Origin of the sequence: Foetidibacter luteolus, from assembly GCF_009650435.1 — a bacterium.
In the GTDB taxonomy this organism is placed as follows: Bacteria; Bacteroidota; Bacteroidia; order Chitinophagales; family Chitinophagaceae; genus Foetidibacter; species Foetidibacter luteolus.
The window spans coordinates 2,501-60,171 of the sequence record NZ_VVIP01000012.1 but is presented as its reverse complement, the minus strand read 5'-3'; the positions used below and the strand labels follow the sequence as shown (position 1 = coordinate 60,171).

The window sequence follows — 57,671 nt, the reverse complement described above, 5'->3', positions numbered from 1 at the left end:
CCTTGTAGAAGGTGAGTGGGGAGTAGTGAATGGCGAGTGGGGGGCTTTCCGCTTCGATATTCCTCTCGCAAGTAAACGTGAGTAATCGTGAACCGCAAGTTGCCTTTCCTTCGCCATTAATAATTCCTTTCTCCTTGCTCAATATTCTCTTCGCAAGTTGCTTTTCCTTCAACATTCCTTACTCCTTGTTCCTTGTTCGATATTCAACACCCTACTACTCATAGCTCACAGCTCATAACCCACAGCTAATTTGCTAACAGCTATACCACAAACTCCGTCCACTTAGCATCACTCTTTGCAGATTCAACTACAGCGTCAATAAACGCCATGCCCCTAACGCCTTCGTCCACCTTCGGAAAATCAAGCTGTTCAGGTGTAGGCTCTTCGCCGGAAAGTTTGGCCTGTAGTGTTAAGGCAAAATTCCGGTAGATGTTGCCAAAAGCTTCCAGGTACCCTTCAGGGTGGCCGCCTGGCGTTCTGCAGTTTTTGGTAGCAAAAGTTGACAAATGGCCATAACCAGCGCCGGCACGTAATATTTGCGCTGGTTGGTCAAGCCATTTAACCAATAAAGTATTGGGTTCCTGTTGTGCCCACTCAATACCGCCTTTTTCACCATATACACGAATCTTTAAAGCATTCTCTTCCCCGGCTGCTACCTGCGAAGCCATCAATACACCGGCGGCGCCGTTATCAAATTTTAGTAACACGTTGCCGTCATCCTCCAGCAAACGGCCTTCTACCATCACGTTAAGGTCTGCGCAAAGGTGGGTAATATGTAAGCCGGTAATATATTCTGCCAGGTGCTCGGCATGGGTGCCAATATCGCCCATGGCGCCGGCCTTTCCGCTTTTCTTGGGGTCTGTGCGCCAGGCCGCCTGTGCGTTGCCTTCACGTTCGCTAAGCTTGCTCAACCAGCCTTGCGGGTACTCCACCCAAACCTTTCTTACTTTGCCAAGGGCGCCTTCTTTAATCATGGCCCTTGCCTGTTTTACCATTGGGTAACCGGAGTAAGTATGCGTAAGGCATAGTGTAAGGTCTGTTTCTTCTACTTTTTTCTGCAGTTGTTTTGCTTCATCCAATGTAAAAGTGATGGGCTTTTCTATTACAACATTAAAACCGTTGTCCAGCGCCATCATAGCCGGTGCAAAGTGGGCAAAGTTGGGGGTAACGATGGTAACAAAGTCAATACGCTTATCAGCAGGTAAAGCCGCTTCTTTGGTAATCATTTCTTCATAAGTCAGGTAAGTCCTGTCTTCCGGAAGAAACAACAATTTGCCTGAATCTTTAGCAACTTCGGGATTGATACTTAGAGCGCCGCAGGATAATTCGATCAATCCGTCCATGTTGGCAGCAATACGATGGATAGCGCCGATGAAAGCATCCTTTCCACCGCCGATCATACCCATTCTTAGTTTTCTGTTTAACATTGGTTGTAATTTTTTTTACGGTAAGTGAGAACTAAAAGTAAAAAAATTTACATTTACCCTCACTTGTCAGAAAAACATTTATTCATTAAATCCTCAATCTCACGATTTATGCCAGCCATTAACCGCAAACAACTTTTCGTTGCAAGTTGCTTAGCCTTGTTAGTTACATCTTTATCATTTGGTATCCGTGCCGGTATTCTTGGACGGCTGGGAACTGAGTTTAACCTGAATGCTGAACAACTTGGTACCATTGCAGCTACAGCATTTTGGGGCTTTCCCCTGGCGATAGTTATCGGAGGTATGGTAGTGGATATTATCGGCATGAAAAAGTTGCTTGTTGCGGCAGGCGTGTTTCATTTAATTGGCATTTTACTTACTGTTTTTGCAAGCGGTTATTGGACATTGTTTATTTCCACGCTTTGCGTAGGTATTGCCAATGGAACTGTTGAAGCGGCATGTAACCCTCTTGTTGCAACTATCTATAAAGACAATAAAACTACAAAGCTCAATCACTTTCACCTGTGGTTTCCGGGCGGTATAGTGATAGGTACGTTGCTGGTATTCCTGTTTGACAAGATAGGTATTGGCTGGCAGGTTCAGGTTGGCGTGATGTTGATACCTACTTTGCTGTATATATTCCTGTTCAGCAAGCTGGAGTTTCCGGTTACAGAGCGTGTATCAAGCGGTGTTTCTACCGGCGAAATGTATTCGGCACTACTCACCCCTTTGTTTATCATTATGATTGTACTGATGTTCGGTACAGCTATAACAGAGTTGTTTACCGGGCAGTGGATTGATGTATTATTGAAAAATGTAACTGACAATGCGATACTGTTGCTAACAATAGAAACAGGCGTAATGGTGCTTGGGCGTGCCTTTGCTGAGCCTGTAGTGCATAAATTTTCACCGGCAGGCGTGCTGTTTATTTCAGCAATAGTTGCCGCTATTGGCCTTTACCTGTTAGGCAGCACAACAGGCAACATGCTTTTCGTTGGCGCCTTAGTATTTGGTATTGGTGTTTGCTATTTCTGGCCCACTATGATCGGTTTTGTTGCGGAGAACCTGCCCCGCACTGGCGCAGTGGGCATGAACCTGATGGGCGGTGCCGGCATGTTTGCAGTATCCCTGTACATGATCTTCATGGGTGGTTATTATGACAAATTGCTTGCTGCCAAACTTCCTGCCGGGTCATCTGTTGCTGATTATAACGCCGCTCCTCCCGGTAGCGATATGGCCAACGCTTTAAATGAAGCTAAAAAGGCGGCGGGTCCTGAAATTATCAACGCCACACTTACCATTCCACTTATTCTTATTGTGGCATTTGGCATTTTGTTTTTCTACATGAAAAAGAAAAGGAAAGAAACCAACCTGGAAATACCGGCGCCAAGTGTAATAAACTAAAAAAGCATTGTTACAGCATATCAAGAGATATGCTGTAATATTTTTCCGTCCTGTAAAAGGAAAACTTTTTGTCAAAAACAATCCACAGCCTGGCAGGGCAATACATTTTGTAATTATCTTTAAAGCCTATCATAACACCTGCGATGACCTCTAATCAAGATAGAAGAACCGTTTTAAAAAATTTGCTTGCCGGTACCGCGGCCCTTTCTTTGCCCGGCGCCCTCGCAGCCTGCACTACCACCAATAACACCAATAAAGTGAAACTTAAAGGAAACATTAACCACTCTGTATGCCAGTGGTGCTATGGCTTTCTCTCTGTAGAAGAGCTGTGTAAAGCTGTAACCGATATCGGCTTTGCCGCTATTGACCTGGTAGGCCCCAAAGACTGGCCAACGCTAAAAAAGTACAACGTGTATAGCTCCATGTGCAACGGATCGGAAATTAGCCTTACAGAAGGTTGGAACCGTACAGAATACCATGGCACTTTAACAGACAAACTAACTGCTTACATACCTTTAATGGTACAGGCCGGATACAAAGATGTTATCTGTTTCAGTGGTAACCGCAAAGGAATGGACGATGAAACCGGCCTGAAAAACTGTGCGGAGGGGCTTAAAAAAGTGGTAGGCCTTGCGGAGAAAAACGGCATTACCATACACATGGAACTGTTAAACAGCAAGGTTGACCATAAAGATTACATGTGCGATAAATCGGCCTGGGGTGTGGAGCTTTGTAAACGCGTTGGCTCTGAGAACTTCAAGCTGCTGTACGATATCTACCACATGCAGATTGATGAAGGCGACGTAATAAGAACCATTAAAGATAACCACCAGTACTTTGGGCATTACCATACTGGAGGAGTACCAGGACGTCACGAAATAGATGACAGCCAGGAACTGTACTACCCCGCTATTATGAAAGCGATTGTAGAAACAGGCTTTAAAGGTTATACCGCACAGGAATTTATACCGGCAGCACAGGATAAAATAGCTTCTTTAAGAAAAGCTGTTGAACTCTGCGACGTATAGGCACCTGTATTATTGTATTATTCTTCTATTTTACTCTAACGCTTGTAACACAAAATATCTACGCAATGGCTGATAATGTTTTTGACGCGATTGTAATTGGCTCAGGCATCAGCGGCGGCTGGGCCGCAAAGGAATTGACAGAGAAAGGGTTAAAAGTGATTATGCTGGAACGTGGGCGTAACATAGAACATGTTAAAGACTATGTGAACGCCAATAAAGAAGCCTGGCAATATCCTCATCGCGGTACACGTACCCAGGCCATGATTAACGACTACCCCGTTCTTAAAAGAGATTACCCGCTTAATGAAACCAACCTTGATTACTGGGTAAACGAAAAAGAATCCCCCTACACAGAGGTAAAGCGCTTCGATTGGTTTCGGGGCTACCATGTAGGTGGCCGTTCGCTGATGTGGGGCCGGCAAAGCTACCGCCTTGGCGATATGGATTTTGAAGCCAACGCAAAAGAAGGCATTGCCATAGACTGGCCGGTACGCTATAAAGAAATAGCCCCCTGGTACGATTATGTTGAAAAATTCGCCGGCATCAGTGGGGCAAAAGACGGTTTGCCTCAATTGCCGGATGGCCAGTTTATGCCTGCCATGGAAATGAACTGCGTTGAAAAAGAAGTGGCTTCCCGCATAAAAGACCATTATAAAGGCGCCCGCCAGATGATTATTGGCCGCACCGCCAACATTACTGTTCCGCATGAGGGCAGAACCAATTGCCAGTACCGTAACAAATGCTGGCTGGGTTGTCCGTTCGGCGCCTATTTCAGTACACAGTCTGCAACATTGCCGGCGGCTATGAAAACAGGTAACCTTACACTGCGCCCCTGGAGCATTGTAACAAAAATTCTATACGACAAAGATAAAAAGCGGGCTACCGGCGTAGAAGTGCTGGATGCCGAAACCAATAAAACGTACGAATACAAAGCAAAAATTGTATTTGTAAACGCTTCTGCTTTAAACAGTGCCTGGGTATTAATGAACTCCGCTACCGACGTGTGGCCCGATGGCCTCGGCAGCAGCAGTGGTGAACTCGGCCATAATATTATGGACCATCACCTGGGTGTTGGCGCATCCGGGCATGTAGAAGGTTTTGAAGACAAATACTATTTTGGCCGTCGTGCCAATGGCATTTACATTCCGCGCTACCGAAACTTTTTTGGCGATAAACGCGATTACCTGCGTGGCTTTGGCTACCAGGGCCGTGCCAGCAGGGATGGATACACCCGTTCTGCTGAAGAAATAGCCATTGGCGCCGAGCTTAAGGAAGCACTTTCTGAACCTGGCCAGTGGACTATGAACATCGGTGGTTTTGGCGAAACCCTGCCCTACCACGAGAACAAAATAACGCTTGACAAAACCAAAAAAGATAAGTGGGGCCTAAATGTATTGGCCATAGACGTGGAGTACAAAGACAACGAGAAAAAGATGCGCAAGGATATGCTGGACGATGCCAAGGAAATGCTGGAAGCCGCCGGCGCCAAGAATGTCAAAGGCCGTGATGGCGATGGTACGCTGGGCCGCGGCATTCATGAAATGGGTTCTGCCCGCATGGGCGATAAACCCACCAATTCAGTGCTGAACAAATTCAACCAGGTTTGGGATGCGCCCAATGTGTTTGTTACGGATGGCGCTTTTATGACATCAGCATCCTGCGTAAACCCATCGCTAACTTACATGGCATTTACCGCAAGGGCTGTAGATCATGCTGTTAGTGAACTTAAGAAAGGAAATATCTGAGGAATATTGAACAAGGAACAAGGAGTAATGAATGTTGAAGGGATGAACGGAAAGCCACCCACTCGCCACTCACCATTCACTACTCACCCCTCACCACTCACCTCCTGCAAGGGCTGTGCTGAATAGCGGACAGAACGTACAAGTGAGTGACACAACGGAAGCTTAATAGTACTACGTCAGCCAGGTACCAAATTGTTCTTTTAATAATCACCCCCTGCCCCAGGCAGGTGGTGATGCAAAAATAAAATCCGGTAAGTTGCCCCTGGCCTACTGTTCATTTTTAACGCCCCCCACAGGGGATGGGGACATAAATTGTAAATCATGGCAGATAACGAATTTGACGCGATTGTAATCGGCTCCGGCATTAGTGGCGGGGTGGCCGCGAAAGAATTGACCGAAAAAGGTTTGAAAACAATCATGCTGGAGCGTGGCATGAACATTGAACACGTTAAGGACTACACAGAAGCCAGCAAAGAGGCCTGGGATTATCCCCACCGCGGCAACCGAACGCAGGAAATGATTAACAATTATCCTAAACTTGTGAGGGATTACCCGCTTAATGAAAGAAACCTATCCTGGTGGGCCAGCGATAAAGATTCTCCTTATACTGAAGTAAAACGTTTCGACTGGTTTCGTGGTTACCACGTAGGCGGCCGTTCCCTGATGTGGGGCCGCCAGAGCTACCGCCTCAGCGATATGTACTTTGAAGAGAATGCCAAAGAAGGTATTGCTATAGACTGGCCGGTGCGTTATAAAGACATTGCACCCTGGTACGATTACGTGGAAAAATTTGTGGGCGTAAGCGGTACCAAAGAAAACCTGCCCGAATTGCCAGACAGCAACTTTTTGCCGCCCATGGAATTAAACTGCGTGGAAAAAGATTTTGCCCAAAGGCTTAAAGAATATTACAAGGGCGTTCGTAAAATGATCATTGGCCGCACGGCGCATGCTACCATTCCTATGGATGGCAGGCAATGCCAGTTTAGGGATAAGTGCTGGTTTGGCTGCCCCTTTGGCGGCTACTTCAGCACACAATCTGTAAGCCTGCCCGCGGCCATGAAAACAGGCAACCTTACCCTGCGCCCCTGGGCCATTGTAACCAAAATACTGTACGATAAAGATAAAAAACGTGCTACGGGTGTGGAAGTGCTGGATGCCGAAAACATGAAGACTTACGTGTACAAGGCAAAGATCATCTTCCTTAACGCGTCCGCCTTAAATAGCGCCTGGATATTAATGAACTCCGCCACCGATGTATGGCCTGATGGCCTGGGCAGCAGCAGCGGCGAACTGGGCCATAACGTAATGGACCATCACCTTAATGTGTATGCTGGCGGCACTGTTGACGGTTACCTGGACAAATATTATTTTGGCCGCCGTGCCAACGGATTTTACATTCCACGTTACCGCAACTTCTTTGGCGATAAACGCGATTATAAACGTGGTTTTGGTTACCAGGGCGGCGCCAGCCGTGCAAGCTGGAACCAGGATGTGGCCGAGTACAGCATTGGCGCCGAATTTAAAGAAGCACTTACCGAACCCGGCCAGTGGAGCATTGGCATGGGTGGCTTTGGCGAAACATTGCCTTACCACGAAAACAAGGTAACGCTGGATAAGAACGTAAAAGATAAATGGGGCCTGAACGTGCTTTCTTTTGATGCGGAACTAAAAGAAAACGAACTGAAGATGCGTAAAGATATGCTGGAAGATGGAAAGGAAATGCTGGAAGCCATGGGCGCCAAAAACGTACATGGTGGAGACACTAACCCTTACCTGGGCCGCGGCATTCACGAAATGGGCACTGCCCGTATGGGCGCCGACCCCAAAACTTCTGTTCTCAACAAATGGAACCAGATTTGGGATGCACCAAATGTGTTTGTAACCGATGGCTCTTTCATGACTTCAGCCGCATGCCAGAACCCGTCGCTTACCTACATAGCGTTTACCGCACGTGCCGTAGACTATGCCGTAAGCGAGTTAAAGAAACAAAACCTGTAACAATCTGCGCGGTTGTTCAAATAACAAGATGGGATGGGCGTATGCCCGTTCCATCTTTCTGATTTTTAGGACACGGTAGTAATCAATGGTGGGTACCTCCTTATTCAGCATTTTTTGGCTACCAGCTACATATCGTTGTGGCATCTTCGTTGCGTCGCAATCCTTTCATCGTCCGGTTTTTTATGGCATCTTTTCAGACCCGGGCAGATGAGTTTCTGCCGCCTTTGGCGCCAGAAACATTACAGGGCCAAATACCATGGAAGCACGAAAAAAACAAAATGCAGGAAGCTCATCATTAACGAAATAAACATCGAACAAGGAACAAGGAATGATGAATGACGAAGCGGAAAGGCACCCACTCGCCATTCTCACCACTCTCACTACTCACCACTCACCACTCTCACTACTCACCACTAACCACTCACTTCTATGCCACAAGACAGTTCAAAAGTTAATATCAATTCCGGCGGTGCTGCCCAAAACAGCTACGATGCCATCGTAATAGGCAGCGGTATCAGCGGTGGCTGGGCGGCCAAAGAACTTTGTGAAAAAGGTTTAAAAACGCTGGTATTAGAGCGTGGCCGCGATGTTGTGCACCTGAAAGACTACCCTACTGCCACCAAAAACCCGTGGGATTTTCCGCACCGCTTTGAATTTCCGGAAGCGTTTAAAAAAGAAAACCCGATTGTGGGCAGGTGCTACGCTTTTGATGAAGCCACCCAGCACTTTTTTGTAAAAGACAAGGAACAGCCCTACATACAGGAAAAGCCTTTCGACTGGATACGTGGTTACCAGGTGGGTGGTAAATCGCTTATATGGGCAAGGCAAACCCAGCGCTGGAGCCGTTTTGATTTTGAAGGCCCCGGCCGTGATGGCTTTGCCGTTGAGTGGCCAATTGCGTATGATGAACTGGCGCCCTGGTATTCTTACGTAGAAAAGTTTGCCGGCATAAGCGGCAATAAAGATGGCCTTGAAACATTACCCGATGGAGAGTTTCTGCCACCATGGGAAATGAACTGCGTTGAAAAAGAAATACAGCAGCGCATCATGGCCAATTACAAAGACCGTTATGTAATACAGGGCCGCTGTGCGCATTTAACAAAGCCCAACCCCATTCATATTGAGCAGGGGCGCAGCCAGTGCCAGGCCAGGAGCCTGTGTTACAGGGGTTGCCCGTTTGGGGGGTATTTTAGTTCCAACTCAACCACTTTGCCCTGGGCCGCCAAAACCGGCAACCTTACCTTAAGGCCCAACTCAGTAGCCCATTCCATTATCTATGATGATAAGCAGAACAAAGCTGTAGGCGTAGGGGTAGTGGATGCAGAAACAAAAAAATCAACCGATTATTTTGCGAAGATCATTTTTGTAAACGCGGCCTGCCTTAACAGCAACCTTATACTGCTCAATTCAACATCCAAACGCTTCCCTAACGGGCTTGGTAACGATAATGGCCTGTTGGGTAAGTATGTGGCATTTCATAATTACAGGGGCAGCATTTCCGCTTCATTCGATGGGCCGCAAGACCAATACTATTATGGCCGTAGGCCCACACAGGCCATGATGCCCAACTTTAGAAATGTGTACAAACAGGAAACAGATTTTCTGCGCGGTTATTCTGTTCATTATGGCGCTGGCCGTGGCAGGGGTGCGGAAAGCAACGAGCCGCTTGGGCCGGCCTTCAAGGATTCGCTTACTGAGCCGGGCGGCTGGTATGTATCTATGATGATGCAGGGCGAAACCATACCTAAAGAAAGCAACCATGTAAGGTTGAGCAAAGACCAGGAAGATGCATGGGGCATTCCACAGTTAATAACTTCCATTGACTATGACGAAAATGACGAAAAGCTGTTAAAAGACTTTTTAGCGCAAGGGGCTGAAATGCTGGAAAAAGCAGGTTGCAAAAACATACAGCCCAACGACAGCAAGCAGGCGCCCGGCCTTGACATACATGAAATGGGCGGAGCAAGAATGGGCAAAGACCCCAACACTTCGCTGCTTGACAAATGGAATGCTTTTCACAACTGTAAGAACGTGTTTGTAACCGATGGCGCCTGCATGACATCTGTAAGTACGCAAAACCCGTCGCTTACATTTATGGCGTTAACAGCACGGGCAGCAAACCATGCTGTGGAAGAGTTGAAGAAAGGAAGTATATAAAGCCCCAACCCCCTGAAGGGGGCTTTGGAAACCTGTTACAGTTTGAATATCGAACAGGGGACAAGGAATACTGAATGACGAAGGATACAGCACTTGCGGTTCACATTCATTAAGTTAAGCCCCATCGGGGCTTCCTGTTTGTAGACACAAAATCATTTATATGAACGGATGCCACGTAGTGGCTACCCAATCGTCGCTTAAGGGTAGCCGCTATGCGGCATAATTCCCTTGTTTTACGCTATTTTGCTAGTCGATAAAATTGACCAGGTATCAATGAATGATATCAAAGAAGACATTGTGCGGTTTATTCCTCACGACAAGCCTCTTGCTATCTGGTAAAGGGATTATTTTAAGGAACTGGCAAAACGTATACGCTTCGCGGACAATAAAGTATAACCGGATTATACGAATGATATGAATCTGACTGTAGCAATTGTAGTCTGAATACATTTTTTATTCGTTGGGATTTTGTAAATAATACTAAATTAGTTCAGAGGTTTCTTCAAAGAAACTTGTCAATTTATCAGCGGCTGCTTATTTATGAGATGTTTATATTTCCTTTTATACTTTTTAGCCTTTTGCGTTTATTCTGCAAAAGCGCAGTCAAATGCATATAAGTTTTCTGAATTAAGTACTCAAAATGGCCTTTCTCATAATTGGGTAAATACTGTTTTCAGGGATAGCATCGGTTTTGTATGGATTGGAACTTTTGCCGGCCTCAATCGCTTTGACGGTTCTAAAAATAAACTGTATCTAAATAACCCTTCTGATAACAATTCCTTACACGACAATGATGTTCAGGCTATTTTTCCACTACCAGGTCAAAAATTATGGATAGCGTCAAAAGAAGGCGCTGTTATATTTGATCCGTTCACGGATAATTTCGACAGGGATTATAAGCGTTATTTAAAAAGGCTGTCGTTGCCACAGAAAAAAGTTATTTCAATAGAAAAAGATAAGAAAGGAAATTATTGGTTTCTTTATCATACTGATGGTTTATACAAATACTCCTCATCAAATAACAAGCTCACTTATTTCGATGATAAAGCTTTGGCTTCCTATGGCACTATTACTGCTATAAAAGAGGATACGGATGGAAATTTCTGGTTGATTTACTCAACAGGTCTATTAGTTCAAATTGACGGAAATTTAAAAATAAAAAAACGCAATAGCCTCCTCGTAAATAAACAACCGGTTTATAACTATAAATTATTTACCGACCGGCTCAACAAAATATGGGCATGGGCAAACGGTGAGCCAAACGGGGTGTATAAAATTGATAATGATGCAAACACGATAACACACTTTACGGCTGCCAGTAAAACTTTCCGGCTAAATAGCAACGTGATTTTTGGCATTGTGCAGGATGAAAAAGGAGTTATATGGATCGGCGCTGATCATGGTGGCATTAATCTCATTAATGAAAGTGATAATTCACAAATTGAGTATATAAATAAGCCGACCAAAAATCTTCCTTCATATGATAATAGTGTTACCACACTTTATAAAGACGATAAAGAAATAATTTGGGTTGGTACTTGTAAGCAGGGAGTTAGTTATTTTGATCAGAATATTTCCAGGTTTGTTTTATTAAAACATGATCCCGAAGACCATTATTCGCTTCCATTTAATGACGTGAACTGCTTTGCAGAAGATAAAAAAGGAAATATATGGATAGGCACTGATGGTGGAGGACTGTTATATTTTGACCGGGTCGGCAACAAGTTTATTCAGTATTTGAATAACCACTCAAACTCAAATAGTTTAACGAATAACGTTGTTGTTAGTCTTTGTTATGACAGGGAGGGAAAACTTTGGATTGGAACTTATTTGGGAGGGCTTGACTGTTTTGACGGAAAAACATTCACCCATTATAAACATAATGCCAACGACCCTGCTTCTCTTGCAGATAATAGGGTATGGCATATCCTGGAAGATGGAGAAAATGCCTTATGGATTGGAACAATGTCGAAAGGACTTGATAAATTCGATAAGCGTACAAACAAATTCTACCATTACCCGGCAACACCGGGAACGGCATACCCGCTTCATTCCAACTATGTATCCGTTATTAAAAAAGATACGCAAGGCAATCTTTGGATGGGTACGGCCAACGGAATAGAAGTGCTTGATGAGACGCAAAATAAGTTTACGCATTATGCATCGGCAACCGGCCCCAATAGTTTAAGCCATCCTTTAGTTACAGACATTTTGGAAGACAGGCGGGGATTAATATGGGTTGGTACCAAAAGCGGCTTGAATGTTTTTGACCAAAACACAAAAAGGTTTCAACGGTTTTTTACTTCGAACGGCTTACCAGATAATCTCATATCCAATATAATTGAGGATAAACAAGGAGATTTGTGGGTCTCCACTCTTAAAGGATTGTCGCGGTTGAAAATTAAAAACCGGAACGGGAAAGTTTCTTTCGCTATAGAGAACTATAGTGAAGAGAACAATTTGCAAGGCAACGTGTTTAACGAAAACGCTGCAATGATTACCGGCAATGGAGCAATATTGGTTGGAGGCCTGCACGGAATTAATTGGATAAACCCGGAAAAAATAAATGCGAAGGAGATTGTACCGAATTTAGTATTTACCAATATTGATCTGTTTAACGAAAGCCTAAAGCCGGGTGAGAAAATAAATGGTCATGTTATTTTGAAGAAGGCATTAACCTTTACAGAGGAAATTAGCCTTAATCATAATGAAGACATATTTTCAATAGAGTTTGCCAACCTAAACCCTTCCTATAGTAACAAATACGCTTATAAGTTGGAAGGCTTTAATAAGAATTGGGTGATTGTTAATGATGATAATAAGAAAGCAACATACACTAACCTGGGTCCGGGAACATATACATTTAAGGTAAAAACTTTTAACACTAATCTGGAAGCAGGCAAAACAGAGAAATCTTTACGAATAATCATTAACCCACCGCTTTGGAGAACGCCTTTTGCCTTTGCAGTATATGTGCTGGTTGTTATAGCCATTTTATATTTTGCCAGGCGCATTACAATAGAAAGGGCCCATATGCGGTTTCGGATGATGCATCAAATAAAGGAAACGGAACGTATGCAGGCATTAGATGCCATGAAAACAAAGTTTCTTACGAATGTGAGCCATGAATTTCGAACGCCCTTAAACCTGATTCTTTCTCCGATACAGGATCTGGCAGAAGCTGTTTCGGAACCACAGCAGAAACAAAAGATTCTATTAATAAAACGAAATGCCAAGCGCTTGCTGAACCTGGTAAACCAGCTCCTTGATTTTAGAAAAATGGAAGTTCAGGAATTTCAATTGAACTTATCCGAAGACGATATCATAAAATTTGTACGGCAAACTTGCATATCCTTCTCCGATATTGCAGAGAAAAAAAATATAGCGTTTTGTTTCGAGTCTAATGTAGATTCTTGCCGGGCCTGTTTTGACAAAGACAAGCTGGAAAAAATTATTTTTAACCTGCTTTCCAATGCTTTTAAATATACACCCGATTTTGGCCGGGTTGCGGTAGAAGCCCACTACCAAATGGAAAATATACAAAATGAAGTTAGCATTGAGCTAATTGTGAAAGATACCGGAATCGGCATTCCTGCTGACAAACACGAAAAAATCTTCGAACCGTTCTTTCAAAATGATGTTGCAGGTAATTTACTCAATCACGGCACCGGTATTGGCCTTGCCATTACCAAAGAGTTTGTCCGGCTTCATAAAGGCACGATCAATGTTGTAAGTGAGCCTGAAAAAGGTACTACATTTATAATAACTATCCCTGTTCAAAAATCAAATCAGCCGGTTGTAAATCTTAGTTCTAATAGTGAAACAATTCAAAGCACGCCTCCTTTTTTACCGGAACTTCAGAATGAACCTGTACGGAGAAAAACGACTCAAAAAATTTTGCTTGTAGAGGATAACGAAGACTTTCGGTTTTATTTAAAAGATAATCTTAATTCACTTTATCACACACTGGAAGCCTGTAACGGTGTTGAAGCATGGAATAAAATAAAACACTATCAACCTGATCTTATAGTAAGTGATCTAATGATGCCGGTAATGAACGGGATCGAATTGTCTCGTAAAATAAAGGCTGACCCAATAACGGCTCACATCCCTATAATTCTATTAACAGCCGTGGGAAATAATGAAATGCAGATGGAAGGCTATCGATTGGGCATTAGTGATTATGTAACCAAGCCTTTTACTTTTGAAATTCTGGCCTCAAGAATACAAAATATCTTATCAGACAGAAAAAAAATTCAGCAAGACCTTTTAAAAAAGAAAGACCAGGTTACCCCAACCGATGTTAAACTAACGCCTGCTGAGGAAGTTTTGAAGAAAAATCTGTTGGAAGTCGTGGAGAAAAACCTGTCAAATCCCGAGTTTACCGTAGAGGCTTTGAGTAAAGAACTGTGTATGAGCCGCGTGGTATTGTATCGTAAATTAATTGCCCTTACCGGCTTAACGCCTTTAGAATATATCCGGGTTGTAAGAATTAAAAGGGGGGCACAATTACTAAGGGAAAGCCAACTACTTACCATTGCGGAGATAGCGTACGAAGTTGGCTTTAATGACCCAAAGAAGTTTACTAAATTTTTCAAGCAAGAATTCAAAATGCTCCCATCCCAATACCAGCAGGCTCGCAAAGAGAACACCAGTTTTCAGGCAGATCTTCCCTAAAAACAGCAAATTTTCTGTTGCCTGTTACAAATTAACCCCTTTAAAGAAACATACTACACCGTTGTTGCAGGCAGGCCCTCTCTAATTTTAAGCTGTTTCGATCAAAACGGACTATTTAATTGCAACTAAACAAATGATGCTGTTCTGAAAAGAAACACAAACGATTTTTTATTACACAATTAAAAAACTAACTGTATGCGCATTTGCTTGCCAAACAGGAAAAACGTATGTTTTTCCCATGTGTTTTCATGTGATAAACTGCGGCTTTTCTTTTTAATCTTTTTTTTAACTGTTTCGTCCTCATTATTTGCTCAAACTACGGTCACAGGCAAAGTAAGCTCTGGTGACTCAGTTCTCGCCAACGTAACGGTACAAGTAAAAGGCACTTCCACGGCCACACAAACCAATGATCAGGGGAGGTATACTATTTCTGCTCCTGCAAATGGCACCCTGGTTTTTACCAATGTTGGATACGGCACCCTGGAAGTAAAAATTGATAACCGTTCTTCTATCGATGTAAATCTACAAGCCACAAGCGGGCAATTGGGCGAGGTGGTAGTGATAGGCTATGGAGTTCAAAAAAAAGCCACCTTAACGGGTTCGGTTAGCGCGGTTAAGGGTTCCGAGCTTATAAAATCGCCCGCCACCAATGTAAGTAACAGCTTAGCAGGGCGTTTACCCGGCCTGGTATCGGTAACCCCCTCAAGCGAACCCGGTTATGATGGTTCAGTATTGCGGATACGCGGCGTTAATACCTTAAATAATAATAATCCTTTAGTAGTTGTAGACGGGGTGCCTGGACGATCATTAGACCGTATTGACCCCAGTACCATTGAAAACATCTCTGTGTTAAAGGACGCTTCTGCAGCCATTTATGGTGCGCAGGCAGCTAATGGCGTAATTCTTATCACAACCAAAAGGGGTAAAACCGGCAAACCTACGGTAACTGCCAGCTTTAACCAGGGATGGGGAAGACCAACAGTTTTACCTAAAATGGCAGATGCGGTAACCTATGCTACTATGGTTAATGAAATTGCAAAATATGCAGGAAGAACGGCGGTATATTCAGATGAAGACCTAAAAAAATACGCTGATGGGTCCAGCCCCTGGACGCACCCAAACACCGACTGGTTTCATGAAGTATTAAAACCCTGGTCGGGTCAAAACTATGGTAACGTATCAGTAAATGGTGGCGGAGAAGCTGTTAAATACTTTATATCACTTTCAAGAAGAAGCCAGGATGGGTTTTATTATAACAGCGGAACAAAATATAATCAGTACGACATCAGAAGTAACCTCGACGCAACTATTAATAAATACATCAGTATTGCGGTAGATATATCAGGTAGAAATGAAGACAGGAATTTTCCTGTGCGTGGTGCGGGTGATATTTTTAGAATGGTAATGAGGGGTAAACCCAATGCCACTGCTTATTGGCCGAACGGCACACCAGGGCCGGATATTGAATACGGTGATAACCCGGTAGTAGTTAGCACGAAGGCTACCGGTTACGATCATGACAAAAGATATGTATTAAACTCCAATGCAAAAGTGGTGGTTAAGGTTCCCTGGGTTAGCGGGCTTTCTTTAACCGGAAATGCAGCGTTAGATAAAGGTTTCCGTTTCCACAAAAGATGGAGAACGCCATGGTACCTCTATTCATTCGATGGGTTTGATGAAAACGGCCAGCCAAAGTTAACCAGGTCTAAAAAAGGTTTTGCTAATCCCGATCTGTTTGAAGAAATGGAAGACAATCAAAACACCCTTTTAAATGGATTGGTGAGCTATGAAAAAAAAATCGGAACACATTATATAAATGTGCTGGCAGGTGCGGAAAAAATTGAAGGAAAAGGCGATAATTTTAATGCCTACCGGAAAGATTTTGCGTCGCCTTCTGTTGATCAGCTTTGGGCTGGGCCTATTAATACAGATCTAAGTAATGGGGGTTCTTCATTTACTAATGCACGGCTAAATTATTTTGGAAGAGTAAATTATAATTATAAAGAAAAATACCTGGCAGAATTTGTATGGCGGTACCAGGGTTCCTACATATTTGAAGAAGCTACACGGTTTGGATTTTTTCCCGGTATCTCCCTTGGATATAAAATTTCTGAAGAAAATTTCTTCAGAGATAATGTTTCCTTTATCAATTCTTTGAAAATAAGAGGCTCATGGGGCAGAACAGGTAATGATCAGATACCTGAATGGCAATACCTCGCATTATATAATCAAAATTCGGTGCCTTTTGTAACCAACAATAGCTTGCAAAACCCCGCATTGTTTGAAAACGTAGTTCCTAATAAAGCAGTATCATGGGAAATAGCAGATCAGGCCAATATAGGATTTGATGCCACGCTTTTAAATAACAGGCTTTCTATCACCGCCGACTATTTTAATTATACCAGGTCAAATATTCTTTGGGAACGCGGAGCCACTGTGCCCCTTTCTGCCGGCATGAGGCTTCCCAGAGAGAATATTGGTAAGATGGCCAACAAAGGATTTGATTTTAGTATTGATTATAAAAACAAGGGCGGTGCATTTACCTACCAGATTGGCTTGAATGGCGGCTATCAAAAAAATAAAATCGTTGAATGGGCCGAACCAGAAACTTCTCCCGATTATATGCACCAGCGGTTAACCGGGTATCCTATTTACAGTGGTTTATATTTTAATGCTATTGGCGTATTCAAAGACCAGGCGGCAGTGGATAAATATCCGCATGTTACAGGGGCCAGGGCGGGGGATATTATTTTCGAAGACTACAATGGCGATGGTGTAATTGATGATAAAGACAGAATTCGTATGACCAAATCCGATATTCCAAGGTTTACGGGAGGTTTAACTTTTAGTGCCGGTTATAAAGGGTTTGATCTTTCTTTACTTATACAGGGCGCAACTGGTGCTGTGCGTTATATTAATACCGAGTCGGGCGAGATCGGAAATTTTTTACAGTCATTTGCTGAAAATCGCTGGACGGAGGAAAACCCCAACGCAAAAGGGCCGAGAACATATAACCGTGGTAATGAATACTGGGTAAGCAGGGGTAATACCTATTGGCTGTATAAAACCGATTACATACGTTTAAAAAACATCGAGTTGGGGTATAATCTTCCGTCTTCATTATTACGAAAGGCCAGCATTCAAAACCTACGGATATACGTAAACGCTTTTAACTTTCTTACTTACGCACCCCACTTAAAAGATTTTGATCCGGAATCGGGGGCTAACAATGCAAATGTAGATGCCCGAAATAATAGCATAAGTACTTCAGGTACAGGTTACCCGATTCAAAAAATAATCAACACCGGTATTTCTGTTACATTCTAACGACAACTTCAAAAAATGATCATGAAAAAGATTAACTATATCATATCCGTATTGCTGCTTTTCTTAACAGCGGTTTCCTGTAAAAAAGATTTTTTAAACCAGGAACCAAAAGGGCAATATAACGAGGCTACTACCTGGAAAGATCCATCACTAATTCAGGCTTTTGTAAATAATGTCTATCAGGGTATTCCACATGGGTTTAGCAATATTATGATGTCTTCCCTGGTAGACGAGTCTGTTTACAATGCACAGTTCGGCGAACAAAATGCGGTTAAGAGCCTTATTACCCCTGGTGATCTCATTGTATTTGACCTAAACTATTGGACTGGCAAAAGGCAACGCTATATGAGCTGGGAAAATGAATACAGGCAAATCAGGGCCACTAATATATTTTTTCAAAATATTGATGACGCTCCGATAGATGATGCAGCCATGAAAAGCAGAATGAAGGGAGAAGTGTATTTTTTACGGGCACATTTATATCATATCCTTGTGTCTATTTACGGGGGGGTGCCAATTATAACAAAAGCTTACGAACTTACCGAAGATTTTACGGCGCCAAGAGACAGCTATGAAAATTGCATTAATTTTATTGTTAGCCAATTAGATTCCGCTGCAGCCCTGCTTCCGCTGGTTCAAACGGGTGAAAACTTAGGACGGCCAACCAAAGGCGCCGCATTGGCTTTAAAAGCCAGGGTGTTGTTGTATGCAGCGAGTGATTTTTACAATAGCAACGGATCATGGGCAGGAGGTTTCACGCAAAAAGAGTTGATCGGATATACCGGTGGTGACAGGACAGCCCGTTGGACAGCCGCCAAAAATGCTGCAAAAGCAGTGATGGATTTAGGCGTTTATAGCTTATACAAAGACGGTGCTCCACCTGCAACCGCCGAAGAAGCCACAAAGAATTACGCTGATATTTTTTTACAACGCTCAACACCGGAAGATATTTTTATCCGTTATTTTACGCCTGCAACAAATGAAGATTGGGATGGCTACAACCCTGGTTTGTATAATACGCCTAACGGCTGGCATGGTTGGGGCAGCAACTGCCCCACGGGGCAAATGGCAGATTCTTATGAAACGATAGATGGCACCCCGTTTAGCTGGAATAACCCTGCTCATAAAGCCGCCCCATATAAGAACAGGGATCCCCGTTTTTATGCTACCATCAACTATGACGGAGCTAAATGGCGCCCCCGGAATGATAATGCCGCAATAGCCAAAGACCCTGTTGGTATTGTGCAAACAGGATATTTTTTGAAACCTGATGGAACTTCCATAGGGGGCCTCGACACGAGAAACAGCATATTAGAAGATTGGAACGGAACCTATACTTCTTATTATCTTAAAAAATTTATTGACCCCACAATAGAGTCGCAGTTTGTGAAGCAGGACCTGCCCTGGCGATATATACGCTATACAGAAGTTGTGATGAATTATGCAGAAGCCTGTATTGCGTTAGGAGAAGAAGGAGAGGCTAAATTGTGGTTGAATAAAATAAGACGGCGTGCTAAAATGCCGGATATTACAGAGTCTGGTATTGCGTTAAGAGACCGTTATAGAAACGAACGCAAGATTGAATTGGCATTTGAGGACCACCGCTTCTTTGATGTGCGTCGCTGGATGATAGCAGAACAAGCTTATGTAGATGCGAAAACAGTTGAGATCGTATACCCGTCAGACGCAAACGGTAATCCGGTAGGGCCCACCGTTTATAACCCAACTGGTTTTCCAAGTTTAAGAACCCCCGGCACGAATGTGGGTATTGGTCAGCAAAGAGCGTGGTTGCCAAGATTTTATTTACTGCCAATTAAAACCGATGAAATGAATAGAAACAATAAACTGGTTCAGAACCCACTGTATTAAGTTAAAGCGCTTTTTTCCGGAAATGGATTTCTATCCTATCCTCATTTATAAGCAGTCCTTTTTTACAGGGGGCCTTTATATTAAATCATTAAAAGGCCCCTATTTTATTGTTTTATTTGTGGGCCTTTTTAAAAAAATTCTGTGAGTAAAATTAACGTCTAAGAATGTTATACTGCTTGCCTGGTAAAATTGTGCAACAATTTTTTGGTGACCAACAATAGTGCTACTATGAGGCGCCTGTTGTGTCACTCACTTGTACGCCTGGTAATTCTATTCGGCAGCACGCGGCCAGGCTTTTTTTCTTTGCACAGTTTTATGCGGTGTGCAGTATAGACAAAATTGGTATTAGACCTCTTGCATAAATCATTTTGCTATACATAAAAGATTTTGTCATGCCGAAGAATGAGGCATCTAGTATCGGATGATGAATAGATTTCTCCTTCGAAATAACAAAAAATGATATATGCAAGAAGTCTAATGCAAAATAATAGGCCACAAAATACCGTCTGGCATCGGAATGGATATGACCAAAATTTTGTCAATCAGTTTTGAAGAAATGCAAAGGCAAGGTGGCATTGATACAATTTTGAAAAAAGCCGCAGAAGAGCACAATAGCTTTGAAATAGGAATGAGCAAAACCAGTATTGACCATAAGTACCTGCTTAATTTTACTGATAAATTCAGAAAAATTGGCAATCCTGGGTTAAAGGAAGTTTGCAAACAGACAGGCTCATTTAGGGTAGTTTCAAATTTTGAAGAATTAACTTTAGACTTTAACAACCTGGAGAATTATACGAAAGTTTTTCAGCAGGAGCCCTTTAGTATTAGGGAATTACTGGAAAAAATAGGGTCATTTATATGATGGGGAAATAAGTAATAAGGGAACCAGAACTTGTGGTTCACGATTACCCACGTTTACCACGAACAAAAAAACGATTACAACTTGCCAACAGATTCATTACATATTAACTCGGGTGGTATTGCAAAAAATACATTTGATGCGATAGTGGTAGGCAGCGGCATCAGCGGTGGCTGGGCTGCCAAAGAGCTGTGTGAGCACGGACTTAAAACGTTAGTGCTGGAACGTGGCCGCGATGTACAGCACCTGAAAGATTATCCTACTGCCACCAAAGCACCATGGGAGTTTAAATACCGCGGCAGTGTAACAGAAAAAACACTGGAAGAAAACCCGCTTATCAGCAAAGCAGCGGGTTACGATGATACGACGCAGCATTTTTTTATCAAAGATGCCGACCACCCTTACATACAGGAAAAACCTTTTGACTGGATTCGAGGCTACCAGGTAGGTGGTAAATCACTCATTTGGGGCAGGGCTTGCCCCAGGTGGAGTAAGTACGAATTTATTAACCCAGCCAAATTTGGCTATGGAATTGAGTGGCCTATAAGTTATGAAGATATTGCGCCCTGGTACTCACACGTGGAGCGGTTTGCCGGCATCTGCGGTAATAAAGACGGTCTGGAAACTATGCCGGATGGCGAATACCTGCCGCCATTTGATTTTAACTGCCCGGAAAAAGACATGCGGCAAAAACTGCTGGGCAGGTACAAAGATCGTTTTATGATACAGGGCCGTTGGGCACAGTTAACAGAAGCGAAAGATATTCATTTGCAGCAGGGCCGCGGCCGCTGCCAGGCAAGGGATTTGTGCATGAGGGGATGCCCTTTTGGCGGTTATTTCAGTTCTAACTCCTCTACCCTGCCCTGGGCAGCCAGAACAGGAAATTTAACCGTACGGCCTTTTTCTGTGGTACATTCCATTATTTATGATGAACAGAAAGGCAAGGCTGTAGGTGTAAGAATTGTTGATGCACAAACAAAAAAAACCACGGATTATTTTGCCCGCATCATTTTCATGAACGCTTCAGCCTTGAATACTAACCTGGTCTTATTAAATTCTACTTCTAACCGCTTTCCCCATGGTTTTGGCAACGACAATGGATTGCTGGGTAAGTATGTATGTTTTCAAAATTACCGGGGCTCCATAGGTGGCGATGTGGAAGGGTATGAAGACAAATATTTTTACGGCCGCCGTACGGTGGAATGCATGATGGCCAATTTTAGAAATGTGCATAAGAATGATATGGATTTTGTTGGCGGCTATATGGCTTTCATGGGTTGTTACCGAACCCGTGGCAACGGCGATGTGCTGGATGTACAGATTGGAGCTGATTACAAAAATGCCATGAGCGAAGCCGGCCCCTGGGGCATGTACATGTATATACAGGGTGAAACGGTGGCCAGGGAAGAAAACCATGTAGCGCTAAGCGGTAATCAGAAAGACCAGTGGGGCATTCCGCTGTTGAAAATGAATGTAGGCTATGATGATAATGATGAAAGAATGCTGAAAGACTTTATTACCCAGGGCAGCGAAATGTTTGAAACCTGTGGCGTAAAAAACATACGTACCGGTGACAACCACTGGGCGCCCGGCCGCGACATTCATGAAATGGGCGGTTGCCGTATGGGGAAAGACCCCAAAACATCTTTACTTAACGGATGGAACCAGTTTCATAACTGCAAAAATGTATTTGTAACGGATGGCGCATGTATGACGAGTACCGGCAGTGGCAGTCCCAGCATTTTATACATGGCTTTTACAGCAAGGGCAGCCAATTATGCGGTGGAGGAGATGAAGAAAGGGAATTTGTAGGTGGGTGGTGCATAGCAAGTGGATTATGGTCAAGGGGAATAGCGTAAGTAATGAATCGTAAATCGAAAGTGGACAACTATCAAGCTTACGATTTCAGTTTACTCCCGATTCGCGAATCATTAAAATCATTTAAATCAAATAAAATCAACGGTTAAGTATGCAAAGAGATTCCCTCAATATTAATAACAAAGCAATCACCCAAAATACATTTGATGCAATTGTAGTGGGTTCAGGTATCAGCGGCGGCTGGGCTGCAAAAGAACTTTCAGAAAAGGGTCTAAAAGTATTGATGCTGGAGCGTGGCCGCAATTTTGAACACATTAAAGACTATTTATCTGCCAATAAAAACCCGTGGGAGTTTATACATGGTGGCGCTGTAACACAGCAGCAGTTAAGGGATAAACCAATTATTGCACGTACCTGGGGTAAGAACGAAGCTATCATGGATTATTGGGTAAAAGACATTGATGCGCCTTATACAGAAATAAAACCTTTCAAATGGTGGAGGGCTTATCAACTGGGTGGCCGTTCTATTTTGTGGGGAAGGCAAAGTTATCGGTGGAGTGATTTTGATTTTGAGGCTAATGCGAAAGATGACTGGGCGATTGATTGGCCAATCCGTTATAAAGACATTGCCTCATGGTATGATTATGTTGAAAGATTCGCTGGTATAAACGGTTCAAAGGAAGGGTTGCCACACTTGCCTGATGGACAGTTTTTACCACCAATGGAAATGAATTGCGTAGAGAAAGATGTGGCTGTGCGAATTAAGGAAAAATACAAGGGAATGCGCCACATGATTATTGGGCGTAGCGCTAACCTTACTGCCCCGATAGAAGGTAGAACACAATGTCAATATCGCAACAGGTGCTGGGAAGGTTGTCCCTTTGGCGGTTATTTCAGTACGCAGTCGTCTACGCTGCCCGCCGCAATGAAAACAGGCAATCTTACTGTACGCCCCTGGAGCATCGTAACAAAAGTGTTGTATGATAAGGATACAAAAAAGGCGAAAGGTGTAGAAATACTGGATGCTGAAACAAATAAAACATATGAGTTTTATTCAAAGATTGTTTTCCTGAATGCTTCGGCGCTTAACAGTGCCTGGGTGCTTATGAATTCAGCAACAGATATCTGGCCTGATGGACTGGGCAGCAGCAGTGGTGAATTAGGACATAATGTAATGGATCATCATTATAACCTTGGTGCCAGTGGCAGCGTAGATGGTTATGAAGATAAATACTACTATGGCAGGAGAGCCAACGGTATTTACATTCCAAGATTTGTAAATCTTTTTGGTGATAAACGCGATTACCTGCGTGGCTTCGGTTACCAGGGAGCCGCAAGCCGCACAGGATGGAACCGCGATATAGCAGAATACAGCATCGGCGAAAAATTCAAAGAGGCACTTACAGAGCCAGGGCCGTGGAGGATTGGCATAGGCGGCTTTGGTGAGTTACTGCCTTATCATGAGAATAAAATTTCTTTGGATAAGAATAAAAAAGATAAATGGGGATTACCTGTACTGGCGATGGATGCAGAGTTGAAAGAAAATGAAAAAAAGATGCGGAAAGATATCGTAGCTGAAGCGAAAGCTATGCTGGAATCTGCCGGTGTTAAAGATATTGAAACCCATGATGGAGGGCACGAAGTAGGGGATGGCATTCATGAGATGGGAACGGCAAGAATGGGTAAAGACCCTAAAACATCTGTGCTGAATAAATGGAACCAGGTGTGGGATGCACAAAATGTTTTTGTGACTGATGGCGCTTGTATGACATCTGCCGCCTGTCAAAATCCATCTTTGACCTATATGGCTTTAACAGCAAGGGCAGCCAATTACGCGGTAGAAGAGATGAAGAAAGGGAATTTGTAACCACCTCCCCGCAGGGGAGGCTTTTAGAGCGGGTAAGTTTTGCCTTGATTAAAAAAGCGGGAAACGAAGAGACTATCGAACAAGGAACAAGGAGTTTTGAATAACGAAGGATACATTAAATTGCGGTTCACGATGGAAATATTGAACAAGGAACAAGGGGTGTTGAGAATGATGAATAGCGAAGCGGGATGCCACCCACTCACCATTCACTACTCACCGCTCACTATTCTATCCGGGCTGTGCTGCGTAGCGGACAAGGCGTAGAAGAGTGCGACGCAACGATGCCTCATGCCTGTTCTGACGTTGGGCTCATAAAAAAACCGCTTTGGCCCGCTACCGCCAGGTATCAACAAAGTGCTGAAGCGGTTGGCTATTTATTGACGAAATTAATTAACCAACAAAAGCTTAAACTGAATATATTTGGGAAGTAAGAAGAAGTTTGTTGCCAGGAAAAATACCTGCTTGCCATTTCTGGCTTACGCCCAGCATTTAGAAACAACAATTTTAAAACCTCAGTATGAACAGGAGAGACGCCTTATCACGTGTAGCGCTTTTATTTGGCGGTACCATCATTGGCGCTGAAGCCTTTTTGAGCGGCTGTAAAACCGACACCAAAACTTCAGGAGCCCTTGACTTTTCTAAAGAGAACATTGCCTTTTTAGACGAAGTGGGTGAAACCATTTTGCCAACAACGGCTTCTTCGCCCGGCGCCAAGGAAGCTAAAATTGGCGATTTTATGAAAACAATCGTAACCGACTGTTACGAAGAAAAAGACCAAAAAGTATTTGCAACGGCCATTGACAAAATAAATGAAGCCGCAAAGAAAAAGTACAGCAAAGACTTTATGGAACTTTCTGCCGGCGAAAAACACGACCTGCTGGTTGAACTGGACAAAGAAGCCAAAGACTACAACAAGAATAAAAAAGAGGGCGACCCCAATCACTACTTTGCCATGGTTAAGCAATTAACGCTGTGGGGCTACTTTACCTCTGAACCCGGTGCTACCAAAGCACTGCGTTATGTAGCCGTGCCTGGCAAATACGAAGGTTGCATACCTTACAAAAAAGGCGACAAAGCCTGGGCAACCTAAAAGCAGTTTGCCGGATGATTATGCTTTTTTAAAACACCAACACTTCACTATGTCCATTTATTCACGCCGTGCATTTTTGCAGTCAGCGGGTATGCTGGCTGCGGGTACTTTATTGTCAAAGAATTTGCTGGCTTCACCAGCGCCTTTAAAGGAGTTTGGCCTACAGCTATATACTTTACGGGATGACTTGCCTAAAGACCCAAAGGGAATTTTAAAACAGGTAGCATCGTTTGGCTATAAGCAACTGGAAAGTTTTGAAGGCGCCCAGGGCATGTTCTGGGGCATGAGCCCGGCAGACTTTAAAAGTTATGTGGGCGATTTAGGCATGACGATGGTATCGAGCCACTGCGACATTAACAAGGACTTTGAAAAGAAGGCTGCGGATGCTGCTTCCATTGGTATGAAATACCTGATTTGTCCCTGGATTGGCCCGCAAAAAACGCTGGACGATTTTAAACGGTACGCCGATACTTTTAATGAAAGGGGCGAAATATGCAAAAAGAACGGCATCAGGTTCGCATACCACAACCATGGCTATTCTTTTAAAGAGCTGGAAGGCAAGATACCGCAGGATGTAATGATGGATGCCACCAACCCTGATACCGTGGATTATGAAATGGATATGTACTGGGTGGTAAACGGTGGTGCGGATATTAATGCTTATCTTAAAAAATACGGCAAGCGCTTCAGACTTTGCCATGTTAAAGACAGGATTAAAGGCTCTACCGAAGCCGATGCCTCCTGCATACTGGGGCAGGGCGATATTGACTACGCCTCCATATTAAAACTGGCCCAAAAAAGCGGTGTGCAATATTTTATTGTAGAGCAGGAGCGGTATGATGGCAGTACGCCAATTGAAAGTGCAAAAGCAGACGCGGCCTATCTTAAAACATTGAGTGTATAATTTCCCATACAAAACCTACTAACCAAAAAGCCATCCAGCCGGGTGGCTTTTTTGCTACCATCTTTCTTCGGTATCGCCCGGCGGCGGCACAGAAGAAAACATTTGGCGGCTTTTGGCTTTTTCTTCTTCCCGGGCAATAATCATGTCGGCAATAAGCAGGCCTGCATTGGCAGATGATATAGCCAGTTGTTCCTTTAGTTTTTTCTCACTTATATCAAGCCGGTATAATAAAAGCACCAGCCTGTTAAAATCGTTGTTTATTAAATCTTGCACGCAGTTAGCCAACGCCTGCCTGAAGTTTTCAAATTCCGGTTGCACGGTAAGCTGCAGGTTCGTTTTACTGATGATTTGCTGCTGCAGCAGCGTATTGCCTTTCTGTGGCATGCGGTATGGGTTTATTATGCCTCGGCTTTTAAATTCCTGATAAGTTTTTTTAAAATTACCATCTGCCCCAGGTGGTAATGCGCATGTTCGGCAATGCCATGCAGGGTTTTGTAGCGGGAACTATAGCCTTCCAGTATAGGCTCGTTCAGCACATCATCTGGCAATGGTTTTACGGCATCAGCCAATAGTTCGGCGCTTTCCAGTAAATCGGCCTTAAGCTGCTCCCAACCGGCTTCGTCGTTAATTGGTGGCAGGTCAAACCCGTTGCTTTCCGGTATTTCCGGGGCGCTGCCGGCAAGCCTTTGCAGCACATGCTTGTTATAAAAGCTAAGGTGATAAGTAAGCCCGGCAATATGGTTGGGCGAAGCGGCTGTAACCGTCAAAGCTTCTTCCAGTGTAACATCGTCCAGCGTTTCGCGAATGGTTACTTCCGTCCAGTTATTGCCGAAATGTACATCCAGTATATGCTGCGCAATCATTTCTGCTATCATAGGCTTTTTATATAGAAAGGTACCAACCTTATGCCAAAAACAATGCAGGGTAATTTTCAACGCACAGCTACCGTTGGCCAAACCTGCTGCACAGAGCTACTGGTAAGTTACTTATGGCCGAGCAGTAACATAATACCAGCAAGTAGAACCCCTGCAATAAAAACGAAAAGATTAACTGAAACAGGCACCAAAATACTTCGCAATACCAGGCTGTATTTTTTGTACCCAAAAACTGAGAAGTATTGATAATAAAACCACGCAGCATACAACAAAACCACTACACCCGTAATACTGTAGAGCATGTATAAGACCTCTTTATTGTGACAAAAAATCATTACCACGCCAAAAGCAAGCGCAACAATTAATTCTGCCGCCGCCCGGTAACAATTCATTACCAGGTGCTCCGTTATGTTCAGCTTTGCTTTCCTGAACCATAAAAAGCTGAATATTGAATAAAAAGGGATAGTAATAAACAGCAGAAGCTTGGGGTATTTGCTGGAATACTCTTCAATTACGGACATTAGGGCTTTACTTTTTTCGGGAAATATATCCGCAATCTTCAATGGAGAAAGCTCACTTAAAAAGTGCCCGGCCCCGGCTACAATAATTAAAAGGGTAATGTAATTAAAATACCTGGTCCTTTTGCCCTCTATAAATGCCCTTACACTGTGCCCCGGCCGGGTAAACAATTCTTTTATAGTAAACAAAATACCTTTATCTACATGCCAGATACCATGTATCAGGTCATGCTCTACAAAATGTTTTACAGAATACCTGTGTGTCGCGGCTTTTTGCCCACAGTTAGCGCAATAATGACTGGATAATGGCTGGTCGCAGTTTAAGCAGTTGGTCATAGTGGTATGGAAGAGGCTTTATACTTGTAAACTTAGGTACTTGGATTTTTTTATCAATGGTTAAAGAAATTGGATGGCATATGGCGCCAAAGGTATTATCAATACCCGTAAAAACCAATAATGACAGTTACATCGTACATCCCACATCAAACATCTAACATAAAAAGGTACTTCGTACTTCGTAACTCGTACTTGATTACATCCCACATCAAACATCTAACATAGAAAAGTACTTCGGACTTCAAACTTCGTACTTGTTATCTGGGGGTGTCCCCAAGCTATCGCAAGGGGCCGGGCTTTCCGCTCATACTCCGGCACAAGGCCCTGCTGCGAAGGCCTCACCGGGGTAACCGCTTCAATCCCTCACCCGGGTGTAACAGGCTGCTTCTTTTGCAGGCGGGTGTAATTCGCAGTGGCTGCAGGTTGCAACGGCAGGGTTAGTCATCCCAACTAAACCTATCTTTCCTTAATTTGCACCTCTTATAGATTTGAGATATGATGCAGTTTAACCGTTTTGTTCTGGATAATGGATTAAGGGTACTGGTACACGAAGATAACTCCACCCCAATGGCCGTAGTAAATGTGATGTACGACGTAGGCGCCAGGGATGAAGACCCCTCCAAAACAGGTTTTGCACACCTGTTTGAGCACCTGATGTTCGGCGGCAGCATCCATATTCCTGAATATGATGAGCCGTTACAACGGGCTGGCGGAGAAAACAATGCTTATACCACTAACGATTTAACCAATTATTACTGCCAGCTACCGGCTGAAAATATTGAAACCGCCTTCTGGCTGGAAAGTGACCGCATGCTTAGCCTGGCCTTCAGCAAAAAAAGCCTGGATGTACAGCGGAAAGTTGTATGCGAGGAATTTAAAGAGCACTACATCAACAAACCTTATGGCGATGTGTGGCATAAGTTAAGGGAACTGGCCTACACCACACACCCTTACCGCTGGATGACCATCGGAAAAGAACTAAGCCATATTGAGCATGCCCACCTGGATGATGTAAAACATTTCTTTTTTAAGCACTACCGCCCCGTAAATGCCATTCTGGTGGTTGCCGGTAATGTAAAAACAGAAGATATCAAAAGGCTGGCAGAAAAATGGTTTGGCGATATACCCATGGGCGAAAAATACAACCGCCATTTGCCGCAGGAGCCCAAGCAACAGGCCGCCCGTTTAATTGAAGTGCATGCGGATGTGCCGCTGGATGCCTTTTATAAAACCTGGCACATGGCATCCCGGCTGGAGAAAGGATATTATGTTACTGATTTACTCAGTGAAATACTGGGTGGCGGCGCCTCTTCCCGCATGTTCCAGGCATTGGTAAAAGAAAAAAAGCTGTTCAGCAACCTGGATTGTTATCATTTCGGTACGGTGGAAAAAGGTCTGCTGGCCGTAGAAGGCAAACTGGTAAAAGGCGTAAAAATGGAAGACGTTGAAAAAGCGGTAAATGAAGAAATTGAAAAGATAAAGGCAGAGCCGGTTACCGAAATTGAATTACAGAAAGTGAAGAATAAAACCGAGAGCATTATTGCCTTTGAAGATATGACCATTATGAGCCGCGCCAACAGCCTGGCTTTTTACGAGCTGCTGGGCAATGCCAACCTCATGAATGAGGAACTGGCCAAATACCACGAAGTTACCAGTGGAGACATACTTGCCTGCAGCCAGGAAATACTGGACGAAAAAAACAGCAATACCATGCATTACTTTAGCAGGAATTGATGGCTCAGTTACGAGGTTAGAAGTACGAACACGTACAATATTCAGCGCTTCACAATTCTTTCCTATTATTGATGCCAGATGCCAACACCTGAAGATATACTGAAGCAATATTGGGGATATGCCGCTTTCAGGGGTTTGCAAAAAGAAATCATCGCCTCTGTTTTGGAAGGCAAAGACTCACTGGCACTGTTGCCTACCGGGGGTGGTAAGTCAATATGCTACCAGGTACCGGCATTGCTCAATGATGGTCTTTGCCTGGTAATCAGCCCGCTGGTGGCATTAATGAAAGACCAGGTAGCCAGCCTGGAAAAACGCAACATACCCGCCCTGGCATTGCACAGCGGCATGACTTATTACGAAGTGCGTAAAACATTGCAGCAGGCTACAGACGAAAATGCCAGGTTCCTGTACCTATCGCCGGAAAGGCTTGAAACAAGCCTGTTCAAAGAATACCTTCCCCATCTTTCTGTAAGCCTGATAGCTGTAGACGAAGCTCACTGCATATCCCAGTGGGGGTACGATTTCCGGCCGCCCTACCTGCGCATTGCTGCTTTAAGAGAACATTTGCCCCATGTACCCATATTGGCGGTAACCGCTTCTGCCACACCGGAAGTGGAAAGAGATATCGCCGAAAAGCTGTTGTTTGCAGCACCTAACACTTTTCGCCAGCCTTTTACCAGGCCTAATATTTCCTACAGCGTTTTTAAGGCAGATAGCAAAATAAACAAGCTGCAGGAAATTTTAGCCAATGTTAAGGGCAGCGCCGTAGTGTATTGCAACAGCCGCAGGCAGGCAAAAGAAGTGGCCGGGCTGCTGGGCATGCAACAAGTGCCGGCAACTTTTTACCATGCCGGCCTTACGCAGGATGAGCGCGGCAGCAAACAAACCGCCTGGCTAAACGGGCAGGTAAGGGTAATGGTGTGTACCAATGCTTTTGGTATGGGTATAGACAAACCGGATGTTCGCACAGTAGTGCATTATACCCCACCGGAATGCCTGGAAAATTACTACCAGGAAGCAGGGCGTGCTGGCAGGGACGGCAAAAAAGCCTACGCCGTTTTGCTGTACAACCAGCAGGACGAAAATGCACTCGAGGCCTTGCCCGATACACGTTTTCCCGACATATACCAGGTGCGCAAAGTGTACCAGCACCTGGCAGATTACCTGCAGGTTCCCGTTGGCATTGGCGCCGGCAACTACTACGATTTTGACCTGGTTGAATTTGTGAAAAACTTCAAGCTGGAAATGCAGCTTGCCATTAGCGTTTTAAAAGTGCTGGAGCAGGAAGGCCACCTGGAATTTAATGAAAGTATTTTCTTACCGTCGCAGGTTTGCTTTACTGCGCCTAAACAGGCGCTGGAAGATTTTGAAAACAGCCACCAGGATCTTGAGCCGCTGATTAAATGCCTGTTACGCACTTATGAAGGCATTTACGACAACCGTGTATCTGTACATGAAAAACAGGTGGCTCGCCTGGCAAGAATGCCGGTTGAAAAAGTTATCAGCGGCCTGCAAAAGTTGCAGGCGTTCGGTATTATTGAGTACCTGCCGCAGAAAGAAAAGCCACAGGTCCATTTTATCCTTAACCGTGCCCCGGCGGAGTTTTTATACATTAACAGGGAGCAATACAGCCTGCGCAAACAGCAGTACGAAAACCGGTTGCAGCACATGCTGCAATACATCGGGCTTCAACAGCAGTGCCGCAGCAGTTTTATCGGTAATTATTTTGGAGATGCCGGCATACAGGATTGCGGCGTATGCGATAACTGCCTTAACCGCAAAAGATCAACACTTTCCCAGGCTGAGTTCAGCAGCATCCAGCAAAGCATATACAACTGTCTTTCAAACGGCGGAGTAGAAATAAAAACATTACTGCAGCAGCTTGCCGGTATAAAAAGAGAAAAGTTGTGGCAGGTAATCAACTACCTGCAAACCGAAAGGAAAATAGTGGTGGATGAGTTGGGCATAGCAAGAATGGTATAATGTTTTGGATGCATCGTACACCCCACATCAAACATCTAACATAAGTAAGTACTTCGTACTTGGCTTTTGGGGGTGCCCCCAAGCTGCGCAAGGGGTCGGGCTTTCCGCTATTACTCCGGCACAAGGCTCAACGCACAGAAGCCTCACCGGGGTAACCGCTGCAATCCCTCACCCTGAAGTAGCGTATATTCCACTTCATGGAAGCTTTACGCTCAAGCCAACTTATAGATGCGCTATCTATTTCTGATGTTTTGTCAATTGCTTATAAAAATAGCAATTAACTAGGCAGAAGATCGTAGGAGCTACAACACATGCAAAAACAATTTTATCTCCAATGCTGTCTAAAAAATAGAATGAAAACATAAGTGTCACAACAAAAGGAACTAAATACAAATAGGATATTTTAGTCCAAGTACTAGAAAAGTTGGAAGCATTTATTTGAAACATTACAGGTAGTGATAATATCGCCAACATTAGGTTTTGAATAACTGTCAATAGGAGAAACAATATTACTATTGCTTGACGCTCTTCAAACCCCATCTCGATAATTTTATACCAAATAGTAAAAAAAAGCCCAGTCCCAATTAACGAGAATACTAATGTCACTAATAAGTTTATAAAAAGTCTTTTCCGCATTTTAATGTTTGGGGCTTGTATGGCAGGTGGCATCTTGAATGAATAAATTTCATGCTCCGCCCCCGTACCTTTTGCTTGCAGATTACACAAGGTTCATTAAAACCATCTTCCCTTTCTTCTTCTGCCACCCAGGCCCAGCGCACCCAGCAGGCTGCGGGTAATAACGCTGGCCGCGGTACGGCCTACCTGTTTTAAAACAGGGTTATCAAAAAAGCCTTCTTCTTTAGGTTGGCGTTTGGTCGTTTTTTGTTCTTCCTTTCTATCCTCTTCTTCACGTTGCTTTTCAGCGGCATCTTCCAGTTTGCCGGTTAGTATCTCGTAAGCGCTTTGGCTGTCAACTTCCCGGTTATATTTGTTTACCAGGCGGCTTTTGGCCACCAGGTTGTCAATCTCTGTTTCGGTTAATACATCCATCCTGCTGCGGGGCGGGCAGAGCATGGTATGTACCAGCGGCGTGGGAATACCCTTTTCATTCAGCATGGTAACAAGCCCTTCGCCTATGCCCATTTGTGTAAGCAGTTCATCGGTTTTATAGTACTCAGATTCAGGGAAGTTTTCTGCCGCCTGTTTAATTGTTTTTCTGTCTGCGGCGGTAAAGGCACGCAGGGCATGCTGTATTTTAAGCCCAAGTTGGCTAAGTATCGGCGCCGGTACATCCTGCGGGTTTTGGGTGCAAAAGAAAATGCCAATGCCTTTTGAACGGATAAGTTTTATCACGGTTTCCACCTGGTTCAACAAGGCATCTGTAGCTTCATTAAACACCAGGTGCGCTTCATCAATAAACATCACCAGCTTGGGTTTGTCCATATCACCTTCTTCCGGGCAAATGGCATACAGTTCGGCCAGCAACTGCAGCATGAATGTGGAGAACAGTTTGGGCCTGTTTTGCATATCGGTAACACGCAGTATGTTCACCATGCCCCGTCCATCGTTGTTAATGCGCATCAGGTCTTCCACCTCAAAGCTGGGCTCGCCAAAAAAAATATCAGCACCCTGCTGCTGCAACTCTACCACTTTGCGCAATATGGTACCGGTAGATGTAGTGGATATTTTACCATACTCTTTTTCCATTTCGGCTTTGCCTTCGTCGCTGATGTACTGCAGCACTTTCACAAAATCCTTAAGGTCCAGCAGCGGCATTTTATGGTCGTCGCAATATTTAAAAATCATGGCCACCAGCCCGCCCTGGGTATCGTTAAGCCCCAGTATTTTGCTCAGCAGTATAGGGCCAAATTCAGTAACTGTAGCCCGCAGCCTGGCGCCTTTTTCGTTGCTTAGGGTAAGCAGTTCGGCAGGGTAAGCGGTGGGGGTAAAGCCAACATTCAGCAAACGGCAGCGTTCCGCCAGTTTTTCATTGGCGGTGCCAGCGGCGGCAATACCGCTCAGGTCGCCCTTTATGTCCATTAATACCACCGGTACGCTGGCATCGCTCAGGCATTCGCTAAGCACCTGTAAAGTTTTGGTTTTGCCGGTACCCGTAGCGCCGGCAATAAGCCCATGCCGGTTCATGGTTTTCAGCGGCAGCAGTATATCCGCACCGGGCACCACTGCCCCGTCCAGCATACCGCAGCCTATTTTAACATGCTCTCCTTTAAAACTGTATCCTTTTTGTACGGCTTGTAAAAACGCCTCCTGGGTTGGCATAGCAAAATCTTTTACGAAAGATAGCAGATTGGTTATTGAATAAGAAAATTATTTAAAGACTAACAGTTACTGGTATAATTTTATGTACCACACACATTATGACAAACCGGGTATTGTTGGTATTGCTTGGCCTGTTGCCAGTTGTAAGCACCCTGGCGCAGGATATGCCGCAAGGCAAACAGGTGTACAGCAGCGATTTTGTAATTGATGAAATACCCCGCAGGATATCTTTTTACCTTCCTGAAAATTATGGCAGCAAAGATTTTTATCCTTTGCTTATTGTACTGCCGGGCAAAAAAGAAAGCGGCAACAACTTTATTAAGAATTACGGCGATGAGTTGCATACCAGTGCTGATTCCGCGGGCTGTGTTATTCTTTATCCTGAAGCTTTGGCAAGCGGGTGGCATACAGGCAGCAAAGATTCTGTAAACGATGCGGGCTTCATCAGCATTATGATAACTTATTTTACCCAGCAATACCGTTGTAACCCCAATAACATTTATGCCGCAGGTTTTGAAACCGGCGCGGATATGGCTTACCGCCTGGCCTGCAACTATCCCCACATTATGACGGCAATCGCGGCCATTGGGGCGCAGCAAAAATGTACGGTACCGGAAAACGTTAAGGTAATGGAATTTACCAGTGCAATACCCGGCAATAGTAAAACGGCTTACAGCAAGGCGCTGCTGGCTGGGTTTGATTTTTTGATGAAACAAAACAGGTAAATCGGCTAAGCGTTTAAAACTTCAATACTTGCCCTGCTGGTGATGCCGCGGTATGTCTTTCATTTTCATTTTATTAAGCCTGTCCGCAAAAGCAGCAGTGCAATGTCATTAAGTTAAGCTGTCAGCCTGAGCCTGTCGAAGGCGGATTGGTGAAAAAGCGGCTTGCATAACCCCGGTTTCGACAAGCTCAACCTGACATTCGTTTCCTTAACTTAATGACATTGAGCAGCAGCGTGTTGCACTTTCGGGTGAGGGATTGAAGCGGTTACCCCGGTGAGGCCTTCGCAGCCAGGCTTTGTGCCGGAGTAATAGCGGAAAGCCCGGCCCGAGGTACGAGGGACACCCCCTAAAAAACCTTACATTAAAAGAATGCGACAACCCTTCACTCATTACGGGCCCTGAAAAACGACCTGTGGATAACCCGGCCAAAGCCACGCTTATTTATCAACACATCTTTACAAGTTTGCATAAAATTTTGCTTATGCCCCCGTGTTTGTGTTGGTGTAAGTACCAACTTTGTAATTGCAAAAAACGCCTTTTCTTTTATCATGCCCGTGTACAATCAGAGCCGAAGCAGAGTAATACAGATAATTTTCATCGCAATTTTTCTCATCATTGTGGCGCAACTGCTTAACCTGCAGTTATTCTCCTCTAAGTATAAACTACAGGCCGAAAGCAATGCCATTTACCGCAAAGTAGTTTACCCGGACCGGGGTATTATTTATGACCGCAAGCGCAAAGCCGTTCTGGAAAATACCATTATGTACGACCTGGTGATTACCCCGTCGGAAATACGCCAGACAGACACGTTTGCCCTTTGCAATATATTGGGTATAGACACTGCCGAGTTTAAGAAAAGGGTGCTTACATCCATCATTAAAAACTCCCGGTACAAACCCAGCGTGTTTGTGCCGCTGCTTACGCCGGAGCTGTATGCACGCCTGAACGAGAACATGTACAAATTTCCGGGCTTTGTGCTGCAGGAGCGGCCGGTTAGGGCTTACCCTTTTGGCGCGGCGGGCAATGTGCTGGGTTACCTGGGAGAGGTAGATACAGGTTTTTTACGCAAGCATGTGGAAGAAGGGTATGAAATGGGCGATTACGCCGGCATGACCGGGCTTGAGCGCAGCTATGAAAGGGTGCTGATGGGGCAGCGGGGCGTAAAACAGTTTATACGCGATAACCGCGGCCGCCTGCAGGGCTCTTTTGAAAACGGCATGTACGATACCACCGCCATAGCAGGCAAAAGCCTTTACCTGAGCCTGGATGTGGAACTGCAACAGTTGGGTGAACAGCTAATGACCAATAAAGTGGGCAGCATTGTGGCTATTGACCCTAAAACGGGCGGCATTCTGTGCATGGTTAGCGCCCCCACTTACAACCCCAACTACTTAACAGGCCCCGAGAGAAGAAAACACTTTTCTGAATTGTTTACAGACCCCCGGCTGCCCCTGCTTAACCGCACCATGGGCACCTACTATTCGCCGGGCTCTACTTTTAAAACCGTGGTGGGCATTATAGGCATGGCAGAAGGCGTTATTGACGATAAAATGACGGTTAGCTGCCCCGGCGCTTACTATGGTTGCGGCCGTATGGGCTGCCACGCTGCCGGTACTTTTAACCTGCGGGGCGCCATTTCAAAATCCTGTAACAGCTATTTTGCGGTGGCTTTTCGCCGGGAGCTTGACCAGCCGGGCATGCCCAGCCGCGACAGTGCCTTGAGTTCCTTTAACCAATACGCTTATTCTTTTGGGTTGGGCAACCGCCTGGGGGTTGACCTGCCTTCGGAAAAAAGGGGCAACATACCTACCGGTAAGTATTACCAGAAAATATTTGGCAAAAAATGGCAGAGCTGTAATATTATCTCCAACAGCATTGGCCAGGGCGAAATACTTACCACGCTTACGCAGCTTTCTAATGTGATGGCCATTATTGCCAACAAAGGCTGGTATTACACGCCGCACCTGGTGGACAGCATTGAAGATGGCGACACGTTTAAAATGCTGGAACCTTACCGCCAAAAACATTATACAAAAGATATAGACCCCGCCATTTTTGAAGCCGTGCACGATGGTATGCAGGGTACCATGGAATTTGGTACCGGCGCCGCGGCTAAAGTACCTGGTGTAGTAGTGTGCGGCAAAACGGGCACGGTAGAAAACTCGGCCAAAGTGGATGGCAAAATGGAAAAACAAAAAGACCATGCCTTTTTTGGCGCTTTTGCCCCCAGGGATAACCCCCGCATTGCCATTGCGGTAATGTGCGAGAATGCCGGTTTTGGTTCTACTTCCGCGGCACCCATTGCCAGCCTGCTGATTGAAAAATACCTGAAAGATTCCATTACCGACCCCCGCCGCAAAGCGGAAGTTGACAGGCTTACCAAAATGAACCTGATACCCAACCGGATGAGACGGGAAATGGTTAAGCTGGATTCCATACGCAGGGTAAAAGACAGTATGCGCATCATAAAAGAAAGGGCGGCCAAAGAAGCAAGGGATACCGTGGATATAGAAGAGCAGCCCGAGTTCGATTCAAAATCCGGCAACAATGCACCGCGTACACAGCCCGGGCAAACTACCAACCCGCCATCCACCGGCGGCGCCCCTGCCAACGACAGCAGCAGCCGAAAACCGGCTACACTAAAAACACCGGCGGCCATTATTAACGGCGACGATAAAAAGAACAACAGAAACTACAAAAAAGTGTAATGGCACATCAGCATAAATCTATTTCTCAGGGTATTGACTGGCTGGTTATCTGGTTGTATGCTGCACTGGTGGCCATTGGCATCCTTTGCATTTTTATGGTAGAATACCGGCCGGATGTTAACTGGCTAAGCTCTTTCCTGGGTGGGCAAACCAATTACAGCAAGCAGCTCATCTTTGCCGGCCTGTGCGTGGTGGTAGCTACTTTTATACTGCTGAGCGATAGTAAATTATACACCGCCTTTGCCAACCTATTATACATGTTTGGCATATTGCTTATGCTGGCCACTTTTGTAATAGGGCGGGATGTAAAGGGCTCCCAAAGCTGGATTGCCCTGGGCGGCGGCTTTAACCTGCAGCCGGCAGAACTGTGTAAAATATTTACCGCCCTGGCGCTGGCCAAATACCTGAGCATGCAGGATATGGATTTTTCCAAATTGCGCTCCCAGTTAATTGCCGGCGCCATTGTGTTGTTACCCGCCGTGCTCTCCCGCATGCAGCACGAAACAGGGTTGGCGCTGGTGTATTTCAGCTTTTTTGTAACCATGTACCGCGAAGGCCTGCCCGGTAAAATACTGGTAATAGGCGTATCATTCGGTGTGCTGGTAGTGGCCACACTGGTAATAGCCCCCAATACCCTGGCCATTATTTTAACCATTATTGCAGGCCTGGTTATTTATTTTATGTGGAGGAAGATAAGGAGAAACAGAACGCTGCTGCTTGTTATACTGCTTATATGGGCTGCATGTGTAGGCATACAGCGTTTTGCCGTTCCTTATATATTTAATAATGTTTTTGAGTGCTACCAAAGCCAGCGCATTTTTAGCGCCGTAGGCCAGGATTATGACTGTAGCCAGAATAAACATTCTCAAAACAGCAGCGATAAAAACAAAGCAGCCTACAAACCCGATGATTACAATGTTAGGCAAAGTAAAATAGCCATAGGCTCGGGCGGCATTTTTGGCCGGGGCTTTTTAAAAGGCACACAAACACGTGGCAAGTACGTGCCCGAACAGCATACAGATTTTATTTTTACTTCGCTTGGCGAAGCGTTCGGGTTTATAGGCTGCGTGGTATTCCTGGGCATTTATATGATACTGCTCTTCCGCATTGTATGGATAGCAGAGCGGCAGCGAAGCACCTTTAGCCGCGTATATGCTTACAGCGTGGTTAGCATTCTGCTGTTTCATATTACAGTAAATGTGTGTATGACTATCGGGCTCTTTCCCATCATAGGTATCGCACTGCCACTCATCAGTTACGGCGGCTCGTCGTTGCTTACTTTTACAGTGCTTATTTTCATACTGCTGCGCCTTGATGCAGACAGGCAGATGGTGCTCCGGTAAAATTATTATCGCCAGGGTATCTTCGGCAAAATTCTTGGGGCTGTCGCCTTCACCGCTTTACTAAACAGCAGTTCCGGCTTTCCACTGCAACTCCTCGCCGCCTTCGCTACGCTCCGGCGGCTGCGGGGTTTCCGTTTCAATCCGGCAGCCATTGGGCGGCGGGAATACTATTTAGCTTTGCCCACCATATTTAAACCAATCATGTTAAACATGCTGCAACACTGCCATCATTAAGCAAAAACCTATACATGTAATGCATAATTTGCGAACTTAATTTTATAGTAGAGGGCTTTACATGAAATGCATTTTTACCATTTGCTCTAACAATTACCTTGCCCAGGCAAGCATTTTGGGCAAATCATTACAGCAGTTTGAGCCAGGTGTTGCTTTCTTTATCTTTTTATGCGATGAGAAAAACAGCCAGATTGATTATGCCGCTTTGCCGGCAAACGAAGTTGTACCCGTAGAAGATATTGAGCCGGAATTGCATAACCTTGTTTTAAAGTATAATATTATAGAGCTGAACACCTGCCTTAAACCAACAGCCATTGAATACCTTTTTACGCAACGAAAAGCTACAAATGTATTATACCTCGATCCTGATATTAAACTGTATGCCCCTTTAACAGAATTGTACAGCGAGTTTCAAAATTTTTCAATTTTACTTACCCCTCACATTTATACACCGGTGCCGATAGACGATAAGAAACCAAGCGAAAATACTTTCCTTGTTTACGGGCTGTATAACCTGGGCTTTATAGGGCTAAAGAATGACAGCGAAGCTAACCGGCTGGTTGCCTGGTGGAAAGAGCAAACGTACAAAAGGGGCTACTTTGCAACCGCTATTGGCCAGTTTGTTGATCAACTGCCGATTAATCACGTTCCTGTTTTTTTTAAAGGTGTTAAAGTATTGGAAGACCGGGGCTTAAACATGGCGCCATGGAACCTTCATGAACGATCTTTAAAACAGGTTAATGGCAGCTATTATTTAAATAATGGCGATAAGCTTATATTCTTTCACTTCAGCTCTTTTATGGTAGATAAAAACGAGTTACCGCTAATGCATTATGACCGGTATAAGCTTGAAGACAGGCCCGATTTAAAAACCATTTATGCCGAATACAACGAAGAATTAAAAGCAGCAGGTTACTTTTTTTACAGGCAGTTTACATCCAGCTATTCTGCTATGAAAGAAGAACACGACTGGCAACAGAAACCTTTGTTGAAAAGGCTTTTTAAACGCAGGAAATAATGCAACCAGCAGCTAAAAGAAATTATCCTCCCCTTTTAACCTGTTTCTTAGCTTTTTGTAACTGTAGCGCCAGTATATAAACAGGCCCAGGCTCTCTTTTATCAGTTTCGGTTTGTCTTGCTTAAATAACACATCATTATTGGTAGAAGAAAAACCGGCCATGTTGTACAGAACCATGTCTATGGGGTAATACCTTTTTGTAAAAGAACTGTTGCCCCACACTTTTATATTCAAATCGTAATCCCCAAAAACGCGGTATTTCAGGCTATACCCATACTCTTTAAAAACCCGTGCAGGGTAAAGTATGGCCTGATGGTTAATGCAGTACTTGGCAAGCCGGTATTTGCTAAATGGCCCGCTTAAAATATCGTAAGATGGCTTTTTGCCCTCTGAAATAAATGGTACACTGTTACCGTAGTAAACAGTATCAGAATCTTTTAGGTTTTGTGCCATCTGGCTAAAAGACGGCAACAATTTATCATCCGCACCCAGAAAATGTATCCATTCCCCTCTCGCCATTTTTAAACCTTTATTAAAGGCATCGTAAATACCTTTGTCCGGCCCGCTAACCCATGTAAGGGCAATTTTTTTAAAATTCTTAATAATGTCAACTGTGCCGTCTGTGCTACCGCCGTCAACTATCACCACTTCCATTTGTTTGAATTGTTGCGCAGCTATTGATTCAAGGCACTCCCTTAAATACGGCGCCGCGTTAAACGTAGCGATAATGATGCTTATCACTATCTCACTTTCATGGTTATCTAAGCGGGACTCTTTCATGGTGGCGCCAAAATTAAACACTTAATTTTACCCCGGCTTTTTTAAACCCCTGCTTAACAGTAAGAGGTAAATATTTTTATGACTTCATATATTGTTCAATCACCGGTATTACTTTTAATATTTAACCGCCCAGACCTCGGCCTTCAGGTATTTAATGCCATCAAAGCTGTTAAGCCCTCAAAACTTTACATTGCAGCGGATGGCCCACGGCAAAACAATACATCAGATATAGAGCTATGCAACCAGGCAAGGGCCATTACACAATTGGTAGATTGGGATTGTACAGTAAAAACTTTGTTCAGAACCGAAAATAAAGGGTGCAAAGTGGCGGTATCTTCTGCTATTGACTGGTTTTTTGAGCAGGAAGAAGAAGGCATTATTCTGGAAGATGACTGCCTGCCCGTTACCAGTTTCTTTTTTTTCTGTGATAAACTTTTACAGCACTACCGTTTTGATACACGCATACACAACATTACCGGCACCAACCTGCAAAACGGGCAAACCTGGGGTGATGGCAGCTATTACTTATCCCAATACAGCAATATATGGGGCTGGGCAAGCTGGCGGCGTGTATGGAAAAAGTACGATGCATCTCTGGCCAAATACACAGAAGAAAACGCCCAATCTGCCCTGGAAAATATTTTTACAGACAGGTTTCTTATACAGGATTGGATAAAAATATTTAATGACCTCAAGCAAAACAAAATAGACACCTGGGATTACCAGCTAAACTTTATCACCTTCTTTGAAAACGGACTGTGCATTACGCCTAACGTTAACCTCATCCGTAACATAGGCTTTCGTAACGATGCTACACACACTTTCGATCCTGCCAATCATCATGCTGATTTAGCGGTTGGCGAAATAGAACATATCACCCACCCCATATGTATGTACCCGCAGAAAGCCGCGGATTATTATTTCATTAAAAAAGAGTTTGGCCTGGAGGAACGCTGGAAACGTTACAACAAAAAAACAAAACGCTTTAAGCGGTGGGTACGAGGTCTTTTTAAATAAAATCAATAGCATGCAGCAAAGCATAGACTATAGCATTGTTATCTGTACTTACAATCCTGATGAAAGGTTGCTAACCCGCTGTTTGCAGGCCGTCAGTAATTTAAACCGGCAAGGCCTTTCAACAGAAACAATACTGGTTGACAATAACAGCGTGATACCCGTTAAAAGCCTGCCCTATATACAGGTATTTCTGCAACAGGTACCCAACCTGCAAATTATTACAGAAGTAAAACAAGGCGTGCAACATGCACGTATTGCCGCTATTGAAAAGGCCACAGGCAATCACATTGTATATATTGATTATGATAACGAACCAGAAAGCGATTACCTGCAACAGCTACATATATTAAACACTGCCTACCCACAGGTAGCAGCTTGGGGGCCTGGCCATGTAACGGTTGATTTTATTGATGGCGTTCCCCAACACCTGGAAGGCTACGCCCGTAATGCTTTCCAGGAAAGGCACGGGCAAGCGGTGCAGTATGCATCAAAGCAAGAATGGCAACCTTGCTACCCCTTTGGTACCGGCCTTTGTACCAAGGCCAACATTCTTAAAGAATATAACCGGTTGGCAGCGCAAGACAGGTTTACGCTAAGCGGCCGCAGCGGCACAAAACTATCCAGTGGCGAGGATACACAAATGGTTTTGCTATGCATCAGCATGGGTTATGCCGCAGGTGTAGCGCCGGCATTAAAACTGCGGCACATAATACCGGGCAGCAGGGTTAACATGGCCTATCTCAGGCGGCTGGCTTATGGTACGGCAGTATGTTACGAAACCTGCCTATGCCAGGTATTTCCGCAGCGCAGGCAGGTGTTGCAGCAAAAACTAATAACGCCCTCAAAATTCAGCAGGCAGGCTATAAAAAAATTCATCCGTATGCGGTTTAGTACAAACCCATTCGCGGTGTTTTCGTTCATCGGTTTCCTGGCCATGCATGCGGGCATATATACAGCGCTTGGCAAACCATTGCCATGGCCGGTAAAAAAACTGGTTGGCTATTTAAAACTGCAATAATCGCCCTGCCGCTAAAGCGATATGGTTTTAACGCAGCAAGATATTTGCAGAGCATGAATAATAAACAGGGGGTGCCCCCAAGCTATCGCAAGGGGTCGGGCTTTCCGCTATTACTCCGGCACAAATGCCGCGCCGCAATGGCCTCACCGGGGTAACCGCTTCAATCCCTCACCCAAAGTGCAGCTTCTTGCTTCCTTAACATGCAGGTTGATGTGCAATATCTAAGCAACAAGAATGTTGCTCAAAAAATTGAGTGCAGAATATGCAGGATAATGAAAAGGCATACCAGGTTTCCGTTATCATCTGTTGCTACAACAGTGCAGCCCGTCTGCCCGAAACTTTGCAGCACCTTGCCCGCCAGGCAGTACCAGAAGGTTTTTTATGGCAGTTATTAATTGTAAACAACGCTTCTACAGACGATACTGCCACTGCGGCAAACCATCTGTGGAATACATTGAAGCCAGCCAACGTTTTGCTCAGCATTATCAACGAGCCGCGGCCCGGGCAAATGCATGCCCGTAAAACCGGAGTGCAGCAGGCTTTGGCAGAATGTATTGTATTTTGCGATGATGACAACTGGTTGGATAAAAACTATGTGTACACCGCTTACCATACGCTAAACCAGGATGCCCGGATAGGTGCTGCCGGCGGCCAAAACCTGCCGGTAACAGATGCTCCCGAATACCCTGGGTGGTGGGAGGAATACAAGGATAAATACGCTACCGGCATCCCTGCTGCACAATCCGGCGACATATCGCACAGGGGCTTTATTCTTGGCGCAGGTATGGTTACACGCAGGCAGCTTTTTTTACAGTTGCTGGATGAAAAATATCCATCCCTGCTAAATGGGCGCAATGGCGAAAAACTAAGCACCGGCGATGATTTTGAGTACAGCAAACGGTTATTGCTGCGCGGCTACACTTTATATTATAACCAGCAGTTAAAGCTGCAGCATTTTATACCGCAGGAAAGGTTAACATTGGCCTACAGAAACCGCCTGATGGAGGGTATTGATGAAGCTGGCCAAATGTTAAAGCACTATGATGATGCGTGGTTTGTTGTACGCAAACACGGCCACAAAAACAGGCTTAAGCTTGCCGTAATGGCGCCATTACGTATTTTACTGGCAAAGCTTGGTATATCCCGCAGAAGTGTGGAAGAGGAGAGGCTTAAGCTGTTTTACCTTACGCCGTTTAATAGCAGTGGCAACCCGGAAAAAATGCGGATTAAAAAATTTTTGCAACACAAGTAACAATCATGTGGCCATTTAAGAAAAAACAGCAACACCGGTCTCTATTTAAAATATTCTCTTACTACAACAGTAAGGTAAACCCCGATGTTCCCCGCTACCAAAAAGCCGTCTTTGATAAAATGGGGCTTAGCATTAACCACATCGTTAATGAAAAGTACCTGGAGCATGGCGAGTTTCTCAACTACATTACAACAACAGTTACAGACACGGACTATCTCATCATTTTCGATATTGACTGCATACCGGTTAACCGCTACTGGCTGCCTTTGCTATTAAACGACCTCCTGCAACCACGTACACTTGCCGGTGCAGCTCAAACCGCTAACCACCTGCGGGATAGTAAGAACCTGTATATATCTCCCTTCTTTTTCGGCGTATCAACAGCTTACCTGCGGGAGCTTAACTATCCGGATCTTAAAATGACTGACGACATGGACGGTGGGCAAAACCTCACGGAGCAGGTACTTAAAACAGGCGGCAACCTTAAGTACTGGTGGCCTACGCATATTGAAGAAGAAATGTGGTATTTGCACCACCCGCAGCACAACAAATTTGGCTTAGGCACAACCTATAACAATGCCATTTACCACGCCTTTTATTCCAGGGAAAACAAATCGCAGAACTTTATTGACAAGTGCAAAGCCATACTGGCCGACGATTCAATATAGCAGCCATGCTACCCGGGTCTGAAAAGCTGCCCATAGAACCGAACGATGAAGTGCTTGATTATTATTTGCTCTTCACTGAAAGACCAAATAATAACAAAACCATGTTTGCAACAGGCGATGCCATAAAAAAAACTGTTGCTGGTATCTAAAAATATAATGTGGGAAACATTACTTTACCACATACGTTTTCTTTTCTGTGCCTATGCCCTTTAGCGTTAAACTCTTCCAGCCTGTGGGCAGCTTGGTTTTTACCTGTATAATGCCGTTGGGCGTAATATCAAGCCCGCCAAAACCCATTAACACGCATTGCAGAATACCGCCTGCGCCGGTAGCAAAATAAGGGTTGGTGCCACCCTTGGTTTCTGCTATTACCCTAAATGGCGGGTTAAGGTTGGGAATATAGGAATCCTTAAAAAAGTGGGCCGCTTTTTCCGCATCGCCGAGCCTGGAATACAGCAGGGCAAAAATAGCCTGCGTCATGGCAGGTGTGCCCTCGTTGGGTACGCGGGTTGAGTAATAGTCGAGGTCTTTTTTAATTTGAGTGGCATCGGTGATTTCTTTTAAGGGATAGGCCAGCAGGTTAACATCTCCCTGTTTAATGCCCTCGCCGTTGTAGGTGGCATGTTCACGTGTAACGCCATCATTCATTTTTAAAACAGGTATGTTATCCGCAACATGCTTCCAGTCGGCATCGGCGTTAAGACCAAGCAGCTTTGCAGCCTCAGAAGCGGCATAAAGGTTGGCTTTGGCGGCCGCGTTGGTGAAGGCATTATTATCCACATTCTCCGCCCACTCATCGGCGGCTACCACGTTCTTTATATCGTAGCGTCCCGGGCCATTACGTTCCACACGGCTGGCCCAAAAATCGGCGGTGGCGGAAAGTATAGGCCAACCTTTTTCTCTAAGCCAGTTTTTGTCTTGTGTTACGCAGTAGTAGTTCCAGGCCGCCAGGGCAACATCCGCGGTAATATGGTGCTCAAAGGGGCCGCTTAGCGCCCAGACGGGCGTTTCTTCAACGCCGCTTTCCGCACTTTCCCAGGGGTACATGGCACCCTTAAAGCCGTGTGAAAAAGCATTACGCCTGGCCGCTTCCAGCCTGTTGTAGCGGTACTCAACCATGCTTTTTGCAAGGGCAGGGTTCAACACCAGCAGTGCGGGGTACATCCATAAATCCGCATCCCAGAAAATATGCCCGTTGTAGCCTAAGCCAGAGAGGCCCATCGGCGACAAGGAATAGCCGGTACCCTCCCGCATAAAAGCATACAGGTGGTACAACATGCTGTGCACATCCTGCTGAGCCTGTGCATCGCCATCTATCATAATGTCACTCTTCCAAAGTTCGTCCCATGCTTTGTTGTGAAAGCTTATTAACCGCTCACGGCCTTCCAGTTTGGCGTACAGCGTCATGCGCTCCGCTTCGTTTAACGGGTCATCATGGTGTGCCGATGTTATAGACGAGCCTACAATAGAAAAGCGGTACGTTTCGCCAGCCTTAATGGTACGGGAAAACTTCATGAGGTGCATGTTATTGTCCCACATTTCGTGGATAACCTTTGGTTCGTGGCCATGCCCCTCGCTGAACAAAAAAGTATTGGATGCACACATGAGCAGTTTGCCTGTAGGGCTTTTGGCAGAGGATGTAAGCAGAGAAATGGTTACATGCGGCCTGTCAATTTCGTTGTAATAGTTCTGCACATCCCGTAGCGCATCCGGCGCTTCCATAATGCTGGCGCCGCCAATGGTAATATCTTTTTTCGCGGTAACCTCCACATCCATCAGCACTGTAAAAGGCAAATGCCGCAGGGAATAGTAAGTTGTTTTTACAGTGGCTTTATCCGTATAGTTAAAGCTGCTGGTAAAGCCGCCATGCTGCATATCCAGCATTTGCTTAAAACCTGTAACAGATTTGGCATCTACCTTTTTACCATCCACCTCCAGGTACATATTCAGCAGGTTAAAGCTGCGCAGAAAATTACTTACCCTGCCACGGCCGTAAAGGTCGTAAGCGCCGGCCAGCACAACATCTTTTACTTTAAACGGTTCCGGGCTGCTAACAATGCCAATCATACCGTTGGCCGCCGTTATACCGTAATAGTCAGATGGGTTTATGTTATCGGCCTGTATTATCCAGGGATCTTGCGCAAAAGCAGCTTTGGTACAGAAGCAACAGAGCAATAGGATTATTTTTTTCATATGCAGTATTTCAAACCGTTGAAAAACGAAAATAAGTATAAAACCAAAAGAAGCCATCGGCTAAAGCAACTGGTTGCCGGGCAGGATATTATTTGGAGCCCGGCAGCAGGAAGCCCCCATCCCCTGAAGGGGGCATTATGAGCCCAGCGGCAGGAACATTCATTAGGCGTTCCTTGCGTCGCACTCTTGTGCTGTTGAATTTCTATGCAGCTTTTCCCACCTTGTGGATGTTCGCCATCATCGCCGGTACGTATTGTACAGGCAGGCTGTGTCACCACCGCGCCAGGGATTGAAGCGGCTACCCCGGTGAGGCCATCGCAGCAAGGCTTTTGTGCCGGAGTAATAGCGGAAAGCCCGGCCCCTTGCGCAGCTTGGGGAGGCGCCATAATGCTTATCTTTACTTTATGCGCACCCGGCGCCATTGTTACTACCAATTAATAAGCTATGACTCCCCGCAGAAAATTTATACAACAGGCCGCGGCGCTGGCAGGCGCTTTTTCGGCCAGCAGTTTATTTAACCAGTTGCATGCCGGCGCTTTTGAGAAAGCAGGCTTGCGCATTGAAGGCCTGGCGCCGGAAGAAGCTGCCGGAGACGAAGACTACTGGAGCGTTATTCAACAGGCTTATACCGTAAACCCTAACATTATTAACCTGAATAATGGCGGTGTTAGCCCATCGCCTAAAGTAGTGCAGGATGCCGTTGAACGTTACAACCGCATGAGCAATGAAGGGCCATCTTATTTTATGTGGCGCATACTGGACCAGGGCCGCGAACCCCTGCGCCAAAAGCTGGCCGCTTTGGCCGGCTGCCATGCGGAGGAAATTGCTGTTAACCGTAACTCTACCGAAGCGCTGAACACGGTTATCTATGGGCTGCCGCTAAAAGCCGGTGACGAAGTGATTGGTACCAAACAGGATTATCCTAACATGATACAGGCCTGGAAACAACGGGCCCTGCGGGAAGGGATAAACTATAAGCAGATAAATTTTGATTTTCCTGTTGAAAATGATGATGAAATAGTGACGGCTTTTGAAAAGGCTATTACACCTAAAACAAAACTGCTGCACATTACACACCTGATTAACTGGGTGGGCCAGATAATGCCTGTAAAAAAAATAAGCCAGATGGCGCATGCCAGGGGTATTGAAGTGCTGTGCGACAGTGCCCACGCTTTTGGCCTGCTTGACTTTAGCTTTCCCGACCTGGAATGTGACTATGCCGGAACCAGCCTGCACAAGTTCTTAAGTGCGCCTATCGGCAGCGGAATGCTGTACATTAAAAGGGAAAAGATTGAAAAAATATGGCCGTTGCTCTGTAATGACAAGCCCCAAAGCGGCGACATCAGGAAGTTTGAAACACTGGGTACACGCAGCTTTCCTATAGAGCAGGGCATTGGCGAAGCGCTTAACTTTCATAACGCCATAGGCCCCAAAAGAAAAGAAGAGCGTATACGGTATCTTAAAAACTACTGGGCGCAAAAAGTAAAAGCAATACCGGGCGTACAGTTACATACATCGCTGGATGCCCGTTACTCCTGCGCTATTTGCGGCGTTAGCGTTAAGGGCATAACGCCCGGCGAACTTAGCGACATGTTGTTTTCTTCTTATAAAATTCATACGGTAGGTATTGAATGGGAAAATATTCGTTGTGTACGTGTAACGCCGCATGTGTACACCCCCTTGCAGGATTTGGATACACTGGTAAGGGCTATTGGGGAAATTGCAGATAAAACGAAAGCATAGTGGTTTTGTAACAGTATTGAGGTTTTACCTGTGAGCTGGTAAACTTGTAAAGAATACTGTTGGATGAAAACAAAAAACTCTGCTATTAACAGCAGAGTTACAATTCGTTTGAGGGCAAGCAACGGAACTTAGTTCCTGCAATTGATGAAAACAAAAGGCTTTAGAGTTTTAGCCTGGGCCGTTTGCCAAATAACAGGTGGTTGGTGAATGATTTTGTACCGGTTTACATCAACAACTTCATTGGCAAGGCAAAACACGTCCATGGTTTCTGCATGGTAAAGCAACCCATGTAAAAGTTCAACTTCATGTTCAAACTCTTCAGGGTTTTTTGTAAAGCTTTTTGTAAGCACCAGTAAATCCCTGTTTCGCTGGAAGCTCATAACCGCTGGGTTTACAAAATATAAAAATCAAAATCTTTTTAACCTACTATGCCCCTGCGTTGCGGGCAACCACAATTCTTACCGCTTTTCCCGCCATACATATTGCGGTTGCATGAAGACAATATTACAATACTCAGTAACAACAAAATGATGGTAAAGTTTACTTTTCTCTTCATAAATTGTTTCCTCAAAATACTATTTTTTTAAACACTGAAATAATTAAAAATCAAGCTGGATAAAAAAACTTCATCATATCATGTACTTGTTGCCCCGCTTGACTGGGGCCTGGGCCATGCAACCCGCTGCATACCCGTTGTACAAACACTTCTTAAAATGGGTTGCAAAGTTAGCATTGCCACAGATGGGCCACAACTGTCTTTGCTACAACATGAATTTCCGCAACTGGATTTCCTGGTTTTAAAGGGTTATAATGTTGTATACGCAACTAATAAACGGTTTTTGCCCGTTAAAATATTGCAGCAAGCCCCAAAAATTCTCAAAAAAATAAGAGCTGAACACGCATGGCTCCAGCGAATTATTCTTGAAAAAGGTATTGACCTGGTTATTTCTGACAATCGCTTTGGCCTTTATACCCGTTTGGCGCCCTGCATTTTTATAACCCACCAGTTGCAGATACAGGCGCCTTACCGGTGGTTACAAAACATTATTCAAAAAATTAACTACAAGTACATTAACCGTTTTACAGAATGCTGGGTGTCCGACCGGGAGGAGCAGGAGAATATAGCCGGTAACCTAAGCCATCCCCGCCGCTTGCCGGCCATTCCGGTACGTTATCTGGGTATCCTTTCCAGGTTTGATTCTACTGTAGCTGAAAATCAAAAATATGACTGGCTGATAGCGCTTTCCGGGCCCGAGCCGCAACGTACACTGCTGGAGGAAAAAGTATTAGCTGCTGCCGCCGCATTTGCCAACCAGGCATTGCTGGTACGTGGCAAACCCGGGGAAACAGGTATCTTGCCAAAGGCTGAAGGCATTACAATAGTTAACCACCTGGCCGGGCGGGATATGGAACGGGCTTTTCGCCAGGCAAAGTTTATTATTTGCCGCAGTGGTTATACAACTATCATGGAACTTGTAAGCCTGCAAAAAAAAGCGATGCTGATACCCACACCCGGCCAAACCGAGCAGGAATACCTTGCAAAACGCCTGATGGAGCAGGGCTGGTTTTTTAGCTGTAACCAGCACGATGACCTGTTACAGAAAATTAAGGATGCGCAAAGTTTTAATTACACGCTTCCTGAATTGCCCAAAAACAGGCTTGAAGAAATATTGAAAAACTTTCTGGAAAAACATACCACCCCCGGGTAATCTTACAGTAGCAACCACGCATTAAGAATGCGGGTACCGGGCTGTTGTCAGGCAGTTTTTTTAGGGTAATCAAAAAACCAGAATTCTTTAGGGGCGCCGGCAAATTCCTTCCAGCTTTTGGCTTTAACTTTTACAGCAAATACACTGCAGGTAGGCATATCATCAATAGCGGTGGTAGTAAGTTCTGTTGCAAATTCACTGATTCCGGGATTATGGGAAAAAACAGCAATACAGTTAAATTTATCATCCGTGCCCGCTATTACCTCTAAAAATGCTTCCTCATCTGCATTAAATAATTGCTTGTATTCAATAATATCATCTTTTTTTATGCCATAGGCTTCGGCAAAATAGGTAGCAGTAGTAATGGCCCGTTTTGCCGGGCTTGAAATAAAGGCATCAATAGCTATTTTTTTGTCTTTTAGCTTTTTAGCCATGTATGGGGCATCAGCATGCCCGCGGTCATTTAGCGGGCGGTCAAAATCCTTAAGCATGGGGTTATCCCAACTGCTTTTAGCATGACGAACCAGGAGTAACTGTTTCACGTAAAGAATTTTTAATGTTTTTTACGCCATAACCAGGGCTGTCTTCCAATTACAACTACCTACATACTATTGTTGCAGCTTATCATGCTGAATTTACCGGGGTAAGGAGCATTGTTTTATGACGGCTTTCTAAAGTTGGCTAAATTTTTTGATTCGCAGATAATCTATCCTATGTTTTTATATTTCAGCGGTAATCAACTTAACGCCGTCAACTTTTTGTTTAAGAAAAAAATGGAGAGTTTTATTTGGTCTTGAACAGTTTATTCTTATCCCCCACAGGTTGAATTACTTTAAAAATGGTTACAGGCTGTTGCCGGCCGCGCAATTCCAGGTTGGCTACTTCCTCATATTGGTAACCTTCTTCTCTAAATAAGCTTTTCAGTTCGTGGGAAATAAGCAGGTCTGCAGAATAAACCCTGCACTGTTCCAGCATGCGGGAACAGGTATTTAGCGTATCGCCGGTAAACACAATTTCTTTTTTTATCCTGCCAATTTCACCAACGGTAACATTACCACAATGTATCGCTGCTTTAAAACCGGGTGTTACGCCGTATTTTTTTTCATAGTACTGTCCTTTTTCGTTTATTAATTGTTTAATAGCGTAAAAGCATTTAATACAGTTTTGGCCTTCAAGGCCTTTTTTCAGTTTCCAGTTTATTACCACCTCATCCCCAACGTACTGGTAGATTTCTCCGCGACTATTAATGATTGGGCCGGTACAGTGGTTAAAAAAGTCATTCAACAGGCTGAACCATTTTTCGTGGCCGAGCTTTTCTGCAAGGGTAGTGGAGGAAGTAATATCAAGGAACATAAAAATCCGGCTCTCTTCTTTAGGCCTGTAGTATTTACCCACCAACAGGTTGAAAAAAACACCCTGTCCATACTTTTCGTTTACATGAAGCAACATAATAGTAAGGCCGGCCACAATACCCCAGAACAGGGTATTGTACCAAAGGATGGGGCTGCTAAAAATGTTTATTGACTCCGTAACCACCTGCGCATTCCATAACGGTTGTGAAAACCGGAAACTGTTAAATAGCAGGCCACCGAAAAAGGTAATTACTATAATAAGGGAGAGAATGATAACAACATTCAACAAAATGCTTATGTCCAGCGGGAAACGGCGAAATTTTTCACGTAGCACAAATACAATCATACCGCCGCCAGACAAGCCGGCAAGGGGTACAATCATAAGAGATAGTACAATGTTAATCCCAAGCTTAAATTTACTGATACCGCCCAATTGCGACACGGTTTTTAAAAGCAGGTAGTTGAGTATATCGTTAAGCAGCGCCAGCAAAGACCAGCAAACAATAATGACCAGTACTGTTTTCCATTTTAGCCGTATAGTGGGCGATAATTTCATTACAAAGGGACAATAAAGATTGTTTTAAAGAGCAGGAAACGATACGGAGGAAGATGCCCGGGTGAGGGATTGGAGCGGATACCCCGCTGAAGCTTTGCAGCGCTGCCTTGTGGCGGAGTATGAGCGAAAAGCCCGACCCGAGGAACGAGGGGCACCCCCTGAAAACTTCTGTTTTATTCAATAAGCAACAGCCATAATCCAGGGGTGCCCTATCAATATTAGTTAACAGCCACCCTATTTATTTTTTTGCCTCAGGTTTAGGTTTCAGGTACTTGTCTAAAAACTCCAGTGTTTTGCGTGATGTGGTCATCTGGTTTTCCTTTTTTACAAAGCCATGGCCTTCATCGGGGTAAACAATGTACTCAACCGGCACGCCATTTTTCTTTACGCCTTCTACAATTTCATCACTTTCCACTTTTAGCACACGCACATCGTTAGCGCCCTGGAAAACAATCAGTGGTTTTTTTATTTTCTGGTAATTGTATAAAGGCGATATGTTTCTCAGCCGTACGCTGTCTTCTGTACCGGGGTCTCCCAACTCATCATAAAGAGCCTTGCGAAAAGCCTCCCAGTAGGGCGGTATGCTGCGCAAAGTGCGCAGCCAGTTGGCCACGCCAAACAAGTCAACCCCAACTTTAAATTCATCCGGCTGAAAAGCCAAGGCCGCCAGCACCATACAACCGCCGTAACTGCCGCCGTAGATGCCGATAGCGCTGCTGTCAATATAATCCTGCTGTGCCAGCCATTTTTTACCCCATACACAATCTTTAAGATCACCATTGCTGTGATCTTTATTGTCCATTTTGTAAAAGGTTTTACCATAACCGCTGCTACCCCTGTTGTTTACCGCCAGCACCGCGTAACCATGGTTTACCAGGTATTGAATTGAATTGCTGAAACCAACACGGCTCTGCCCGCCGGGCCCACCGTGAACCCATATAAGCGCCGGCACCTTATTGTTTTTGTCTGCCTGTAACGGCTTGTAATATATGGCCGGAATTTCTTTGTCATCAAATGATTTAAATCGCACCACTTCTGCTTTCACCAGGTCATCCTGCTTAATTTCTTTATTAAGTGTGGAGGTAAGTTGTTTAAGGTCTTTATTATCCAGGTTATATACGTACAGGTTAGGGGGGCTGGTACTGCTGCCTACGGTAAGCAACAATTTTTTCTCGCTGCGGGATATGATAATGCCCAGTACATCGCCATCCGGTATTTCAGGAAAGTCAATTTTTTTGTTACTGGCATGGTCAAACAGCAGCACTTTGTTCTTTCCATCCTCATTTACAAATATGGTATGGTATTTTTCATTTTCGCTAAGGCTCATACTTGCCACATCCCACTTATCCTCGTAATATCTTTCTGTTTTACCGCTATTAATGTTATACTTTACCAGGTAGCTGTATTCAGCACCATCGTTGCTGGTATAGTACATAATGCTGTCATTTTTTTCAAAAGCCTGCGCATTCCAGGTAGCCTCATTATCATTGCTTATACGTTTCATTTGCCTGGTAGTACGGTCATACAGGTACAGGTCATTTTTATCAGTGGTAATTTCTTTGGTAAGAGCCAGGTACCTTTCGCTTTCGCTAATGCCGGAAGCGGTAAAACCAGAATCGTTCTGGTACAGCAACACCGGCTTCCATGTAGTGGTATCCAGCTTCCATATATCAAAAAACTGAGGGTTACGTTTATTGCTGCTTATATACAAGGCCTTATTGTCGCTGCTCCAGCCTGCAAAGCTATTGGCGCTTTTAGGCCATGGCGTTAAATCTTTGCCTGCTGTATCTCCTTTATTGGCTAAAAAAACATGAGAATTTTCATCACCCCCATTATCGGCAGAATATAAAAACTTATCACTACCCGGCAGGTAATCAACACTGTAGAAGGATTCTTTTTTTGATGTGGTAAGCGGGCTTAGCAAAGTATCGGCTATACTTAATTCATATACATTATAAATGCCGGTGTTGTTATTATCCACCAAAACTTTGGTTTCATCGGCATTAAAGCCAGATGCTATCACAGATTTGTTGTTGTATAACTGCTCAATAGAATACTGTTGCGGCATCCTGCCTTTCTGCTCCTGCGTTTCCTCTTTGCAGGCAGCAAGTGTTAGCAGGGCCAGCATAACGGCGGCTGTTAGTTGTTTCATACTATTGCTTTATACCGAAATTTACAATAGTATTTAATGCAATACATACAAACACGGTTATCCGGGTATAGATTTTTTATACCCTTCGGGTATAGTGACAATTTTTATGAACCCATCACCAGGAACAGGTATGGGGCATTGTTGCGTATGTCCCGAGAGGTACGATTCGGGATCGCACACTTGTACGGTTGGGTACGCTGCGCAGCTTTTCCCACCGTGCAGTTCCGGCGCCAGGGTTAGAGGCAGGGGGTAGGTTACGGGCACAAAAAAACCCATCCCTGTTGAGGATGGGCTTTTAAATAAATATGGCGACTACCTACTCTCCCGCATGATAGTGCAGTACCATCGGCCATGGGGGGCTTAACTTCTCTGTTCGGAATGGGAAGAGGTGAACACCCCCGGAAAAATCACCATAAGAAGGTGAGCTGTGAGCCTTCAGCCCTCAGCTTAATAATGTACATATTGGGATTGCTTTCTTATCTTAAGTATCTTATTGTTTTTAACACCTCCTTACCTCCCCTTCAGGGGATGAGGGGCGGGTTAAAAAAATTAAAGCTTACGGGCAATTAGTACTGCTCGGCTTTGATGTTACCATCTTTATACCTGCAGCCTATCAACGTCATCGTCTCTGACAGCCCTTAAAAGTAAACTCATCTTGAGGAAGGTTTCACGCTTAGATGCTTTCAGCGTTTATCCTGTCCGTACATAGCTACTCTGCATTGCAGTTGGCACCACAACAGATACACCAGCGGTACGTGCGACCCGGTCCTCTCGTACTAAGGTCACGTCCTCTCAATTTACTTGCGCCCACCACAGATAGGGACCGAACTGTCTTGCGACGTTCTGAACCCAGTTCACGTGCCACTTTAATCGGCGAACAGCCGAACCCTTGGGACCTTCTCCAGCCCCAGGATGTGACGAACCGACATCGAGGTGCCAAACCTTACCGTCGATATGAGCTCTTGGGTAAGATCAGCCTGTTATCCCCGGAGTACCTTTTATCCTTTGAGCGATGGCCCTTCCATGCAGAACCACCGGATCACTTTAGCCAGCTTTCGCTCCTGCTCGGCTTGTCTGCCTCACAGTCAAGCACCCTTTTACTAATGCGCTCTATGTACGATTACCAACCGTACTGAGGGTACCTTTGCGAGCCTCCGTTACTTTTTAGGAGGCGACCACCCCAGTCAAACTACCCACCATGCAATGTCTCCCGCTCAGGGATTAGGTTCTAAGCAAACAAAGGTTGGTATTTCAACGTTGACTCCACAATGCCTGGCGACACTGCTTCATAGTCTCCCAACTATCCTACACATTGTTTGCTCAAAATCAATGCAAAGTTGTAGTGAAGGTTCACGGGGTCTTTCCGTCCCGTGGCGGGTAACCGGCATCTTCACCGATACTACAATTTCACCGGGCTCGTGGAGGAGACAGTGTTCAACTCATTAGACCATTCGTGCAGGTCGGAACTTACCCGACAAGGAATTTCGCTACCTTAGGACCGTTATAGTTACGGCCGCCGTTTACCGGGGCTTCAGTCAGAAGCTTTGGATTGCTCCGAACATCCTTCCTTAACCTTCCGGCACCGGGCAGGTATCAGGCTCTATACGTCATCTTTCGATTTTGCAGGGCCCTGTGTTTTTGTTAAACAGTTGGTTGAACCATTTTACTGTGACCGCATCGCTGCGGTACGCTTTATCCCGAAGTTACAGCGTCAATTTGCCTAGTTCCTTCTCCACGGCTCACCCGAGCGCCTTAGAATACTCATCCCGTCTACCTGTGTCGGTTTGCGGTACTGGCTGCCATACTCGCTTTTCTTGGAATCGCTTTTATACCTTCGCCTCCCCCGAAGGTTCAGCTCAGCGCCCTATTCCGTCAGGACGCAGGTACCACGGCAATCCGTCACTTTCATTGTATAGCAGGTAAAGGAATATTAACCTTCTTTCCATCAGATGCCCCTTTCGGGTTTTCCTAAGGACCAGACTAACCCTGATCCGATTAACGTTGATCAGGAACCCTTAGACTTTCGGCGATGGAGTTTTTCACTCCATTTATCGTTACTTATGCCTACATTTTCTTTTGAAACCGCTCCAGCATGCGTCGCCGCACACCTTCTATGCTGTTTCAATGCTCCCCTACCACTCGCACAATTAAGTTTGAGTTTAGAACTTCGGTTCGTAGTTTGATGCCCGATTATTTTCCGTGCGGGACCTCTCGACCAGTGAGCTGTTACGCACTCTTTAAATGAATTGCTGCTTCCAAGCAAACATCCTGGCTGTTTTAGAAGTCCTACCTCGTTTGATCAACTTAACTACGTATTAGGGACCTTAGTTGCTAATCTGGGTTATTTCCCTCTCGGCCACGGACCTTAGCGCCCGCAGCCTCACTCCCGGAGATATATGACAGCATTCGGAGTTTGTCAGGGTTTGGTAGGCGGTGAAGCCCCCTAGCCCAATCAGTAGCTCTACCTCTGTCATACTTCTATATCCGAGGCTGTTCCTAAAAACATTTCGGGGAGAACGAGCTATCTCTCAGTTTGATTGGCCTTTCACCCCTATCCACAGGTCATCCCAAGACTTTTCAACGTCAACGGGTTCGGTCCTCCATCCTGTGTTACCAGAACTTCAACCTGCCCATGGATAGATCACAAAGTTTCGCGTCTGCCCCCACTGACTAAACGCCCTGTTTGGACTCGCTTTCGCTACGGCTCCGTTAAATATGAACTTAACCTCGCCAGTGAGGAGCAACTCGTAGGCTCATTATGCAAAAGGCACGCCGTCATCCCGATAAATCGGGACTCCGACCGCTTGTAGGCGCACGGTTTCAGGTACTATTTCACTCCCCTGTTCGGGGTGCTTTTCACCTTTCCCTTACGGTACTGGTTCACTATCGGTGTCTGAGGAGTATTTAGCCTTACCAGATGGTGCTGGCAGATTCACGCAGGATTCCTCCGGTCCCGCGCTACTCAGGATACTGCTCGTTACTGCTAATTTATACCTACGGGGCTATCACCCGCTTTGGCCTCACTTTCCAGAAAGTTCGGTTTGATAACAGCTTCTAAATGCAGTCCTACAACCCTCAAGCGGCACGCCGCTCAAGTTTGGGCTCTTCCCTTTTCGCTCGCCACTACTCAGGGAATCATTGTTATTTTCTTTTCCTCCGCCTACTTAGATGTTTCAGTTCAGCGGGTTGGCCCCCTTGCGGGTACTATACCTTCAGTATAGTGGGTTGTCCCATTCGGAAATCTCCGGATATAATGCTTGTGTGCAGCTCCCCGAAGCTTATCGCAGCTTACCACGTCCTTCTTCGCCTC

Annotated in this window: 36 protein-coding genes and 2 rRNA genes (1 of these 38 cut by a window edge); 25 read left to right on the top strand and 13 right to left on the bottom strand. The window is 44.8% G+C overall.

The genetic code is table 11. The annotated features are described in order from the left end of the window. Positions 1–260: 260 nt before the first annotated feature. Complete coding sequence (locus tag F0364_RS03220; RefSeq protein WP_207632491.1) at positions 261–1,427, bottom strand: Gfo/Idh/MocA family protein; 1,167 nt, start codon at positions 1,425–1,427, stop codon at positions 261–263. A 156-nt stretch (positions 1,428–1,583) separates the two neighbouring features. On the opposite strand from F0364_RS03220, the gene F0364_RS03215 reads away from it, so the two are divergent. The 13 genes from F0364_RS03215 (at position 1,584) to F0364_RS03155 (ending at position 26,167) form a co-directional block, all read left to right on the top strand. Next, entirely contained in the window at positions 1,584–2,828 is a 1,245-nt protein-coding gene (locus F0364_RS03215) for an MFS transporter (RefSeq protein WP_235920999.1), read from the top strand. 143 nt (positions 2,829–2,971) lie between these two features. Continuing rightward, positions 2,972–3,856 carry a hydroxypyruvate isomerase family protein gene (locus tag F0364_RS03210; RefSeq protein WP_153796309.1) on the top strand — a complete coding sequence of 295 codons (885 nt, stop codon included), beginning with the start codon at positions 2,972–2,974 and terminating at the stop codon, positions 3,854–3,856. Between the two features lie 65 nt (positions 3,857–3,921). Continuing rightward, on the top strand, positions 3,922–5,601 hold the full coding sequence (locus F0364_RS03205) for a GMC oxidoreductase (RefSeq protein ID WP_153796308.1): 1,680 nt from the start codon (positions 3,922–3,924) through the stop codon (positions 5,599–5,601). Positions 5,602–5,922: 321 nt separating this feature from the next. Then, on the top strand, positions 5,923–7,599 hold the full coding sequence (locus tag F0364_RS03200) for a GMC oxidoreductase (protein ID WP_153796307.1): 1,677 nt from the start codon (positions 5,923–5,925) through the stop codon (positions 7,597–7,599). Positions 7,600–8,028: 429 nt separating this feature from the next. Beyond that, positions 8,029–9,756 carry a GMC oxidoreductase gene (locus F0364_RS03195; RefSeq protein ID WP_153796306.1) on the top strand — a complete coding sequence of 576 codons (1,728 nt, stop codon included), beginning with the start codon at positions 8,029–8,031 and terminating at the stop codon, positions 9,754–9,756. 540 nt (positions 9,757–10,296) lie between these two features. Further along, positions 10,297–14,433: a hybrid sensor histidine kinase/response regulator transcription factor gene (locus F0364_RS03190; RefSeq protein WP_153796305.1), complete on the top strand. Its 4,137-nt coding sequence runs from the start codon at positions 10,297–10,299 to the stop codon at positions 14,431–14,433. 195 nt (positions 14,434–14,628) lie between these two features. Beyond that, on the top strand, positions 14,629–17,760 hold the full coding sequence (locus tag F0364_RS03185) for a SusC/RagA family TonB-linked outer membrane protein (protein ID WP_153796304.1): 3,132 nt from the start codon (positions 14,629–14,631) through the stop codon (positions 17,758–17,760). 21 nt (positions 17,761–17,781) lie between these two features. Further along, complete coding sequence (locus tag F0364_RS03180) at positions 17,782–19,629, top strand: RagB/SusD family nutrient uptake outer membrane protein (RefSeq protein WP_153796303.1); 1,848 nt, start codon at positions 17,782–17,784, stop codon at positions 19,627–19,629. A gap of 517 nt (positions 19,630–20,146) precedes the next feature. Continuing rightward, positions 20,147–20,491, top strand: coding sequence for a hypothetical protein (locus tag F0364_RS03175; RefSeq protein ID WP_153796302.1), 345 nt, complete (start codon positions 20,147–20,149; stop codon positions 20,489–20,491). Between the two features lie 81 nt (positions 20,492–20,572). After that, positions 20,573–22,300 (top strand): GMC oxidoreductase, encoded by a 1,728-nt coding sequence (locus tag F0364_RS03170; protein ID WP_153796301.1) that lies wholly within the window; start codon positions 20,573–20,575, stop codon positions 22,298–22,300. 157 nt (positions 22,301–22,457) lie between these two features. Further along, on the top strand, positions 22,458–24,173 hold the full coding sequence (locus F0364_RS03165; protein ID WP_207632490.1) for a GMC oxidoreductase: 1,716 nt from the start codon (positions 22,458–22,460) through the stop codon (positions 24,171–24,173). 517 nt (positions 24,174–24,690) lie between these two features. After that, positions 24,691–25,263: a gluconate 2-dehydrogenase subunit 3 family protein gene (locus F0364_RS03160; RefSeq protein WP_153796300.1), complete on the top strand. Its 573-nt coding sequence runs from the start codon at positions 24,691–24,693 to the stop codon at positions 25,261–25,263. 49 nt (positions 25,264–25,312) lie between these two features. Continuing rightward, on the top strand, positions 25,313–26,167 hold the full coding sequence (locus F0364_RS03155) for a sugar phosphate isomerase/epimerase family protein (protein ID WP_153796299.1): 855 nt from the start codon (positions 25,313–25,315) through the stop codon (positions 26,165–26,167). A 54-nt stretch (positions 26,168–26,221) separates the two neighbouring features. Here F0364_RS03155 and F0364_RS03150 read toward each other — a convergent pair whose 3' ends face one another. The 3 genes from F0364_RS03150 to F0364_RS03140 all read right to left on the bottom strand — a co-directional run bounded on the left by F0364_RS03150 (position 26,222) and on the right by F0364_RS03140 (position 27,896). Continuing rightward, entirely contained in the window at positions 26,222–26,551 is a 330-nt protein-coding gene (locus F0364_RS03150; protein WP_153796298.1) for a hypothetical protein, read from the bottom strand. 14 nt (positions 26,552–26,565) lie between these two features. Continuing rightward, positions 26,566–27,042, bottom strand: coding sequence for a DinB family protein (locus F0364_RS03145; RefSeq protein WP_153796297.1), 477 nt, complete (start codon positions 27,040–27,042; stop codon positions 26,566–26,568). A gap of 107 nt (positions 27,043–27,149) precedes the next feature. Continuing rightward, a complete protein-coding gene (locus F0364_RS03140) occupies positions 27,150–27,896 on the bottom strand; it encodes a DUF3667 domain-containing protein (RefSeq protein WP_153796296.1) in 747 nt (248 codons plus the stop codon). A gap of 495 nt (positions 27,897–28,391) precedes the next feature. Between F0364_RS03140 and F0364_RS03135 the strand changes: the two genes are divergently transcribed. Continuing rightward, complete coding sequence (locus F0364_RS03135) at positions 28,392–29,630, top strand: M16 family metallopeptidase (RefSeq protein WP_153796295.1); 1,239 nt, start codon at positions 28,392–28,394, stop codon at positions 29,628–29,630. Between the two features lie 78 nt (positions 29,631–29,708). Next, positions 29,709–31,613 (top strand): RecQ family ATP-dependent DNA helicase, encoded by a 1,905-nt coding sequence (locus F0364_RS03130; RefSeq protein WP_153796294.1) that lies wholly within the window; start codon positions 29,709–29,711, stop codon positions 31,611–31,613. Positions 31,614–32,345: 732 nt separating this feature from the next. Here F0364_RS03130 and F0364_RS03125 read toward each other — a convergent pair. Further along, entirely contained in the window at positions 32,346–33,893 is a 1,548-nt protein-coding gene (locus F0364_RS03125; RefSeq protein ID WP_153796293.1) for a helicase HerA-like domain-containing protein, read from the bottom strand. A gap of 98 nt (positions 33,894–33,991) precedes the next feature. On the opposite strand from F0364_RS03125, the gene F0364_RS03120 reads away from it, so the two are divergent. The 4 genes from F0364_RS03120 (at position 33,992) to F0364_RS03105 (ending at position 39,921) form a co-directional block, all read left to right on the top strand. Further along, the gene (locus tag F0364_RS03120) at positions 33,992–34,618 is read left to right on the top strand and encodes a CE1 family esterase (RefSeq protein ID WP_153796292.1); all 627 of its coding nucleotides are present in this window, start codon (positions 33,992–33,994) and stop codon (positions 34,616–34,618) included. Between the two features lie 548 nt (positions 34,619–35,166). Beyond that, complete coding sequence (mrdA, locus tag F0364_RS03115) at positions 35,167–37,326, top strand: penicillin-binding protein 2 (protein ID WP_153796291.1); 2,160 nt, start codon at positions 35,167–35,169, stop codon at positions 37,324–37,326. Beyond that, a complete protein-coding gene (gene rodA, locus F0364_RS03110; protein WP_153796290.1) occupies positions 37,326–38,669 on the top strand; it encodes a rod shape-determining protein RodA in 1,344 nt (447 codons plus the stop codon). The genes mrdA and rodA overlap by 1 nt, the downstream gene beginning before the upstream one ends. Positions 38,670–38,964: 295 nt before the next feature. Further along, positions 38,965–39,921: a hypothetical protein gene (locus tag F0364_RS03105; RefSeq protein WP_153796289.1), complete on the top strand. Its 957-nt coding sequence runs from the start codon at positions 38,965–38,967 to the stop codon at positions 39,919–39,921. 12 nt (positions 39,922–39,933) lie between these two features. On the opposite strand, the gene F0364_RS03100 is transcribed toward F0364_RS03105, so the two are convergent. Continuing rightward, positions 39,934–40,701 (bottom strand): glycosyltransferase family 2 protein, encoded by a 768-nt coding sequence (locus F0364_RS03100; RefSeq protein WP_153796288.1) that lies wholly within the window; start codon positions 40,699–40,701, stop codon positions 39,934–39,936. A 78-nt stretch (positions 40,702–40,779) separates the two neighbouring features. On the opposite strand from F0364_RS03100, the gene F0364_RS03095 reads away from it, so the two are divergent. From F0364_RS03095 to F0364_RS03080, 4 genes are all read left to right on the top strand, one after another. Then, a complete protein-coding gene (locus tag F0364_RS03095) occupies positions 40,780–41,718 on the top strand; it encodes a nucleotide-diphospho-sugar transferase (protein ID WP_153796287.1) in 939 nt (312 codons plus the stop codon). Between the two features lie 10 nt (positions 41,719–41,728). Next, positions 41,729–42,736, top strand: coding sequence for a glycosyltransferase (locus F0364_RS03090; RefSeq protein WP_153796286.1), 1,008 nt, complete (start codon positions 41,729–41,731; stop codon positions 42,734–42,736). Between the two features lie 262 nt (positions 42,737–42,998). After that, positions 42,999–43,988 carry a glycosyltransferase gene (locus tag F0364_RS03085; RefSeq protein ID WP_153796285.1) on the top strand — a complete coding sequence of 330 codons (990 nt, stop codon included), beginning with the start codon at positions 42,999–43,001 and terminating at the stop codon, positions 43,986–43,988. Between the two features lie 5 nt (positions 43,989–43,993). Then, a complete protein-coding gene (locus tag F0364_RS03080; protein WP_153796284.1) occupies positions 43,994–44,656 on the top strand; it encodes a hypothetical protein in 663 nt (220 codons plus the stop codon). A gap of 168 nt (positions 44,657–44,824) precedes the next feature. Here the strand turns inward: F0364_RS03080 and F0364_RS03075 are convergent, their stop codons facing one another. Further along, positions 44,825–46,849 (bottom strand): kojibiose hydrolase, encoded by a 2,025-nt coding sequence (locus F0364_RS03075; RefSeq protein WP_153796283.1) that lies wholly within the window; start codon positions 46,847–46,849, stop codon positions 44,825–44,827. Positions 46,850–47,293: 444 nt separating this feature from the next. On the opposite strand from F0364_RS03075, the gene F0364_RS03070 reads away from it, so the two are divergent. Further along, positions 47,294–48,592, top strand: coding sequence for an aminotransferase class V-fold PLP-dependent enzyme (locus F0364_RS03070; RefSeq protein WP_153796282.1), 1,299 nt, complete (start codon positions 47,294–47,296; stop codon positions 48,590–48,592). Between the two features lie 128 nt (positions 48,593–48,720). Here the strand turns inward: F0364_RS03070 and F0364_RS03065 are convergent, their stop codons facing one another. Then, positions 48,721–48,972: a hypothetical protein gene (locus F0364_RS03065; RefSeq protein ID WP_153796281.1), complete on the bottom strand. Its 252-nt coding sequence runs from the start codon at positions 48,970–48,972 to the stop codon at positions 48,721–48,723. A gap of 333 nt (positions 48,973–49,305) precedes the next feature. On the opposite strand from F0364_RS03065, the gene F0364_RS03060 reads away from it, so the two are divergent. After that, entirely contained in the window at positions 49,306–50,301 is a 996-nt protein-coding gene (locus tag F0364_RS03060) for a glycosyltransferase (RefSeq protein WP_153796280.1), read from the top strand. 47 nt (positions 50,302–50,348) lie between these two features. On the opposite strand, the gene F0364_RS03055 is transcribed toward F0364_RS03060, so the two are convergent. The 5 genes from F0364_RS03055 to F0364_RS03035 form a co-directional block, all read right to left on the bottom strand. Then, the gene (locus F0364_RS03055) at positions 50,349–50,843 is read right to left on the bottom strand and encodes a SixA phosphatase family protein (protein WP_153796279.1); all 495 of its coding nucleotides are present in this window, start codon (positions 50,841–50,843) and stop codon (positions 50,349–50,351) included. Positions 50,844–51,084: 241 nt separating this feature from the next. After that, the gene (locus tag F0364_RS03050) at positions 51,085–52,209 is read right to left on the bottom strand and encodes an adenylate/guanylate cyclase domain-containing protein (RefSeq protein ID WP_153796278.1); all 1,125 of its coding nucleotides are present in this window, start codon (positions 52,207–52,209) and stop codon (positions 51,085–51,087) included. A 238-nt stretch (positions 52,210–52,447) separates the two neighbouring features. After that, the gene (locus F0364_RS03045) at positions 52,448–54,361 is read right to left on the bottom strand and encodes a S9 family peptidase (protein ID WP_153796277.1); all 1,914 of its coding nucleotides are present in this window, start codon (positions 54,359–54,361) and stop codon (positions 52,448–52,450) included. Positions 54,362–54,664: 303 nt separating this feature from the next. After that, positions 54,665–54,776, bottom strand: a 5S ribosomal RNA gene (rrf, locus tag F0364_RS03040). A 131-nt stretch (positions 54,777–54,907) separates the two neighbouring features. Further along, a 23S ribosomal RNA gene (locus F0364_RS03035) occupies positions 54,908–57,671 on the bottom strand; it runs 43 nt beyond the window's last position.

Excerpts from the sequence above, each read along its gene's own strand:
- F0364_RS03070 (WP_153796282.1), top strand. The coding sequence starts at position 47,294 with ATGACTCCCCGCAGAAAATTTATACAACAGGCCGCGGCGCTGGCAGGC.
- F0364_RS03135 (WP_153796295.1), top strand. The coding sequence starts at position 28,392 with ATGATGCAGTTTAACCGTTTTGTTCTGGATAATGGATTAAGGGTACTG.
- F0364_RS03125 (WP_153796293.1), bottom strand. The coding sequence starts at position 33,893 with ATGCCAACCCAGGAGGCGTTTTTACAAGCCGTACAAAAAGGATACAGT.
- F0364_RS03045 (WP_153796277.1), bottom strand. The coding sequence starts at position 54,361 with ATGAAACAACTAACAGCCGCCGTTATGCTGGCCCTGCTAACACTTGCT.
- F0364_RS03150 (WP_153796298.1), bottom strand. The coding sequence starts at position 26,551 with ATGCCACAGAAAGGCAATACGCTGCTGCAGCAGCAAATCATCAGTAAA.
- F0364_RS03065 (WP_153796281.1), bottom strand. The coding sequence starts at position 48,972 with ATGAGCTTCCAGCGAAACAGGGATTTACTGGTGCTTACAAAAAGCTTT.
- F0364_RS03095 (WP_153796287.1), top strand. The coding sequence starts at position 40,780 with ATGACTTCATATATTGTTCAATCACCGGTATTACTTTTAATATTTAAC.
- F0364_RS03140 (WP_153796296.1), bottom strand. The coding sequence starts at position 27,896 with ATGACCAACTGCTTAAACTGCGACCAGCCATTATCCAGTCATTATTGC.
- F0364_RS03185 (WP_153796304.1), top strand. The coding sequence starts at position 14,629 with ATGCGCATTTGCTTGCCAAACAGGAAAAACGTATGTTTTTCCCATGTG.
- F0364_RS03210 (WP_153796309.1), top strand. The coding sequence starts at position 2,972 with ATGACCTCTAATCAAGATAGAAGAACCGTTTTAAAAAATTTGCTTGCC.
- F0364_RS03180 (WP_153796303.1), top strand. The coding sequence starts at position 17,782 with ATGAAAAAGATTAACTATATCATATCCGTATTGCTGCTTTTCTTAACA.
- F0364_RS03190 (WP_153796305.1), top strand. The coding sequence starts at position 10,297 with ATGAGATGTTTATATTTCCTTTTATACTTTTTAGCCTTTTGCGTTTAT.
- F0364_RS03080 (WP_153796284.1), top strand. The coding sequence starts at position 43,994 with ATGTGGCCATTTAAGAAAAAACAGCAACACCGGTCTCTATTTAAAATA.
- rodA (WP_153796290.1), top strand. The coding sequence starts at position 37,326 with ATGGCACATCAGCATAAATCTATTTCTCAGGGTATTGACTGGCTGGTT.
- F0364_RS03075 (WP_153796283.1), bottom strand. The coding sequence starts at position 46,849 with ATGAAAAAAATAATCCTATTGCTCTGTTGCTTCTGTACCAAAGCTGCT.
- F0364_RS03165 (WP_207632490.1), top strand. The coding sequence starts at position 22,458 with ATGCAAAGAGATTCCCTCAATATTAATAACAAAGCAATCACCCAAAAT.
- F0364_RS03175 (WP_153796302.1), top strand. The coding sequence starts at position 20,147 with ATGGATATGACCAAAATTTTGTCAATCAGTTTTGAAGAAATGCAAAGG.
- F0364_RS03130 (WP_153796294.1), top strand. The coding sequence starts at position 29,709 with ATGCCAACACCTGAAGATATACTGAAGCAATATTGGGGATATGCCGCT.
- mrdA (WP_153796291.1), top strand. The coding sequence starts at position 35,167 with ATGCCCGTGTACAATCAGAGCCGAAGCAGAGTAATACAGATAATTTTC.
- F0364_RS03220 (WP_207632491.1), bottom strand. The coding sequence starts at position 1,427 with ATGTTAAACAGAAAACTAAGAATGGGTATGATCGGCGGTGGAAAGGAT.
- F0364_RS03085 (WP_153796285.1), top strand. The coding sequence starts at position 42,999 with ATGCAGGATAATGAAAAGGCATACCAGGTTTCCGTTATCATCTGTTGC.
- F0364_RS03060 (WP_153796280.1), top strand. The coding sequence starts at position 49,306 with ATGGGTTGCAAAGTTAGCATTGCCACAGATGGGCCACAACTGTCTTTG.
- F0364_RS03105 (WP_153796289.1), top strand. The coding sequence starts at position 38,965 with ATGAAATGCATTTTTACCATTTGCTCTAACAATTACCTTGCCCAGGCA.
- F0364_RS03100 (WP_153796288.1), bottom strand. The coding sequence starts at position 40,701 with ATGAAAGAGTCCCGCTTAGATAACCATGAAAGTGAGATAGTGATAAGC.
- F0364_RS03200 (WP_153796307.1), top strand. The coding sequence starts at position 5,923 with ATGGCAGATAACGAATTTGACGCGATTGTAATCGGCTCCGGCATTAGT.
- F0364_RS03205 (WP_153796308.1), top strand. The coding sequence starts at position 3,922 with ATGGCTGATAATGTTTTTGACGCGATTGTAATTGGCTCAGGCATCAGC.
- F0364_RS03120 (WP_153796292.1), top strand. The coding sequence starts at position 33,992 with ATGACAAACCGGGTATTGTTGGTATTGCTTGGCCTGTTGCCAGTTGTA.
- F0364_RS03050 (WP_153796278.1), bottom strand. The coding sequence starts at position 52,209 with ATGAAATTATCGCCCACTATACGGCTAAAATGGAAAACAGTACTGGTC.
- F0364_RS03155 (WP_153796299.1), top strand. The coding sequence starts at position 25,313 with ATGTCCATTTATTCACGCCGTGCATTTTTGCAGTCAGCGGGTATGCTG.
- F0364_RS03090 (WP_153796286.1), top strand. The coding sequence starts at position 41,729 with ATGCAGCAAAGCATAGACTATAGCATTGTTATCTGTACTTACAATCCT.
- F0364_RS03160 (WP_153796300.1), top strand. The coding sequence starts at position 24,691 with ATGAACAGGAGAGACGCCTTATCACGTGTAGCGCTTTTATTTGGCGGT.
- F0364_RS03195 (WP_153796306.1), top strand. The coding sequence starts at position 8,029 with ATGCCACAAGACAGTTCAAAAGTTAATATCAATTCCGGCGGTGCTGCC.
- F0364_RS03145 (WP_153796297.1), bottom strand. The coding sequence starts at position 27,042 with ATGATAGCAGAAATGATTGCGCAGCATATACTGGATGTACATTTCGGC.